This is a genomic window from Vibrio sp. T13N (assembly GCF_032970445.1).
Lineage (GTDB): Bacteria > Pseudomonadota > Gammaproteobacteria > Enterobacterales > Vibrionaceae > Vibrio > Vibrio diabolicus.
In genome coordinates, this window is the sequence record NZ_JAWJYE010000006.1 from 57672 (window position 1) to 115342 (window position 57671).

General features: G+C 45.2%; 46 protein-coding genes and 1 other annotated feature (2 of these 47 cut by a window edge). Of the genes, 21 read left to right on the plus strand and 25 right to left on the minus strand.

Features of this window, described 5'->3' with window-relative positions; all coding sequences use genetic code 11:
- Window positions 1-465 carry the 3' portion of a flavodoxin FldB gene (gene fldB, locus R2S67_RS11590; RefSeq protein WP_005397338.1) on the plus strand. It extends 54 nt beyond the left edge of the window, so 465 of the gene's 519 nt are visible here — the last part of the coding sequence; the start codon falls outside the window, past its left edge; its stop codon occupies window positions 463-465.
- Between the two features lie 85 nt (window positions 466-550).
- On the opposite strand, the gene brnQ is transcribed toward fldB, so the two are convergent.
- Window positions 551-1861: a branched-chain amino acid transport system II carrier protein gene (gene brnQ / locus R2S67_RS11595; RefSeq protein ID WP_006742676.1), complete on the minus strand. Its 1311-nt coding sequence runs from the start codon at window positions 1859-1861 to the stop codon at window positions 551-553.
- A 330-nt stretch (window positions 1862-2191) separates the two neighbouring features.
- Between brnQ and R2S67_RS11600 the strand changes: the two genes are divergently transcribed.
- Window positions 2192-2911 (plus strand): tRNA1(Val) (adenine(37)-N6)-methyltransferase, encoded by a 720-nt coding sequence (locus R2S67_RS11600; RefSeq protein ID WP_046873968.1) that lies wholly within the window; start codon window positions 2192-2194, stop codon window positions 2909-2911.
- 107 nt (window positions 2912-3018) lie between these two features.
- Window positions 3019-4242 carry an ATP-dependent RNA helicase SrmB gene (gene srmB / locus R2S67_RS11605; protein ID WP_005396291.1) on the plus strand — a complete coding sequence of 408 codons (1224 nt, stop codon included), beginning with the start codon at window positions 3019-3021 and terminating at the stop codon, window positions 4240-4242.
- A gap of 109 nt (window positions 4243-4351) precedes the next feature.
- Here srmB and yaaA read toward each other — a convergent pair whose 3' ends face one another.
- Window positions 4352-5128: a peroxide stress protein YaaA gene (gene yaaA / locus R2S67_RS11610; protein ID WP_012842137.1), complete on the minus strand. Its 777-nt coding sequence runs from the start codon at window positions 5126-5128 to the stop codon at window positions 4352-4354.
- Between the two features lie 111 nt (window positions 5129-5239).
- Window positions 5240-6673: an alanine/glycine:cation symporter family protein gene (locus R2S67_RS11615; RefSeq protein WP_005396293.1), complete on the minus strand. Its 1434-nt coding sequence runs from the start codon at window positions 6671-6673 to the stop codon at window positions 5240-5242.
- 721 nt (window positions 6674-7394) lie between these two features.
- Here R2S67_RS11615 and R2S67_RS11620 point away from each other — a divergent pair.
- Entirely contained in the window at window positions 7395-7580 is a 186-nt protein-coding gene (locus tag R2S67_RS11620; protein WP_005396294.1) for a DUF3545 family protein, read from the plus strand.
- Window positions 7581-7814: 234 nt separating this feature from the next.
- Here the strand turns inward: R2S67_RS11620 and R2S67_RS11625 are convergent, their stop codons facing one another.
- The 3 genes from R2S67_RS11625 to nfo all read right to left on the minus strand — a co-directional run bounded on the left by R2S67_RS11625 (window position 7815) and on the right by nfo (window position 10330).
- The gene (locus R2S67_RS11625) at window positions 7815-8366 is read right to left on the minus strand and encodes a hemerythrin domain-containing protein (RefSeq protein WP_005396296.1); all 552 of its coding nucleotides are present in this window, start codon (window positions 8364-8366) and stop codon (window positions 7815-7817) included.
- Between the two features lie 112 nt (window positions 8367-8478).
- The gene (gene ung / locus R2S67_RS11630) at window positions 8479-9159 is read right to left on the minus strand and encodes a uracil-DNA glycosylase (protein ID WP_005396298.1); all 681 of its coding nucleotides are present in this window, start codon (window positions 9157-9159) and stop codon (window positions 8479-8481) included.
- Between the two features lie 283 nt (window positions 9160-9442).
- A complete protein-coding gene (gene nfo / locus R2S67_RS11635) occupies window positions 9443-10330 on the minus strand; it encodes a deoxyribonuclease IV (protein ID WP_317344375.1) in 888 nt (295 codons plus the stop codon).
- Between the two features lie 326 nt (window positions 10331-10656).
- Between nfo and grcA the strand changes: the two genes are divergently transcribed.
- Complete coding sequence (grcA, locus tag R2S67_RS11640) at window positions 10657-11034, plus strand: autonomous glycyl radical cofactor GrcA (RefSeq protein ID WP_005381814.1); 378 nt, start codon at window positions 10657-10659, stop codon at window positions 11032-11034.
- A 94-nt stretch (window positions 11035-11128) separates the two neighbouring features.
- On the opposite strand, the gene R2S67_RS11645 is transcribed toward grcA, so the two are convergent.
- The 5 genes from R2S67_RS11645 to thrL form a co-directional block, all read right to left on the minus strand.
- A complete protein-coding gene (locus tag R2S67_RS11645; RefSeq protein WP_109168793.1) occupies window positions 11129-11788 on the minus strand; it encodes an NADPH-dependent FMN reductase in 660 nt (219 codons plus the stop codon).
- Window positions 11789-11903: 115 nt separating this feature from the next.
- Window positions 11904-13184: a threonine synthase gene (gene thrC, locus R2S67_RS11650; protein WP_006742682.1), complete on the minus strand. Its 1281-nt coding sequence runs from the start codon at window positions 13182-13184 to the stop codon at window positions 11904-11906.
- Window positions 13181-14137 carry a homoserine kinase gene (thrB, locus tag R2S67_RS11655; protein WP_041852994.1) on the minus strand — a complete coding sequence of 319 codons (957 nt, stop codon included), beginning with the start codon at window positions 14135-14137 and terminating at the stop codon, window positions 13181-13183. Before thrB ends, thrC begins: the two co-directional genes overlap by 4 nt.
- Before the next feature lie 20 nt (window positions 14138-14157).
- Window positions 14158-16617, minus strand: coding sequence for a bifunctional aspartate kinase/homoserine dehydrogenase I (gene thrA / locus R2S67_RS11660; RefSeq protein ID WP_065645164.1), 2460 nt, complete (start codon window positions 16615-16617; stop codon window positions 14158-14160).
- A 53-nt stretch (window positions 16618-16670) separates the two neighbouring features.
- Window positions 16671-16790, minus strand: a sequence feature (Thr leader region).
- A complete protein-coding gene (gene thrL, locus R2S67_RS11665) occupies window positions 16726-16803 on the minus strand; it encodes a thr operon leader peptide (protein ID WP_074192076.1) in 78 nt (25 codons plus the stop codon). (Overlaps the previous feature by 65 nt.)
- Before the next feature lie 425 nt (window positions 16804-17228).
- Here thrL and R2S67_RS11670 point away from each other — a divergent pair, with 425 nt between their 5' ends.
- Window positions 17229-17699 carry a ribonuclease regulator gene (locus R2S67_RS11670; RefSeq protein WP_065645163.1) on the plus strand — a complete coding sequence of 157 codons (471 nt, stop codon included), beginning with the start codon at window positions 17229-17231 and terminating at the stop codon, window positions 17697-17699.
- On the opposite strand, the gene R2S67_RS11675 is transcribed toward R2S67_RS11670, so the two are convergent.
- Window positions 17696-18178, minus strand: a complete 483-nt coding sequence (locus tag R2S67_RS11675; protein ID WP_005396309.1) for a putative 4-hydroxy-4-methyl-2-oxoglutarate aldolase — start codon at window positions 18176-18178, stop codon at window positions 17696-17698. The two genes, R2S67_RS11670 and R2S67_RS11675, sit on opposite strands and share 4 nt — an antisense overlap.
- A gap of 55 nt (window positions 18179-18233) precedes the next feature.
- Window positions 18234-18641 carry a DUF3293 domain-containing protein gene (locus R2S67_RS11680; RefSeq protein ID WP_031780532.1) on the minus strand — a complete coding sequence of 136 codons (408 nt, stop codon included), beginning with the start codon at window positions 18639-18641 and terminating at the stop codon, window positions 18234-18236.
- Between the two features lie 361 nt (window positions 18642-19002).
- On the opposite strand from R2S67_RS11680, the gene arcA reads away from it, so the two are divergent.
- Window positions 19003-19719: a two-component system response regulator ArcA gene (arcA, locus tag R2S67_RS11685; RefSeq protein WP_005381824.1), complete on the plus strand. Its 717-nt coding sequence runs from the start codon at window positions 19003-19005 to the stop codon at window positions 19717-19719.
- An 83-nt stretch (window positions 19720-19802) separates the two neighbouring features.
- On the opposite strand, the gene R2S67_RS11690 is transcribed toward arcA, so the two are convergent.
- The 4 genes from R2S67_RS11690 to R2S67_RS11705 all read right to left on the minus strand — a co-directional run bounded on the left by R2S67_RS11690 (window position 19803) and on the right by R2S67_RS11705 (window position 25593).
- On the minus strand, window positions 19803-20252 hold the full coding sequence (locus tag R2S67_RS11690) for a hypothetical protein (protein ID WP_006742686.1): 450 nt from the start codon (window positions 20250-20252) through the stop codon (window positions 19803-19805).
- Window position 20253: 1 nt separating this feature from the next.
- Entirely contained in the window at window positions 20254-22608 is a 2355-nt protein-coding gene (gene arcB, locus R2S67_RS11695; RefSeq protein ID WP_047009095.1) for an aerobic respiration two-component sensor histidine kinase ArcB, read from the minus strand.
- A 241-nt stretch (window positions 22609-22849) separates the two neighbouring features.
- Entirely contained in the window at window positions 22850-24598 is a 1749-nt protein-coding gene (locus R2S67_RS11700; RefSeq protein ID WP_225461792.1) for a diguanylate cyclase domain-containing protein, read from the minus strand.
- Between the two features lie 35 nt (window positions 24599-24633).
- On the minus strand, window positions 24634-25593 hold the full coding sequence (locus R2S67_RS11705) for a TIGR01212 family radical SAM protein (protein ID WP_317344387.1): 960 nt from the start codon (window positions 25591-25593) through the stop codon (window positions 24634-24636).
- 552 nt (window positions 25594-26145) lie between these two features.
- On the opposite strand from R2S67_RS11705, the gene gltB (R2S67_RS11710) reads away from it, so the two are divergent.
- The 10 genes from gltB (R2S67_RS11710) (at window position 26146) to R2S67_RS11755 (ending at window position 43255) form a co-directional block, all read left to right on the plus strand.
- Entirely contained in the window at window positions 26146-30696 is a 4551-nt protein-coding gene (gene gltB, locus R2S67_RS11710; protein WP_317344389.1) for a glutamate synthase large subunit, read from the plus strand.
- Window positions 30696-32165 carry a glutamate synthase subunit beta gene (locus R2S67_RS11715; protein ID WP_317344391.1) on the plus strand — a complete coding sequence of 490 codons (1470 nt, stop codon included), beginning with the start codon at window positions 30696-30698 and terminating at the stop codon, window positions 32163-32165. The genes gltB (R2S67_RS11710) and R2S67_RS11715 overlap by 1 nt, the downstream gene beginning before the upstream one ends.
- A gap of 452 nt (window positions 32166-32617) precedes the next feature.
- A complete protein-coding gene (gene gltB / locus R2S67_RS11720; protein ID WP_317344393.1) occupies window positions 32618-37081 on the plus strand; it encodes a glutamate synthase large subunit in 4464 nt (1487 codons plus the stop codon).
- A gap of 20 nt (window positions 37082-37101) precedes the next feature.
- On the plus strand, window positions 37102-38514 hold the full coding sequence (locus tag R2S67_RS11725; RefSeq protein ID WP_317344395.1) for an FAD-dependent oxidoreductase: 1413 nt from the start codon (window positions 37102-37104) through the stop codon (window positions 38512-38514).
- A 91-nt stretch (window positions 38515-38605) separates the two neighbouring features.
- Entirely contained in the window at window positions 38606-39034 is a 429-nt protein-coding gene (locus R2S67_RS11730) for a DUF1499 domain-containing protein (RefSeq protein ID WP_031780533.1), read from the plus strand.
- 63 nt (window positions 39035-39097) lie between these two features.
- Complete coding sequence (gene mtnN, locus R2S67_RS11735) at window positions 39098-39793, plus strand: 5'-methylthioadenosine/S-adenosylhomocysteine nucleosidase (protein ID WP_005396324.1); 696 nt, start codon at window positions 39098-39100, stop codon at window positions 39791-39793.
- A gap of 11 nt (window positions 39794-39804) precedes the next feature.
- Entirely contained in the window at window positions 39805-40758 is a 954-nt protein-coding gene (locus R2S67_RS11740) for a cobalamin biosynthesis family protein (RefSeq protein WP_193447648.1), read from the plus strand.
- Window positions 40758-41582, plus strand: a complete 825-nt coding sequence (gene btuF, locus R2S67_RS11745; protein ID WP_301578004.1) for a vitamin B12 ABC transporter substrate-binding protein BtuF — start codon at window positions 40758-40760, stop codon at window positions 41580-41582. Before R2S67_RS11740 ends, btuF begins: the two co-directional genes overlap by 1 nt.
- Window positions 41583-41651: 69 nt before the next feature.
- The gene (locus R2S67_RS11750) at window positions 41652-42272 is read left to right on the plus strand and encodes a TRIC cation channel family protein (protein ID WP_005387377.1); all 621 of its coding nucleotides are present in this window, start codon (window positions 41652-41654) and stop codon (window positions 42270-42272) included.
- 128 nt (window positions 42273-42400) lie between these two features.
- Window positions 42401-43255 carry a LysR family transcriptional regulator gene (locus tag R2S67_RS11755; RefSeq protein WP_104971268.1) on the plus strand — a complete coding sequence of 285 codons (855 nt, stop codon included), beginning with the start codon at window positions 42401-42403 and terminating at the stop codon, window positions 43253-43255.
- Here the strand turns inward: R2S67_RS11755 and R2S67_RS11760 are convergent.
- A complete protein-coding gene (locus R2S67_RS11760; RefSeq protein WP_017821480.1) occupies window positions 43197-43976 on the minus strand; it encodes a TSUP family transporter in 780 nt (259 codons plus the stop codon). The genes R2S67_RS11755 and R2S67_RS11760 overlap by 59 nt on opposite strands.
- Before the next feature lie 249 nt (window positions 43977-44225).
- Here R2S67_RS11760 and R2S67_RS11765 point away from each other — a divergent pair, with 249 nt between their 5' ends.
- Window positions 44226-45137, plus strand: coding sequence for a hypothetical protein (locus tag R2S67_RS11765; RefSeq protein ID WP_023584955.1), 912 nt, complete (start codon window positions 44226-44228; stop codon window positions 45135-45137).
- Window positions 45130-45594 (plus strand): hypothetical protein, encoded by a 465-nt coding sequence (locus tag R2S67_RS11770; RefSeq protein ID WP_053808580.1) that lies wholly within the window; start codon window positions 45130-45132, stop codon window positions 45592-45594. Before R2S67_RS11765 ends, R2S67_RS11770 begins: the two co-directional genes overlap by 8 nt.
- A gap of 97 nt (window positions 45595-45691) precedes the next feature.
- Here R2S67_RS11770 and carB read toward each other — a convergent pair whose 3' ends face one another.
- Both carB and carA read right to left on the minus strand, forming a co-directional pair.
- Window positions 45692-48925 carry a carbamoyl-phosphate synthase large subunit gene (gene carB, locus R2S67_RS11775; RefSeq protein ID WP_317344409.1) on the minus strand — a complete coding sequence of 1078 codons (3234 nt, stop codon included), beginning with the start codon at window positions 48923-48925 and terminating at the stop codon, window positions 45692-45694.
- Window positions 48926-48941: 16 nt separating this feature from the next.
- Window positions 48942-50081: a glutamine-hydrolyzing carbamoyl-phosphate synthase small subunit gene (gene carA / locus R2S67_RS11780; protein ID WP_005396428.1), complete on the minus strand. Its 1140-nt coding sequence runs from the start codon at window positions 50079-50081 to the stop codon at window positions 48942-48944.
- Between the two features lie 245 nt (window positions 50082-50326).
- On the opposite strand from carA, the gene R2S67_RS11785 reads away from it, so the two are divergent.
- Window positions 50327-50554, plus strand: coding sequence for a hypothetical protein (locus tag R2S67_RS11785; protein ID WP_170892359.1), 228 nt, complete (start codon window positions 50327-50329; stop codon window positions 50552-50554).
- Window positions 50555-50562: 8 nt separating this feature from the next.
- On the opposite strand, the gene dapB is transcribed toward R2S67_RS11785, so the two are convergent.
- The 3 genes from dapB to secA all read right to left on the minus strand — a co-directional run bounded on the left by dapB (window position 50563) and on the right by secA (window position 54777).
- On the minus strand, window positions 50563-51372 hold the full coding sequence (dapB, locus tag R2S67_RS11790; protein WP_145473190.1) for a 4-hydroxy-tetrahydrodipicolinate reductase: 810 nt from the start codon (window positions 51370-51372) through the stop codon (window positions 50563-50565).
- A 110-nt stretch (window positions 51373-51482) separates the two neighbouring features.
- Window positions 51483-51881, minus strand: coding sequence for an 8-oxo-dGTP diphosphatase MutT (gene mutT / locus R2S67_RS11795; protein WP_005396433.1), 399 nt, complete (start codon window positions 51879-51881; stop codon window positions 51483-51485).
- Between the two features lie 166 nt (window positions 51882-52047).
- Window positions 52048-54777 carry a preprotein translocase subunit SecA gene (gene secA / locus R2S67_RS11800; RefSeq protein ID WP_005396435.1) on the minus strand — a complete coding sequence of 910 codons (2730 nt, stop codon included), beginning with the start codon at window positions 54775-54777 and terminating at the stop codon, window positions 52048-52050.
- Between the two features lie 408 nt (window positions 54778-55185).
- Here secA and R2S67_RS11805 point away from each other — a divergent pair, with 408 nt between their 5' ends.
- Window positions 55186-55644: a DUF721 domain-containing protein gene (locus R2S67_RS11805; protein ID WP_012842148.1), complete on the plus strand. Its 459-nt coding sequence runs from the start codon at window positions 55186-55188 to the stop codon at window positions 55642-55644.
- Between the two features lie 114 nt (window positions 55645-55758).
- On the opposite strand, the gene lpxC is transcribed toward R2S67_RS11805, so the two are convergent.
- Together lpxC and ftsZ are read right to left on the minus strand one after the other, a co-directional pair.
- The gene (gene lpxC / locus R2S67_RS11810; protein ID WP_005381871.1) at window positions 55759-56676 is read right to left on the minus strand and encodes a UDP-3-O-acyl-N-acetylglucosamine deacetylase; all 918 of its coding nucleotides are present in this window, start codon (window positions 56674-56676) and stop codon (window positions 55759-55761) included.
- Between the two features lie 101 nt (window positions 56677-56777).
- A protein-coding gene (gene ftsZ, locus R2S67_RS11815; protein WP_012842149.1) for a cell division protein FtsZ crosses the window boundary here: on the minus strand, window positions 56778-57671 show its 3' portion. 345 nt of this gene lie beyond the right edge of the window; 894 of the gene's 1239 nt are visible here — the last part of the coding sequence; its start codon lies off the right edge, out of view; its stop codon occupies window positions 56778-56780.

Here is a 57671-nt window from a genome sequence, read left to right on the forward strand (position 1 = left end):
GAGAAAATTCGTACCATTATTGGTGAAGACCTTGTCGACATTCACAATGTGAAAGAGACACCGTTATCACTAATGGCAGACTACGACTTACTACTCCTTGGCATCTCAACTTGGGACTTTGGTGAAATTCAAGAAGATTGGAATGCGATTTGGCAAGACATCGCAACAACACCATTAAAAGGTAAAGTTGTCGCGCTATTTGGTCTGGGTGACCAAGAAGGCTACGGTGAGTGGTATTTGGACGCGATGGGCTTACTTCACGATGAATTACAAGCGACCGGCGCAACCTTTATCGGTTACTGGCCAAATGAAGGCTACGAATTTGAAGCATCGAAAGCACTGATTGAAGATGGCAGCAAGTTTGTTGGACTAGCGTTAGATGAAGACTCGCAGTACGAACTGAGTGATGAGCGCATCGAAAAATGGTGTGAACAAGTTCTTGTAGAGTTCCACGACACACTTTAATAGTGTGAACGCTTCAAAGATAAAAAATAAAAAGCCCGATGAAGTCATTCATCGGGCTTTTTAATATCTTGATAGTGCGAAGTTATTACGCTGTTTCTTGTGCTAGCTCTGGACGAGGTTTCGCGATGAAGAACATGCACACGATAGCCGCAAATGTTGGAAGCACCCAACCCATACCCACTTCGAATAGTGGCAACATGTTAAACGCAGAAACATCAACACCCGATACTTTTGCCGCGTCAACCAACGCAAACAGCAGAGATACAAGCAGTACCGCGCGGTAAGCAAAACGTGGATTTGGCAGTTTGCTGCGTACAAATGTTAGTGCAACCAACGCAATCGCCACAGGGTACAGCGCAAACAATACTGGCACTGACAGAGAAATCAGTTGTGCAAGGCCGACATTCGCAACCAACGCACAAACAGAACCGTTAATAAGTACCCATTGCTTGTATGACAGTGGCGTTTTCGAGCTGAAGAAGTCTGAACACGCAGAAATCAAGCCAATAGCCGTTGTCAAACACGCTAGTAATACAATTACAGACAGAACGATTTGACCGTATGGACCAAACAGCGCTTGAACGTATTGGCTAAGTACCAGACCACCGTTATCTGCACCAGCAGCAACAGTTGCACTCGTCGCGCCCAAGTAGAATAGTGAGATGTAAACAAACGCAAGACCGGCAGCGGCAATACAACCTGCATAGATCAGATACTTAGTGGTTGCAGAACGCTCAGTAATGCCTTTACCGCGCAGTGCATCAACCATCAGCATGCCAAACATCAATGACGCGAACGTATCCATTGTGTTGTAGCCTTCTAGGAAGCCTTTGGTCAGTGGTTGCGTTAAGTACTCACCGTGCGCGCCCAGCATGTCACCTTGAGGATCAATAAATACCGCGACAGCAAGAATGATCAAACCGACAAACAGCGCTGGAGTCAGCACTTTACCAATCAAGTCGATAAGACGGCCTTGGAACCATGAGAACATCATCGCCGCAATAAAGAAGATCACTGAAAATGCAGTGAGATGCGTTTGTGACGCTTCAAGGAAGAAAGGTTTCACCGCCATCTCGTAAGCCACTAGGCCAGTACGAGGCGCAGCAAATGCAGGACCGATGATGATGAAGATCAACGCAGCCATAATAACCGCTGCTTTTTTCGGAAGGTCTTGCGTTAAGTGATCCCAAGAACCACCAGCAACAGCAATAGCAACGATAGTAATAAGAGGTAGACCTACCGCTGTTAGCAAGAAACCAAACATCGCTGGCATTAAGTTTTCACCGGCTAGCTGACCCGCTAGAGGTGGAAAGATGATATTGCCCGCACCTAAAAAGAACGCAAATAGCATAAAGCCTACTGCGATAATATCTGTTAGTTTTAACGTCTGCTTCACAGATAACCCTTGTCTTTTAATTAATGAATGTTGTGTATGCTTAGACCACTTTTTGTATACCTAAAGTCAATAAGTACACGTGGTTCAATCTATAAAATTTTCGCCGCATAATGACGAAAGACTCATCATTTGGCAACCTTTAAGAAAAAAACACCATATTAATTTAGTTTTCAAACTTAAAAGCAGTGGATATAACCAGATCTAAACAACAGACCAGTTCTTTATCTCGATCAATTAACAATACAATTTAATAACCAACAAAACAACAATCTATACAATTAAGAAACAATAGAGAAATTCACTTAATTATTGAGCAAACATAAAACAATCATGAAGAGCAAAAAACTGAAAACTAAAGGCTTCAATTTTAAGCAATTTTGTATTGAGGGCGGCGAGAGTGGTATGCCCGTCAGCACTGATGGGGTCATGCTTGGTGCTTGGATTCAAAGCCCGAACAACGCTCAAATTCTCGATATTGGCACTGGCACCGGGTTGCTTGCCCTGATGTGTGCCCAACGCTTTACAGAAGCTCAAGTAACCGCGGTCGATATTGAATTAACAGCCATTGAAGCTGCGCAAAAAAATGTGGTTCAGTCGCCTTGGTCAGCTCGTGTGAGTGTGCATCATTCTGACGTACTAGACTTTACGCCGACGCATCCATTCCAACGTATCATTTGTAATCCGCCCTACTTCAATAGCGGCGAGCAATCGAAACACAGTCAACGTGCAACCGCGAGGCACACTGATACGCTACGCCACAACGCATTGCTACAACGTTGCTATCAGTTGCTTGATGAACAAGGGAAAGCTAATTTTGTGTTACCAATCACCGAAGGCGAACGGTTTATTGAACTAGCATTACACCAAGGTTGGCATCTATCGCGAGTCTGTCGTGTACAGCCATCAGAAAAGAAACCGGTACATCGACTGTTATTTGAACTGGCGAAGCAGCCTTGCGATACTCAAGAATCACATTTAATAATTCATTCGCAAGACGGTTACAGTGACGATTTCGTCCAATTAACCCGCGAGTTTTATCTTAAGATGTGAAATAACATGTGATCCTTATCACCAATCACTTTATAATGTGCGACCTTTTTGTATTCTATGCTGTTGTGGCGAACCATTAACCAAGCTTTGCTTGTGGAGAACTCATTGTGATCAGAACCTTTGCTGAACTTGATCTAGACCAAAACCTACTTGAAGCCATTGAAGAGATGGGTTACGAACGCCCAACAAAAATTCAGGCAGAAGCGATTCCACAAGCGTTGGATGGTCGTGACATTCTAGCGTCAGCGCCAACAGGTACTGGTAAAACGGCAGCCTTCGTTCTGCCAGCATTGCAATACTTGCAAGACTTCCCTCGTCGCAAGCCTGGACCTGCGCGTATTTTGATCCTAACGCCGACGCGCGAATTGGCGATGCAAATCGCTGATCAAGCGCGAGCTTTGGCAAAAAACACTAAACTGAACATTTTCACCATCACAGGTGGTGTTCAATACCAAGAGCACGCCGATATCCTTGCGACAACACAAGACATTGTGGTTGCAACGCCTGGCCGCTTAAAAGAATACATTGATGCAGAGCGTTTTGATTGCCGTGCGATTGAATGGTTAATTCTGGATGAAGCAGACCGTATGCTAGACATGGGTTTTGCTCCTACTGTTGATCGTCTATCTAACGAGTGCCGCTGGCGTAAACAAACCCTTCTGTTCTCAGCAACTTTAGAGGGTAAAGGCGTAGAAGGCTTTACCGCTGATCTGTTGAATGACCCAGCAGAGATTGATGCAAAATCGCCACTGCGTGAGCGTAAGAAGATTGCTCAGTGGTACCACCGTGCTGATGATGCTGAACACAAGCTTGAATTACTAAAACACATTATTACTCAGCAAGCAGAACGCACCATTGTCTTCTTGAAGACACGTGAGCGTTTGGCAGAGCTACGAGCGCAGCTTGAGAGCGCACAGATTCCATGTTCTTGGATTCAAGGTGAAATGCCTCAAGATCGTCGTAACAATGCGATTTCTCGCTTCCGCGATGGTACTGTAAACGTGCTGCTCGCGACGGACGTTGCTGCGCGTGGTATCGACCTTCCGGATGTGTCACACGTTATTAACTACGACATGCCACGTACGGCTGATGTCTACCTTCACCGTATTGGCCGTACGGCTCGTGCGGGTAAGAAAGGTAATGCTATCTCAATCGTAGAAGCACACGACCAACCAATGATGGATCGCGTTGCACGTTACGTGAAAGAAGACATCAAAGAGCGTTTCGTGAAAGAGATGCGTCCGAAACACAAAAAACCTGTGTTTAAGAAGAAAAAGAAAAAAGAAGACAAGAAGAAACCAGCGAAAAAGAAAACCGCTAAGAAGAAATAATTTTGTTAGGGCGAAATAGCCCAAGCTAAAACATAACAAAGGGTTGGCACTGCCAACCCTTTTTCGTTTGTACTGATAGAGGTTAACGTAGACTAAGTCTCAATCAGTTTTAGTTTTGCTCTTCGCGTTTAAATACTAACTCTGTTGGTGTCGATTCATCTTCAACAAAGTAGTAACCCGCCGTATCAAACTTAGTCAGATCTGCCACGCTCTCAATACGGTTTTCGATGATGTAACGCGCCATCATGCCGCGCGCTTTCTTCGCGTAGAAGCTGATGACCTTGTATTGGCCATTCTTACAATCTTTGAATACTGGCGTGATCACTTGCGCATCTAAGTTCTTTGGCTTCACCGCTTTAAAGTATTCATTTGATGCTAGGTTGATAAGCACATTATCACCTTGAGCAGAAATCGCTTCGTTAAGCTTATCCGTAATCACATTGCCCCAAAACTGGTACAAGTTTGTGCCCTTGTCGTTTGCAAGCTTGGTACCCATTTCAAGACGGTATGGCTGCATCAAGTCGAGTGGTTTTAGTAAACCATAGAGGCCAGACAACATGCGCAGATGATCTTGAGCATATTCGAAGTCCGCCTCAGATAAGGTTTCGGCGTCTAGTCCTGTGTAAACATCACCTTTAAACGCTAGGATCGCTTGTCGTGAGTTTTCTGTGGTAAACGTTTCACTCCACTCTTGAAATCGCCCGACATTCAAATCGGCAATCTTGTCGCTCACTTTCATTAAAGAGGCAACATCAGCAGGAGTCAGTTTGCGGCAAACATCGATAAGCTCTTTTGAGTATTCGACCAACTCAGGTTGAGTAAATTTTTCTGTCGCTAACGGAGACTCGTAATCAAGAGTCTTCGCTGGAGAAACTACGATAAGCATGACTTTCCCTTCTCTAATTCTGTTTTTTAATAGGGTACAAAAAAAGCCATGCATTGTCTGCATGGCTTTTTACATCGTACTAATAGCTTTCAACTATGAGTGATAGCTCACTTAGTCTTTTTTATCGTTGTACCAAATGCCTTCTTCAAGCTGAGATTTCAGCTCAGGGAAGTCATTCGCATCAAACGTTGGTACTTTACCTTCACCAAGTTGGCGGTTGTAATCTTTTGCTAGCTTAATCACGATGCCAGATAACAAGATGATTGCCACCAAGTTGACTATCGCCATCAGCCCCATCGAAACATCAGCAAGTGACCATACGACTGGGAGCGAAGCAAGTGCACCAAACATCACCATACCAAGAACAACAACGCGGAAAATGCTTAGGCCCGCCTTGTGGTTGTGCTCTAGGAAGATGAGGTTCGTTTCTGCGTACGAGTAGTTCGCGATGATTGATGTAAATGCAAAGAAGAAGATTGCCACGGCAACAAAGATGCCACCCCAATCACCAACTTGCGAGCTCAATGCACGCTGAGTTAGCTCGATACCCGTCACTTCTGTTGCTTGACCAACATACTCACCTGACATCAGGATGATAGCCACTGTCGCTGAACAGATAACGATCGTATCCATAAATACACCTAGCATCTGAACATAACCTTGAGATGCAGGGTGTGGTGGGTAAGGCGTTGCTGAAGCCGCCGCGTTTGGCGCAGAACCCATACCCGCTTCGTTCGAGAATAGACCGCGTTTAATACCGTTAATCATTGCCTGTGCAATCGCGTAGCCAAGACCACCAGCCGCCGCTTCTTGCAGACCAAATGCACTCTTAAAGATAAGCATTAATACATCAGGTAGCTTCTCTAGATTAGAGAACATGATGAACAGTGCTAGAGCCAAGTAAAGCAGCGCCATGATCGGAACGATCATCTCTGCGACTTTTGCGATACGCTTGATACCACCGAAAATTACAATCGCAGACAGTACTACAACCGCGATACCAACGTACAGGTCACTCCAACCAAATGCGGTGCTCATTGCATTTGCAATTGAGTTAGCTTGTACGGCGTTGAATACCAAACCAAAAGCGATGATTAGGAAAACTGAGAACAATACGCCCATCCAACGCATGCCCAGGCCTTTTTCCATGTAGTAGGCAGGACCACCACGGTAGTTGCCATCATCATCTTTGGTTTTGTATAGCTGCGCCAGAGTACTCTCTGCAAACGACGTTGCCATACCAAGCATTGCGATCAGCCACATCCAGAAGATCGCGCCAGGACCACCTGCAGTCAATGCAACTGCAACGCCCGCCATGTTACCTGTACCAACACGTGCAGCAAGACTAGTACAAAGCGCTTGGAAAGAAGAAATACCAGCTTTGTCTGCTTTACGACTGTTCTTAAGAACAGAGAACATGTGGCCGAAATGGCGGAACTGAATGAACCCTAATCGAACGGTGAAGTAAATACCAACACCAACAAGAAGATAAACCAGAATCGAACCCCAAAGGAGATCGTTCATCAAATTGATTAAGTCTGTCATGTGTACCTCAAAGTGAGTTGCGCCGGTCTATGCGTCCAAGCCATCCACCAAATTGCCTGCTAAGTGTCAAAGTGTGCTTAGCTTTTTAAGTAATGTTTATGGGCAATCTAGAATCGTAAACGTCGCTTCATGCATCCATTTTACGTACCAGCGTATTTTTTGACGGGCGGATAATGCAACCTAGGAGCGCAAAAATCAATATGCAATCATGATAATAACATTGTTATTTTTCACTATAAAGTCACCAAAAAATAACATAAATGGAAGACTTAACACCCATAAACCGCAACATTTCAATTACCAAATGCCAACATAAATAATTATCGCCCACCAAACAGAACGGAGACCCATATAATTAAGACCAAGCTAGTATTCACAAGGTGTTACATAAATTTGCTCTAGTGCCTTACCATCTAATTGAACACTATTTCATCAAACTGGTTTTATGCAACTTTGACCTTTGCACTGTCCCCCCACTCGTCAAATCGAATTAACATTGAAAATCTCTCTATTTAATCGTTTTCTTGAGATCGTTTGTGCATTTTTTAGCCACCACATTGCCATGAAAAGTGTGATTTTGAGAATATTTTTGCACGAAAATGTCATGCTACCGACACAAATGCGAAATATATCATGGTTATTCTCACGGCTATTGTGGTACTTAAAAAACTCCACAAGGACTGGTTACAACAGTTTAGCTTAAGAAAGGTAAAGGTGGCTTATGGAAGGCTTTCAACTAGATGACATTTTTAATCTGGATACTACCTCAACAACCAAATCTCGTGCCAAACCAGTAAAGCGAAAGTGGCGTGAAATAGAAGAGATGAACGACAGGCGCAATTTGCTTAAAGAGCTACGCGAACTTGATGCCTGTACCGACTACAACTTGGAAGACATTAAACTCTAATTCAAACAAAAGGCACCTTAAGGGTGCCTTTTGTTTTTGTTTACAGTAACCGTAAACGACTTGAGTTTAAGCGCCAGGATTTGAGTATGAGTACCGTTATTACTCAATAGGAATTTTCCTGTCTTTTGGTTGAGAAGCGCAAAAGATAAATTTGCGTCCAATTCTCAATAAATAAGAAATGCAGCTAACAAACCCGAGTGATACTTTCGCTCACTCAGGTTTCATCGCACACACTTAAACATACTCAGCATCACTTTGACGCACACGTTCAGCTAACTGTTTATAACGATCGGCGATGGTGTCACCAAAAACTGGGTCATCTTCACTGACGCTCCATAAGCTTTCAACATGCTGCCAATCCTCGGTAGTGAACAGCTCCTCAATGAGAGGCAGGATTTTTCGTTCCTCTAACTCCAAGTGGCGTCTTTGTGATTCAATGAAATCCTCTAGGTGGGCCACAAACATGTCTTGAGGCACAACAGCATCCTGCAGGATCATCTCTATCAAGGAAGCAAACTCTTTGGTTTTACTTGCTAGCTCTTGGTGTTCTTTCTCTAAGTTTTCCATGGTCTGTTGCTTACCATAGTGCTCCAGAAAGTGGTGATAGAGAATATCTTCTTTCGGATGGTGAACTTTTTCTGAATGATTAGAGAGGTAATCAACTATCTCGCTTACTAATGCGTAGTTGATCGCACGTTCTTCTTTTATCTCATTAAGTTTATGGCGCAGTATCGCCAACAGACGAACCATATAGCCGTGTTCGCGTCGAATTCTTTCGATCATCATAGCGTCTCTCCTTAACACCTACTTTTAATAAGTGTACATGAGAAATTTGCCATCAGCCTCGAGCGTGCTCAAAAAAACAGCGATAATGGCAGCATTATCGCTGTCTCTTCTTTTATACAGTTAATGGCAAATGCCAGTTGATTGGTGCTTTTCCTTGCGAGGCAAGTAACTGGTTTGCTTGAGAGAAATGCTTACAACCAAAAAAACCTCGGTGTGCTGAGAGTGGTGATGGATGTGGTGCGGCTAACACATGATGTTTATTGCGATCAATAAAGCGCCCTTTCTTCTGAGCGTGAGAGCCCCACAATAAAAACACCACGCCTTCCTGATGCTGGTTTATCGCTTCAATCACTCGGTCAGTGAACGTTTCCCACCCCGTTTTTGAATGTGAATGCGCTTTACCTTGCTCAACCGTCAATACCGTATTGAGCAACAATACACCTTGCTCAGCCCAACTTTGTAAGAATCCATGCTGAGGGATCTGGAACCCTTCAATATCTTGAGCCAGCTCTTTATACATATTAACGAGTGATGGTGGTGTTTTGATTCCAGGAAGAACAGAAAAGCACAAACCATGTGCCTGATTTGGGCCATGGTATGGGTCCTGCCCCAGAATCACTACTTTAACATCGTTAAACTCGGTAAATCGAAACGCGTTAAAGACATCTTTCGCTGGCGGAAAAATCGCTTTGCCTGCGGCGCGTTCTGCTTCTACAAAATTCAAAGTATCTACAAAGTAGCTCTGTTTTTTCTCTTCGCCGATCACATCGTGCCAAGTGGGTGACTGATTCATGGAAAGTTCCTGTCCTAAATTTTGCTTCTATTCTAACGAGCGAAACCCAAACAAACAAAAACTTACCACGAACTTGAGAACAGTAAAAAAAGACTAATGCTTCTGTGGCGTTCGAAAATGTCCCTGTCCTGTAATGTGACGATTAGGCATCGGCAAACGAAGCACGCGGCGGCTATATGCGTAAGAAGCAAAAGAGAGTGGTCGAGACATAGTGGCATCCTTCTTTCTTAATTCAAATTGACTTAAGTGGCTAAGAAAGAAAGGTGCCAACTCTGTGATCACATCATTGGTTATCTATCACCGCTAGATGAAACTGACGCAGTGCGTTGATTTCTTGCTGCCAGATGTCCGGATCAATTGTTTCTAAAATCAGAGGGATACCATCAAATCGAGGGTCTTTAGCGATGTACTCAAAGCAATCCCACCCGATTTCTCCTTTGCCTAATGAGTGGTGGCGATCCACTTTGCTGGCAAACTCAACTTTTGAATCATTTAGATGCATTGCTCTTAAATAGTGCATCCCAACAATACGGTCGAATTCCGCAAAGGTATGCTCACAATCCTCTTTAGTACGCAGATCGTAACCGGCGGTAAACGTGTGGCAAGTATCGAGACATACACCAACACGTTCTTTGTCTTCCACTTGCTCGATGATTTCAGCAAGGTGCTCAAACTTCCAACCTAGGTTTGTACCCTGACCAGCCGTATTCTCGATTACCGCGATCACATTCGGCACCGCTTTGTGCGCAAGATTGATCGACTCAGCGATCGTCGCTAAGCACTCCTGTTCAGAGACTTTCTTTAAGTGGCTCCCAGGGTGAAAGTTCAGCAACGTTAAACCCAATTGATTACAACGCTCCATCTCATCGATGAATGCAGCGCGTGACTTATCCAACTTATCCGCTTCTGGTGCACCTAAGTTAATTAGATAAGAGTCATGGGGAAGAATATGTTCTGCGCCGAAACCCAGCATTTTACAGTTCGCTTTAAACGCACTGATGGTTTTTGCTTCTAAAGGCTTCGCCACCCACTGGCGTTGGTTTTTTGTAAATAGTGCGAACGCATTCGCGCCAATTTCGCGAGCTCTCAACGGCGCTTGATCGACCCCACCAGCAGCAGAGACATGTGCACCAATGAGTTTATTCCCAAGCTTGTTTTTCATGTTTGTCATTTAATCACTTTAGACTTTCAGTATTGCTACCTAAATACAGATAGTTGCGTTAATCAGTTTAAACTTTAAGCTCAATTTGTAGTAAATTTACAACAAAATGAGTTATTAAATATTTTTTATATTATCAAATAAATTGTAATTAGTTTGTTTTCAAAGGTTTTATTGATTTAACTCAATAAAATTACCTTAATAAAAATAATGTTTTTTGTTGTTTTTTGACTTAAATCAATATTAAAATAGTGGATATTAGCTATATAATACTCAGCTCAACGAAAATTCGAAAATTAACACCAATAATCACCACGTAAGTGGTCTAGGAGATAGTGATGATCCAAGGTATCCAAATTACAAAAGCGGCAAACGACGACCTACTAAACTCTATCTGGCTATTAGATAGCGAAAAAAATGAAGCTCGTTGTGTTGCTGCAACTGCTGGCTACGAAGCAGACCAAGTTATCGCAATCAGCGATCTAGGTGAATACGAAAGCCGTGAAGTAGCAATCGAAACAGCTCCTCGCATCGAAGGTGGTCAACACCTAAACGTGAACGTGCTTAAACGCGAAACACTAGAAGATGCAGTTGCACACCCAGAGAAATACCCACAACTAACTATCCGTGTTTCTGGTTACGCAGTACGTTTCAACTCGCTGACTCCAGAACAGCAACGTGACGTAATCGCTCGTACTTTTACTGAGACTCTATAATTTCTCAGTAAACTAGCTCGCTAGAATTTAAAAAGCTTGGTCAGCAATGACCAAGCTTTTTTTGTTTTTCCATGCATCTAACCGTTCTGTTCCTTTACGGAGCATTTCTCTGTGACGGATCCTTCTTAAACACTTCAGCCAATGAGGCTGGGTCAAGCCTTTCTCTTTGTTGTGAAGCGCCTTCTGCCCACCAAATCAATTGATGTATGGTGCGATTCATATAGCTGTCCCACTGCGTCTGCTGTAATTCATCCGCAACGACACCCTGTTCGTCAAACACTTCTTGCGCTTTCGGAATGTGAATCATCGCCGAGACAGGTAAACATCCAAGTTCAGATAAGAAGGTACGCATCGACACTGCAGCTCTAACACCACCCCATTGTCCAGCAGAGTAGGTCACGATAGCACTTGGCTTATAAGAAAACAGCGAACTACCAAAATGGTTAAGCATGTTTGCCAAAGCAGGGCTCATCGAATGGTTGTATTCCGGACTGACCATCACGTACCCATCGGCGCTTTTAATTTTGTCTGCCAGTTCTCTCAAGTGGGCTGGCACTTTAGCGCGATGGTAAGCAAACTCAGGCTTAAACACGTCGTCAAAGTCGTAGTTCAATGGGTCAATGATTTCGACGGTATGTTGGGAATACTGATTCTTAAACAACGTTTCACATGCTCTACTCACTCGCATGCCCAAGCGGGCTGGTCGTGGCGGTGTGCTGTCTCTGACTGAGCCAAGAAAAATCAAAAAATGCATGCTTCTATTTCCATCTTTAAGTTCGTTTCTCAATCATAAAGAGAGTCGAGACTTACCGACAATAAAAAAGGCGAATGATTGCTCATTCACCTTTCGTCGTTCATCATTTTAATAATTACTGTACACGGCGCAGTACTTGTTTCAATGCATCAAAGTCTGCGTCTAGCTCTTCCGATAGCAGTTCCATCGCCGCGTGCTTCGCTAGCGGTGCAGGAAGCTCGATGTCAGATTGCAAAATGTCATCCACCACTTCTTTGAACTTCGCTGGGTGCGCAGTACATAGGAACAGACCGGTTTCACCATCTTGCAGTTGCTCTTCAAGAACGCGGTAAGCAATCGCACCGTGCGGTTCACATAGGTAGCCCAATGAGTACAAATCTTTCACAGATTGTGCGCTTTGCTCATCTGAAACCGCGCCTTTACCTAGTGTCTCTAGGCCCCACTCTTTCACTCGGCACAGCTCTTCAATACGCGGCCAGTTGTTCGGTTGACTCACGTCCATTGCGTTCGATGTCGTTGCAACCGTTGGTTTTGGCTCCCACTTACCTGTTTCTAGGTAGCGCGGAACCGTGTCATTAGCGTTAGTTGCAGCGATAAAGCGTTTGATCGGCAGACCCAGCGCTTTTGCCAGTAGACCAGCAGTTAGGTTACCAAAGTTACCACTTGGTACAGACACTACTAGGTTTTCACGCTCTTGTTTGCTCATTTGCGCAGCTGCTTCAAAGTAGTAACAGATTTGCGCCATCAAACGGCTGATGTTGATTGAGTTTGCAGAGTTCAGGCCGATCTCTTCACGCAGTGCGGAATCATCGAAAGCTTGCTTAACCAGTGCCTGGCACGCATCGAAGTCGCCATCGATCGCGACAGTGTGAATGTTCTTTCCTAGCGTACAGAATAGCTTCTCTTGCAGTGGGCTAATCTTGCCTTTCGGGTAAAGAATCACAACGTTGATGTCTTCCATACCATAGAAAGCGTGCGCAACGGCTGCGCCAGTATCGCCAGAAGTCGCAGTCAGAATGGTGATCTTGCCACCGTCCGATACCGCCGCAAGAGATTGCGCCATAAAGCGACCGCCAAAATCTTTAAATGCCAGCGTTGGACCATGGAAAAGCTCTAACGCGTAAACACCGTCTTTGACTTGATTGATTGGCGCCGGGAATTGGAACGCTGCGTCCACAAGCGCGTTGACTTGCTCTTCCGCCAGCTCATCACCGATAAACGCTGATAAAATCTTAGTGCTACGAGAAACAAAGTCTTCTGCCAGTAGCGCATCAACGTCTTCAAACTTTGGTAATTCCGATGGGAAAAATAGACCTTGGTTACGGCCTAACCCTTGGCGAACGGCTTGGCCAAAGGAAACTTGTTCATCATTTTCTTTTATATTGTAAAGCTTCATAGCTCACTTCCTGTTACTTTCGAACCCTGCTTATCTAGACGACAAACGTGGACGAATCCTTCTTCGTTTTGTACGTAGTTCTGTTCTAACCAGCGAGCAACTCGCTCAGCGACATCTTTCTCTTTGCAAATACTGAACAGTGTTGGACCACTGCCAGAAATACCGGTTGCTAACGCACCTGCTGATGCAGCGTATTGACGTGCATTCGCAAAACCCGGAAGCAGTTTCTCACGATACGGTTCTGCGATCACGTCTTTGATCATTTTTGCAGCTAGCTCTGGCTGACCAGAATGACACGCATGAATAAAGCCCGCAAGGTGACGACCATGAGCAATGATATCTTGTCGACGGTATTGAGATGGTAGGATCTCACGCGCTTCTGCTGTTGATACTTTGATACCCGGATACGCCATCACCCAGTACCAATCGTCAAAGCAAGGCACTTCTTGGCTAATGATACCTAGCTCTTCCAGCATCAATTGCACACCGCCAAGGTAACATGGCGCCACGTTATCATAGTGAATACCACCAGAGATCTTGCCTTCCATTTCCCCCATCAGTGCTAGCAGCTCAGTCTCGTTAAGCGGCTGACCATGGAATCGGTTTAATGCATCTAATGCAGCAACGATAGAACAAGCACTTGAGCCTAAACCTGAGCCTATTGGCATGTTCTTTTCTAGCGTCATTTCAAGTGGTTTTAGCTCAACACCTTTTTTATCTAGCTCGCGAGAAAACACCAGCCAACAATCGTAAACGATGTTTTCTTTTGGCTCTGTAGGCAACTTAGAGACAAAATTACCCGCAGTTTTCAGACTGAACGGCTCAGTCCCTGCCTTAACTTGCACTCTGTCACCTAGCAAGGTCCCATCCACTGGGGACACCGCCGCCCCCAACACATCAAAACCAACACTTACATTACCAATTGATGCTGGGGCATAAACCACTACATCCATATCACTTGAACTCATTCTTGTTATACCCCTAGTTTCCAACCTAAAGTACGCATCACGTCAGAGAATACACCCGCAGCCGTTACCTCAGTACCTGCGCCATAGCCACGCAACACAAGTGGGATTGGCTGGTAGTAACGGCTGTAAAATGCCAGTGCGTTTTCACCGTCTTTGATTTTATACATCGGATCGTTTTCATCCACCGCAGCAATGCTTACTGTGCACTTGCCCTCGTTAATTTCACCAACGTAACGCAGTACTTTGCCTTCTTTTGCTGCTTTAGCTGATAACTCTTTGAAGTAGGCGTCCGCTTCTGGGAGACGCGCCATAAACTCATCAACACTGCCTGAATCATCAAAACCTGGCGGTAGCGCTTGGTCAACAACAACATCTTCAAGCTCTAGTGACATGCCCGCTTCACGAGCTAGAATCAACAACTTACGCGCGACATCCATACCAGACAGATCATCACGAGGATCTGGTTCAGTAAAGCCATTTTCTTTTGCGATATTCGTCGCTTCACTTAAGCTCATTCCTTCATCTAACTTACCGAAAATATAAGAAAGAGAACCGGAAAGAATACCGCTGAAGCGCTCCAGTTCATCACCTGCAGAAATCAGGTTTTGCAAGTTTTCAATAACCGGTAGGCCTGCACCTACGGTTGTTTCATACATCAATTTACGACGGGAGCTACGAGCCACATCGCGAAGCTGATGGTAGTACGCCATGCTTGCTGTGTTTGCTTTTTTGTTTGGTGTTACAACATGAAAACCTGCCGCTAGGAAGTCGGCGTATTGTTTAGCAATGTCTTCACTGGAGGTACAATCAACCAATACTGGGTTGATAATATGATTGCGTTGTACCAAAGAAATCAGACGCGCTAGGCTGAATTCTTCTGTGGCTGCTGACATACGATCACGCCAGTGCTCGAGCGGTAAGCCTTCGCTATCAAGCAAAAGACCTTTGCTGTTTGCTAAGCCACAAACTCGAATCACAATGCCTTTCTCAGCAAGTTTGACTTGTTGGCGTTCGATCTGATCCACCAGTTCGCCACCCACACCACCGACACCAACAACGAACACATCGAGGAAGTGTTTCGAGTTGAATAGGTTTTCGTGACACGCTTTGATCGCCTCAGAAATTTTGTCTTCTGGAATAACGGCAGAAATCGCACGTTCTGATGAGCCTTGTGCTATCGCCACGATGTTCACGTTCACTTCAGCAAGAGAAGAGAAGAAGCGAGAAGCCACACCGCGCGATGTGCGCATACCATCACCAACAAGCGTAATGATTGAAACATTATCAATAAACTCAACCGGTTCTAGTAAGCCATCTTTGAGTTCTAGCTCGAACGCATCTGCCAGCACTTGCTGCGCTTTCGCTTTATCTTCAGCCTCAATACAGAAGCTGATGCTGTATTCAGAAGAAGACTGAGTGATCAGAACAATAGATACACCAGCAGACGACATCGCACCGAATACACGGCTCGCCATGCCTACCATGCCTTTCATACCAGGGCCTGATACGTTAACCATGGTTAGGTCGTTAAGTGTTGTAATACCTTTGATCGCAAGATTATCTTCACCAGTATCTTGGCCGATAAGAGTACCTGCACCTTGAGGGTTAAAGCTGTTTTTGATCAGACATGGAATATGGAATTGAGCAATAGGGGCGATGGTTTTCGGGTGCAGAACGGAAGCACCAAAATAAGAAAGCTCCATCGCTTCTTGGTAGCTTAGTGATTTAAGTAGGCGAGCATCTTCGACTAAACGTGGGTCACAGTTGTATACACCATCAACGTCGGTCCAGATTTCACAGCAGTCTGCGCGTAAACAAGCTGCAAGAACCGCTGCCGAGTAGTCAGAGCCATTACGACCCAGCGTGACAAGCTCTCCTTTTTCGTTGCCAGCTGTAAAGCCCGGCATAATGTTCACGTGGCCCTGAGGAAGGGGTTTTTGACGGAAGTTTTGCGTTGAAATATCCACATCAACCATAGCTTCAAGATGATCACCTTGGGCATACAGATACTCGACAGGATCGATCAAGCTCGCTTGTTGTCCCTTCGCCTCCAAGACAGCTTTCATCAACTGAATGGAAACACGCTCACCTTTACTAATAATGCGCGCATTTACGTTGTTTGGGCACATACCTAATAGATTGATGCCGTGAACAAATTGACGTAATTGAGATAGCGAGGTTTTCACTTGGTTATCGAAAGCTGAACCATCAATATTGGGTAGTACTGCTTGGATTTGAGTGAAGAGCGTTTTAAACGATTCATCCAACTCTTTGATTTGCAGCTCTGCTTCACCATTGCGCAACGCGCCTTCAATGACCGCAACCAACTTATTTGTTGTTTTACCTGGGGCTGAAAGAACAACCGCCACTTCTTCTTGTTGAGCGTTATTGGCAATGATGTCTGCCGCTCTTAAAAAGCGATCTGCATCAGCTAGTGATGAACCGCCAAACTTCAATACTCGCATCCCTTCCTCCGGTATATCTTCTCAAACTTGTCTAAATTCTGGATAAAAAAGCATAAAAAAAGGCCTGTATCTTGTTGGATACAGGCCTTTTTTGTGAATTTCTTTCGCTCAGCAGCCTGCCCCAACATGTGTCGTGTCGGTAATAATAATGGTCGTGGTCATTACTACTAGGCTGTTAGATGGCATAAATAAATATTCAACGTTAATTGTGTTTGCTTAACTCTACGTTTACCGAGTTTCCGATTCATAGTCAACAAAAAATTGTTTGTTTTTCAGTCTTACAGCGATTTCTGCTAAGCAATCTTATTGATATTTAACGCTAATTGGATGTTATTGCTCGTTAGGAAATCTGTCGCTTATTTTTGTAGGGGGCTCATCCCATCGTCATCAGTCTCACTTTTTACTCCATAACTAGTCTGATCTTCGTCATAAAGCGTAAGATCAAATTATGAAAGGGAGTTGTTGACACTTAACAACAACTTAACTGTGACCTATGTTCACAGGATCGAATTATTTAGAAAATAGGTGAGCTAGCTTTCATATTCTATGCTTTAATAGTGAGAAGCTTTGGGCACATACTAATAAAAAAGTTGACACAAGGAGTGGTGAGCATGAAAAGAGGGCTTTTTCTGTTGCTGTTTTTTGTGCCTGGCGTTTGTCTAGCAAACGAGCTTCCGCCTCTTCCAGGCAAAACATCCCCTTCTCCTCATAAACTATTTATTTCCAGCGATAGCTATCAATCTGACAGTTTCGATGTTTGGAATATCGACACTGGTTATGCGTACGAACTCTTTGACTCCGTAGACGTTTACGTCGGTGCACGAGTCAACAACTCTCCAACCCAAAACCAAAGCGGTTTTTTGAGTGGGATCAGCTATCACTTCAATGATCGTGTCACACTAAAAAGTACGGTTCGCTCTTACAAGAATGAGACTGCGGAAGGTATTCGCCAAGAAGATAGCAGCCTCGCAGCTGAAGTCTCAAGTCGCGTAAAAATCACCGATAAACTGGATCTTCACGCGACTCTTGATTACCAAGATTGGCAACAAGGTATTGAGGTAGGTTTAGGCTTTCGTTTTTAGAAATCTAATTTTTGCTTTGAAATCAACACACCATTCCAATCAGCGTACACATAATGCTTCGGCTGCACGATTTGGTTTTGCATCGTTAAGGTCACATTGACCTCTCCCATACCTCGCTTCTCTGTCTTAAACGGATTGGTACCAAGTGCTTGCACGCCAATGTCCATCTGAGATATTTGTGCTACGTCGCGTATTGCACCATAGACAATAATGCCTTCCCACCCATTTTCTATTCCGAGTATTGCTAATTGATCGCCAAGCAATGCTTTCTGACACGAACCATGTCCGTCAACAATCAATACTTTCCCCGTTCCATCTTCGCCCAGTACTTCACGTACTTTTGAGTTGTCGTGATAACAACGCACTGTGACAATTTCTCCGTAAAAAGCGGTGCGTTGACCAAAGTTCTGCAGTGGCAAAGTAAGCAGGGTAACTTGGTCTTCAAATTGGTCACAAATATCGGGTGTAATGTCTCTCATATTTCCTCCGTGAATTTTCTCACCCAAGCAGTGCTTCGGTGAGTAGTATCCTTTCCTATACGAGTCGAGGCTTAAGGGAGCCTAACTTATGCAACACTTTCGGCTGTGAGCACGCAATAAGGTAAAGTTGATCATCAATGACGTAGTAAATCGCGTTTTGTTGAAAGTCATTCGCCAATGCGACCGCCGCCTCTGGTGATAACTCGACGGCAAAGCTTTCCTCATACCATGTAAAAGAGCTGTCACCTACTGTGATAGGCGCGTAATTAACGTGCTGTAGCAGTGTTTCTAATGCTTGATTGCTTATGCAGTTCTCTTCTTTGGACCGCAAATTACTGTATGGGTTCCAAGCGGTTATCACAGCGTAGTTTGAAACGCACCACTCGGCCTCGAATCTGAAAAAAGATTCTGAATAAGCATTCCATAACGATGCGTCTATGTTCGTATTACTTTTTTCTATCATAAGTCTTAAACGATTAATAACAGTTACATTTCATCAATTGATATAAATCAACAAACTGAATGGAATTAACATTTGAGCATTGTTAGCATGCTGTTAACAATATAAAATCCGCTCCATATCTTAGGGTGTTTACGTTTCAGGCCCCACAGAAAGCAGGAAATGAAAGGTAAACAAGCCCTTTAGAATAAACGTCGCCATTGGATACTGGTGAGTTGGCAAAATTCCATGGAGGGCGGATAACTGAAAGAAGTGTTTTTTTGATCAACTTGATTTATTATCAAAATCACATTACCTGTATGTTATATTTTTGCCTAGAATTTATTCTATTAGCACAATTTTGTCACAAATTTAGGTACCGCCAATGCAAACCCCGCAGATTCTTATCGTTGAAGATGAGCAAGTAACTCGTAACACTCTTAAGAGTATTTTTGAAGCAGAGGGATACGCTGTTTTTGAAGCCAGTGACGGTGAAGAGATGCACCAAGTGTTGTCTGACAACTCAGTCAACTTGGTTATTATGGACATTAATCTTCCAGGCAAGAATGGCCTTCTGTTAGCGCGTGAACTACGCGAACAAGCGAACATTGCTTTAATGTTCCTGACAGGCCGTGACAATGAAGTGGACAAGATCCTAGGTCTTGAGATTGGTGCAGATGACTACATCACTAAACCATTCAACCCACGTGAACTGACTATTCGTGCTCGCAACCTACTTAGCCGCTCAATGAGCTCTAACGCGGTGCAAGAAGAGAAACGCTCAGTAGAAAAGTATGAATTCAATGGTTGGGTACTGGACATCAACAGCCGCTCTCTAGTAAGCCCTGCTGGTGATAGCTACAAGCTCCCTCGCTCTGAGTTCCGAGCTCTACTGCACTTCTGTGAGAACCCAGGTAAGATTCAAACTCGTGCCGATCTTCTTAAGAAGATGACTGGCCGTGAACTTAAGCCGCATGACCGTACTGTAGACGTAACGATTCGTCGTATTCGTAAACACTTTGAGTCTGTTTCAGGTACTCCTGAAATCATCGCGACTATCCACGGCGAAGGTTACCGCTTCTGTGGCGATCTAGAAGACTAATTGAATCGCTAATACGCAAAGGGCTTGCTCATTGAGCAAGCCCTTTTATTTTGGGTTTAGCAATTAGCGGACAATCACTGAATCTAATAAACCTTGTTAATCTTCACGTATTTTTCCACTAACCAGCGCTGTTTACCTGCGTCGTCTAAAAGTACCGCGATATCAACCGATTTTTCTGTGTCCGCGTCTACCTGAGACGTGAAGGCTACTTCCCATTGGCTCTCACTATGAGTTCGAGTTTCTAAAGAGTCTTCATCCACCCACCACTCTTTTTCCCCTTGCTTGATGATAAGCGCTTCGGCAGTCAGGTTGGCTGGGAGTAACTGGTCTCCTTCAAGGTAAAGTGATCCTTGAATGCTTTGCTCTTGCACTTCCCCAACGGTCGGCATCAGGTTCACCCATAAGTTACTTTTAAGCTCGACATTCACCTGGTTAATCGTAATCTGACTGTTTTGTTGCCAGTTCACACTTGGAACGGAACTGCAGCCAGCCATCAATGCTATAACCAACGCCAACGGTGCGATTTTTTTCATGTTATTTCCTTTGTTCCAACCAACTTTTGAGGACTTGAATATCGTTTTGGTATTCATTTTTGATCTCTTCAACCCAGTCTGAAATGTTTTCCCACCATGCTGGCATATCGGGAGATTGCGCTTTCTGCGCCACACTTTGGATACGTTTGAGGCCAATCGAACCTGCAGCACCTTTAATTTTATGCGCTTCAGAAACAATCCCATCTTGATCTTTTGCCGTCATGTTTGAGTCTAAGACATCAATATAGTCTGGCATCATGTCTTCAAACATTTTTATGCTGTCGTAGACCGGCTTGGCACCAACAATGTCGACGTAAGACTCTAACATATCCATATCGAGCAAGTGTGTCTCAATCACAGGAGAAGGAGTCGGCTCTTCCACTGTTTCTGGAACGCTCTCAGGTTGCTCTTGCTGCTCTACCTGATGCGCGAAGAATTTATCAATTACAGACTGAATGGCGTTCACAGCAAGCGGTTTACTGATGGCATCATCCATGCCGTTATCTAAGTATTCACGACGATCTTTCATCACATTAGCTGTTAGGGCGACCAATGGAGGCAGATTGTTATAATGCTCGCGATAATAATTTGCGACATCAAACCCCGTCATATCAGGCAGCTGAATATCCAACAACGCCAAGTCATATTTTTCTGGCACAAAGTTCACGAGCGCTTCTTGTCCCGTCATCGCCACGGTAACGGAGTGCCCTAAGCTCTCAAGCAACGATTTGGCAACAGTGACGTTAAGCTCAATGTCTTCGACCATAAAGATGTTGAGATGCATATTGTCGCGTTTTGCATCAATGACAGGTTCTTCGAGTTCCACAATAGGAACGTGAATCGATACGGTAAAAGTACTACCAAAACCCTCTTCACTAGCGACAGTAATGTCACCATCCATCATATTGATCAGCTGTTTTGACACCGCCAAGCCTATACCAGTCCCGACAGCATGTAGGTTGTCTTTACCTGATTTCACTTGGTAATACATGGCGAAGATTTTATCAAGCTCATCTTCCGGTATACCAATACCTGTGTCTTCCACTTCCATAATAATGGTGGCAAAATCGTCTTCGACATCCGCACTCACCGTCATCACAACGCCACCTTCTTTGGTAAACTTCATTGCGTTGCTGACCAAGTTCCAAATTACCTGACGTAAACGGGTCGCATCCACTTCAATTGCTTTTGGTAAATCACTCAAACGTTCTAAGTCAAAGCGCAGCCCTTTTTGCTCCGCCATCAAAGCTGAGATGCTTTCAATCTCGGCGACGAAGTCTTCGAAGTTAAGTGGCGCAGGTAATAGTTCTAGCTTGCGGCGATCAAACTTATCCATATCGATAATATCGTTGAAGATGTTACCTAGCGTAATCGCACTCACATTGATTGTCTGCATGTGTTTGCGCTGCTCTTCTGTCAACGGACTATCGAGAAGCATGCGACTTAAACCCACAATGCCATTTAGTGGCGTTCGCAGTTCATGACTGATGGTTGAGATGAAAGTAGTCTTATCACGGCTTGCTTTCTCTAACGACTCTTCATGACGTTTACGTTCAGTGATATCACGGCCAAAACCTACCAATCCAAGGTGACGACCATCTTTGCTGTAAAACGGCACTTTACGCAGTTCAAAGTAGTGCTTGCGTCCATCAGGATACTCTAGCCACTGCTCGTAAGTGATGGCTTGATTATCGGCGAAGACCTTTTGGTCAGTATCAACGATGTGCTCAGCGATTTCTTTGCTATAAACATCCCAAGGGCTTAATCCGACTAACTGGTGCTCTTTCTTGCCCGTTAGCTCTTCCATTGCCCGGTTACAACCGGAGAACACACCATCGGCATTGCGGTAGTAAATTAAGTCTGGCGAGGCATCAATAAATGAACGCAGTAGTGCAGTGCGTTCCGCAAGCTCTAACTGAGTACGCTCTCGTTGGAACACCTCGTTTTCGAGATCTTGCATCGCCTCTTCACGAGCTTCTTCTGCTTTAATGCGCTCTTCAATTTCTTGGTTGAGCTTTTCGATGTTTTGTTGCAGTTGATAATTCAGTTCTTGGTCTCGCGAGCGCATGTCTTTCAGTTTGGACACCAACTTGGTTAAACGCTGGCGAGACTCTTCTAGCTGATCAACAACAACAGAAAGAAAATAAACCGCCCAAGGTGTAATCAAGAGACCAAAAAACACTGAACGGACAATGTCGATATCGTCGACTCGCCCCTTGAGAGCTAAAGTAATCCCCACCTGCACCACAACGGCTAATGCCACCAGCGCAAGGGCCAGCAAAATCGAGAAACGAACAATCCCCAGTTTGACTAGCAAGTCGACATAATACTGGGCGAGATTTTTCATGGGTTTCATTAACTACTCCATGGTGCTGGCTAGATGTTGCCCTTCAATGATAAAAAACGAGCAGACATATTCGGCCTAACGCAATTTAGGTCTGTGTGATTAGTGAAAAATACGTAGTGCGAACTGCGCTTGCTAAACAAGATAAAAAGATAAGTTAACCAACGAACGCACAGGCTTCGGTAAGTTTAACGTGTTTAATACGGCGATTTAAACAATCAGCTATCAACTTAGAGCAAGCGGTCACAAAGCGTTAGCAAGAACTGGGGTGAATACAGGTGCGATTACGTCCATCAGCTTTGGCTTGGTATAGCGCACTGTCAGCCATGGCAATACCCATTTCCGGTTCATCACCATGTTGAGGAATATAAGAGACAAGACCGATACTGACCGTGAGACGTTCCGATGCTTCTGAGCTGTCGTGCTCCATATCGAGTTGTCGAATTTGTTCATGAATACGCTGCGCTACATTGCTCGCGCCTTCCGTTGTGGTATTCGGCAGGATAAATCCAAACTCCTCACCACCATAACGCGCAACACAATCCGAGGAGCGATTGATGACTTTTGTGAATACGGTAGCAACACTGACCAATGCTTCATCACCTTGCTGATGGCCGTAACAGTCGTTGTAATCTTTGAAAAAGTCGATGTCACACAACATGATAGTGAGCGGCAGCTTTTCGCGGGCATGGTGGTACCATAGTACCTGCAGTTGTTCATCGAAGCGGCGTCGGTTCGATACCTGAGTTAGGCTGTCCATAAAGCTCAACTTTTCTAACTCTAAATTGGCTCTCTCCAACTTTTGTTCGGCAAGGTAACGTTCAGAAATATCACGCGCCATTATCAGCACACCATTCGTTCCTGAAGCTTTATCTTTAAAGGGCGATTTCACCACATCAAACCACGTACTTTTGCCATCACTGCTAACGACTTTATCTATGTATCGGACAGGTTCTGACTGGCGCAATGCATCTAAATCACTAGCGGCTAAGCGAGCGTACATCTCTTCAGGAATGACATCTTGAAGGCGCTTACCAATCAAATCAGACACGTCTGAAATACCTAATGCATTAACGAACGGTTTATTACACGCTTGATAGACCATATTCTCATTGAAGATACCGATAGAGTCAGGGCTAGCGTCAAGAATAGTCTGTAAGATGGTATCCCTTTGCGCCAACGCAACTTCTGTATCTTTACGGCGCTCCATTTCATCTCTCAGGTTCTGCTGCATTTTGTGCCACTCGGTCACATCATGACTAATGGATAATGTACCGATCAGCTCACCACTCGGTGACACAAGGGAATTTTGATTCACTTCCAATAAGCAACTGCGACCTTGTGGATCCGTCGTCCACTTGCGCTCACTCTTTCTGCTAGCCTCACCCATGGAAACCTTTGATGCGCAGGCTTCTTCCCTTCGCCCTTCCCAAAATTGATCAAATGCTCGGTTCGTCGTTAATAAATTTCCTTGGCGATCTTGGGTACAAATTAACTCAGAGAGTGAGTCTAGTGCCGAACGAGCAATCGTTAATTGCGCAAGCTCTTGTTGCTGCTCTTGATGAGTGGCTTGATATGGCTGCGCGTAGATGATCCAAACACGGTGATTGCGCAGCAAACTCTTTCTTCCTGACAACTCCACCTTGATAGATTCGCTTTCAGATAAGCGCCAATCAAATACCTGCTGGCTAAAATGACGACTAGAGACACTGTCGAGAAACGACTCAAGCTCACGAATATCGAATAAAGCGGGATACAAATATCCCGTACCTAAAGAGCGAATACCTAATAACTGCATCGCAGCTTGGTTAGATAACAAGATCTGAGCATGGCCACTATCCAGCACTATGACTGGATAGGGTGAATCCGTTACGAGTTGCTTAAGTGATGTTTGAAAGTGCAAATAGATCAGTGCTAACGCGCACACGCTAGCAATTAATAACAAGACGACATAGCCATAACCGCCTTGACCATCCCAAAGCCAATTGAGTAACTGATCCATCGTTTAAACCTTTAAAGAAAACTGGTTAAAATATATCAGTTATTTATTGAGCGATCTGCTATTAATTCCGGTTTAGTATAGATAAAAGCGTTTCCCGTTAGGCTTCCTTGAGCACCATGTTCACTGAGGGCTCGACCAATTTCAGTCATCGCCAGCCAGCGATTTTCACACCACAGTGGCGATAATAAGGTAGGTCTACGAGCTGCTGATGAAACGCGATGGTAAATCACGTCCGGTGGCGTCATACGAATCATCTCACTGGCAATTGCGACATATTCTTCTAGCTCTGGCGCCTCTAACCGTCCTGCACGCCACGCTTTCGCCATGGTGCTGCCTTCCACAATATGCAAGCCATGTAACTTAATGCCATCCGTGCCCACGGCTAACACTTTTTGCAGCGTCTCAATATTATCGTCGCGGCTTTCTTTCGGTAATCCAACAATTAAATGAGTACAGACTTTAATACCTAGCGCACGCGCACGCTTGGTGATCTCGGCATAACATTCGAAATCATGACCGCGATTGATGCGCTTAAGGGTGTCGTTATTAGCGGTTTGAAGCCCTAACTCTAGCCAAATTTCATAACCTTGATTTATATAGTCAGACAGTAAATCCAATACGGCATCAGGCACGCAATCTGGACGAGTCCCGACACACAATCCCACAATATCAGCCGCTTTTAGTGCTTCTTCATACATATTTTTCAGCACTTGCACTTCCGCATAAGTACTGGTGTAAGCCTGAAAATAAGCGAGATACTTCTTCGCTCGATGAATTTCGCCCGCACGATCTTTCAACTGATCGTGAATACTCTTTATCTGTACTTCTTCATCCGAAAACGAAGCCACATTACAAAAAGTACATCCTCCCCGACCAATAGTGCCATCTCGATTAGGGCAACTAAATCCACCGTGCAACGTTAGTTTATGGACTTTTTCACCGTATCGACGCTGAAGATCTTGGCCGATTGTATTGACCAACTCATGTAACTGCATAAATTCTCACCAACAATGAACCGTAATCAATCTCACTACGATCTGTGTAAATAAATTACATCCCTGCAAGAAAAAACACACAATACTAGTCAATTCAAACAAACATCATACGGCTCAAAATCAATAAACCTGCATAAATACAGATAAAAAACGTTCATGTTGCGTAAATGTTAAACTAAAAATGCATAATTAAACGAAAAAATTGGGTCACAACGTCGACTTTTTCATTGCATTCTGAAGTGACAAAATTGTAGGATACTTACACAACCCCGTTATTTTTGTGACTTTTATTACAAAGTACACTGCGGGATTTGTCGGTGTTATCCCACTCCTACCTATATAAATCACTAAATAGTGGCAATAAATAAAGGGATACCACCAAGGATTGTTTTTCTCGCAAAACTTTTCCTGCGAGATACGGAAAGGAATCAAGATCGGTCAACCTAGATCGGTGGCGATAATAAATATAAAGGACAAGACGTAATCAATGGTCTAGGTGGCATTTGCCTGCCTGGTGCTTTTGCGTCGACATTGAACTGGAAGGATGTATCTATGGTAGATAGAGAGCAAAATCCACAGGGTCTATATACTCCTGAATTGGAGCATGACGCGTGTGGTATCGGTTTTGTTGCTCACCTTAAAAACCGTAAATCTCATGAAGTAGTGACTCAAGCATTGGATATGCTAGCTCGCATGGAGCACCGTGGTGGTCAAGGTTGTGATCCATGCAGCGGTGATGGTGCGGGTATCTTGCTACAAAAACCTCATGAATTCCTATTAGAAGAGGCCGTTAAGCTCGGCATTAAACTGCCTTCATTTGAAAAGTATGGTGTGGGTGTCGTACTTTTCCCGAAAGACGAATACAAACGCGAGCAATGCCGTGACATTCTAGAACGCAACGCTCAGCGTCTAGACCTTGAAGTTATTGGCTACCGCGTATTGCCAACCGATAACTCAATGATCGGTGCCGACCCGCTAAGCACAGAACCTCAGTTTGAGCATGTGTTTATCTCTGGTGGTCCAGGTATCACACCTGAAGAGCTAGAGCGTAAACTGTACGTACTTCGTAACTACACTGTACGTGTTTGCCTAGAAAGCGTTTCGAACATTGGTGATGACTTCTACATTAACTCAATGTCTTACAAGACATTGGTGTACAAAGGTCAGTTAACGACCGAGCAAGTCCCTCAGTACTTCCTTGATCTGCAAAACCCGACCATGGTGACTGCGCTGGCACTGGTACACTCTCGCTTCTCTACCAACACCTTCCCGAAATGGCGTCTTGCACAACCTTTCCGTTACATTGCCCACAACGGTGAAATCAATACAGTTCGAGGTAACTTGAACTGGATGAAAGCCCGTGAGGCGATAATTGAATCCGATCTATTTACCCAAGCTGAAATCGACATGCTGCTTCCTATTTGTCAGGAAGGCAGTTCGGATTCATCTAACTTTGACATGGCACTTGAGCTCCTAGTTCTTTCTGGTCGTAGCCTGCCGCACGCATTGATGATGATGATCCCGGAAGCATGGCAAGAAAACAAAAACATGGATCCTAAGCGTCGCGCGTTCTATCAGTACCACGCGAACATCATGGAACCATGGGATGGTCCGGCTTCAGTATGTTTTACTGATGGTGTTCAAGTTGGTGCGACACTCGACCGTAACGGTCTGCGCCCTTCTCGCTACACAGTGACCAAAGATAACTTCCTAGTAATGGCATCAGAATCTGGTGTTGTGGATATTGAGCCAGAGAACGTTGAGTTCCGCGGTCGTCTACAACCGGGTCGTATCTTCGTTGCAGACCTAGAGCAAGGTCGCATCATCTCTGATGAAGAAGTGAAAGACACCATCGCAACAGCGCAGCCTTACGAAAAGTGGGTAGAAGAAAACCTACTAAGCTTGAAGAAGCTGCCAGATGCGAGCAACCAATTCAGCCAACCTAAGCCAGAACATCTTCTACACCGCCAACAAGCGTTTGGCGTAAGTACTGAAGAAGTGAACGAAATCATCGTTCCAATGGCAAATGAAGGTAAAGAGCCATTATCAGCAATGGGTGCCGACTGGCCTCTTGCAGTGCTATCTCATCAGTCGCAACATCTTTCAAACTACTTCAAGCAGCTGTTCGCACAGGTAACTAACCCACCGATCGATCCGATCCGTGAGCGTATGGTTATGTCGCTGAACACTTACTTGGGTAAAGACCAAAACCTTCTGACTGAAACACCACTTCACTGTCAGAAAGTCGAATTGGAATCGCCTGTTCTGGCCAACTCTGAGCTTGAGAAACTGCGTGCTATTGACAACGAGCATCTTCAGGCGAAGACACTGGATATCGTATTCCAAGCCAGTGAAGACCAAGGCAAGCTTGAGCGCGCACTAAAACGTATCTGCCAATACGCAGAAGATGCGGTTATTGATGGTTACTCAATCATCCTGCTAACTGACCGTGCAGTGAACTCAAACCACGCGGCGATCCCAGCAATGCTGGCAGTTGGCGCAGTACATCACCACTTGATCCGCAAAGGTCTACGTGCGAAGTGTGACATCGTGGTTGAAACTGGTGACGCGCGTGAAACGCACCACTTTGCAACGCTAATTGGTTACGGTGCCAACGCCGTTAACCCATACCTAGTGATTGAAACCATCATTGAGCTTCAGCGTACGAAGAAGCTGGACCCAGAAGCGAACCCTCGCGATCTGTTCAACAACTACCGTAAAGCGATCAATGGCGGTCTTCTGAAGATCTTCTCGAAGATGGGTATCTCAACCCTGCAGTCGTACCACGGTGCGCAAATCTTCGAAGCCTTGGGTATTCATAAGTCAGTGGTAGACAAGTACTTCACAGGTACAGTTTCTCGTATCCAAGGTCTCACCCTTGACGATATTGCTAAAGAAGTGCTCGTTCGTCACCGCATCGGTTACCCACAACGCGAAATCCCAATTCAAATGCTGGATGTAGGTGGTGTTTACCAATGGAAACAGCGTGGTGAGAAGCACCTATTCAACCCAGAAACCATCTCGCTACTGCAAGAGTCTACGCGCAACAAGAACTACGATCAGTTCAAGCAATATGCGACAGCCGTAGATAAGCAAGGCGACAACGCGGTAACCCTGCGCAGCCAACTTGAGTTCATTAAGAACCCAGCAGGTTCTATCTCTATCGACGACGTCGAGCCAATTGAAAGCATCGTGAAACGCTTCGCGACCGGTGCTATGTCATTCGGTTCTATTTCTTACGAAGCACACTCCACACTGGCTGTTGCTATGAACCGCCTTGGCGCGAAATCGAACTCTGGTGAAGGTGGTGAAGACCCAATGCGTTTCGAGCGTAAAGAGAACGGCGATTGGGAACGCTCTGCGATCAAGCAGGTGGCTTCAGGTCGTTTCGGCGTAACCTCTTACTACCTAACTAACGCTGAAGAGCTGCAAATCAAAATGGCTCAAGGTGCGAAGCCAGGTGAAGGTGGTCAGCTACCAGGTGATAAAGTAGACGACTGGATCGGTGCAACACGTCACTCAACTCCGGGCGTCGGTCTTATCTCACCACCGCCACACCACGATATCTACTCAATCGAAGATTTGGCTCAGCTGATCTACGACTTGAAGAATGCGAACCGCGCAGGTCGTGTAAACGTGAAACTAGTATCAGAAGCTGGCGTAGGTACGATCGCTTCTGGTGTAGCGAAAGCGAAAGCGGACGTTGTACTTATCGCAGGTTTCGACGGTGGTACAGGTGCATCCCCAATGTCTTCAATCCGTCATACAGGCCTTCCTTGGGAACTTGGCTTGGCAGAAACGCACCAAACGCTACTGAAGAACGGTCTACGTAACCGTATCGTGGTTCAAGCGGATGGTCAGATGAAGACACCTCGTGACCTTGCAGTCGCAACACTACTTGGTGCAGAAGAATGGGGCGTGGCAACCGCAGCATTGGTGGTTGAAGGTTGTATCATGATGCGTAAGTGTCATAAGAACACCTGTCCTGTTGGTATCGCGACTCAAAACAAGACACTTCGCGAGCGCTTTGATGGTCGCGTAGAAGACGTCGTAACCTTCTTCCAGTACATGGCACAAGGTCTGCGTGAAATCATGGCTGAACTTGGCTTCCGCACTATCGATGAGATGGTCGGTCAAGGTCAGAAACTGAAGATTCGCCAAGACGTTTCTCACTGGAAATATAAGAACCTAGATCTGTCTCCTGTTCTTCACGTTGAGCAACCACGTGAAGCTGATGGTGTATTCAACCAAGCTCAGCAGAACCACAACCTAGAAGAAGTACTAGACCGTAAGCTGATTCAAGCAGCGATTCCTGCACTCGAGAAAGGTGAAGCGGTGAATGCCGAGTTCCCTATCGTCAACACGGACCGCTCTGCAGGTACCATGTTGTCGAACGAAATCTCGAAAGTGTATAAAGATGCCGGTCTGCCTCAGCCAATGAACGTGAAGTTCAAAGGTTCCGCGGGTCAGTCATTCGGTGCATTTCTCGCTAAAGGCGTGAAGTTCGAAGTGGAAGGCGATGCGAATGACTACTGGGGTAAAGGCTTATCTGGCGGTACGTTAGTACTTTACCCAGACGCAAAATCAAGCATTGTCGCGGAAGACAACATCGTGGTTGGTAACGTGTGTTTCTACGGTGCTACTTCGGGTGAGTCTTTCATTCGCGGTATGGCTGGTGAACGTTTCTGTGTTCGTAACTCAGGTGCGAAAGTAGTAGTAGAAGGCGTCGGTGACCACGGTTGTGAATACATGACGGGCGGTGCAGCAATTATCCTTGGTTCAACAGGTCGTAACTTTGCCGCAGGTATGAGTGGCGGCGTGGCTTACGTATGGGATAAATCAGGTGACTTTGAGTCAAAACTGAACCCAGAGCTAGTAGACCTAGATCCAATCGAGAAAGAAGACAGAGATCTATTACTCGACATGCTAACTAAGCATGTTCAATTCACAGGAAGTGAAGTCGCTCAGTCTTTCCTAGACAACTTTGAAGCAAGCCTAGCCTCTATGGTTAAGGTGATGCCGCGTGACTACAAAGCGGTGCTTCAAAAGCGTAAAGCTGAAGCGCAGTCTCAAGGAAACGAAACTCAAGCGGAGGCAGTATAATGGGTAAGCCTACTGGATTTTTAGAGCACGGTCGTGAACTACCACAGAAGATCGACCCAGCTGAACGTATTAAGAACAATAAAGAGTTTGTTCTAAACGAGGAGTTTGGTGACAAAATCAATACTCAGGCTTCTCGTTGTATGGATTGTGGTGTGCCGTTTTGTCATAACGGCTGCCCTATCGGTAACATCATCCCAGAGTTTAATGACGCAGTTTATCGTGATAGCTGGGAAGAAGCATGGAACATTCTAAGCTCGACTAATAACTTCCCTGAGTTTACTGGTCGTGTTTGCCCAGCACCATGTGAAAGTGCTTGTGTACTTGGCATCAACCAAGACCCGATCACTATCTGTAATATCGAGAAAACCATCGTAGAAACGGCGTATCGAGAAGGGTACGCCAAACCAAAAACACCACGCTCTCGCACAGGTAAAACTGTTGCGATCATCGGTTCAGGTCCTGCAGGTCTTGCGGCTGCCGAGCAGCTAAATAGCGCTGGTCATACTGTGACTGTATTCGAGCGAGACGAGAAAGTGGGTGGTCTACTGCGTTTTGGTATCCCAGACTTCAAACTGGGTATGGATGTGATTGACCGCAAAATCAACTTGATGGCAGAAGCGGGTATCGAATTCAAAGTAAATCAACACGTTGGTGTCAATGTGAATGCTCAGCAACTACGTCAAGAATTCGATGTGGTTCTGCTGACTGGTGGCTCAACTGTTCCACGTGATTTGCCAGTTCCGGGTCGTGAACTAAAAGGCGTTCACTTCGCGATGGAATTCCTAGGTCAAAACAACCGCCGTGCCAACAACATGGATCTTAAGGGTGAAGAACTTCACGCCGCGGGTAAGCATGTTGTCGTTATCGGTGGTGGTGATACGGGTTCTGACTGTGTAGGTACATCAAACCGCCACGGTGCAGCAAGCATCACTCAGGTTGAAATCATGCCGATTCCACCAGAGAAACGTCCTGCCAATATGCCATGGCCACAGTACCCGATGATCCTACGTACTTCGACGTCTCATGAAGAAGGCGTTGATCGTCACTGGAATATCCTAACCAAAGAGTTCATCGGCAATGACAAAGGTGAAGTTACAGGCCTTCGTTTAGCTGATATCGTTTGGCAAGATGCGAAACCAGGTGAACGTCCAAGCTTCAAAGAAGTAGAAGGCAGCGAGCGTGTGATTCCATGTGATATGGCATTTCTAGCGATGGGCTTCCTACACCCTGAACCAACAGGCGTACTTGCTCAACTGGATATCGCGCTAGATGATCGCGGTAACGTAGCAACTCAAGGTTTTGCTACTAACCAAGAAGGTGTATTTGCTGCTGGTGATATGCGAACAGGCCAATCTTTGGTGGTTCGTTGTATCAATGAAGGCCGCGAATGTGCCCGTGCTATCGATGATTACCTAATGGGTGGCACAAACCTAGAAGCAAAAGCAGATTCACTGATGCTTTCTGCTTAAAGGGAGTGCGCTCACTTCCTCTTTTCGAGGCATAAACCCAGCCATCAGTACTATCGATGGCTGGTCGTCAGGAAAGAAAACAGTTCCTTCCAATCTTTTTATTTTGACCAGCATTTTGTGCTGGTCTTTTTTATTCCCGTCAGAATCAAATGTTACTTTTTTGTAACAATCACTTTTCTATCTCACTGTTTTTCTTGAACTATTTCAGCCAATTAAATGGTAAATCGCATATTCACGCGATGATTCACTAATAACTTGACCTTTTTTACAATAAGCTATAGCTTGTGAAGTTGGTGAAAATAAAACACACAATTTTTGTTAAGATATTTGACGAATTTTATTGAATATATATACATAAAACTTAGAAAGTGACGCATAGTTAGTCATCATTATCAACTTGAGCAGTGTTGATATATCTGTCGGGATGACAGATAAGCAAAGGGAGAATTGCAATGGCTCTTTATGATCCAAGTCTTGAGAAAGACAACTGTGGATTTGGCTTAATCGCGCACATGGAAGGCGAGCAAAGTCACAAGCTGGTACGTACAGCAATTTCTGCACTTGACCGCATGACCCACCGTGGTGGTATCGCCGCCGATGGTAAAACCGGTGATGGTTGTGGTCTTCTTCTACAAAAGCCCGATTCCTATTTACGCCTTATCGCTGAAGAAAATGGCTTCAACCTTGGCAAGCAATACGCCGTAGGGATGATTTTCTTCAACCAAGACCCGGTGAAAGCTCAACTAGCCAAAGACATCATCAACAAAGAGCTCGCACAAGAGACTCTGACGGTGGCAGGGTGGCGTGAAGTACCGACCAATTCAGAAGTACTCGGCCCAATCGCCGCCGATTCACTTCCAGACATTCAACAAGTCTTTATCTCTGCTCCGGCAGGTTGGCGCGAGCGTGACATTGAGCGTCGTCTCTACATCGCACGCCGTCGCATCGAGAAACAAATCACCGAAGATCCTGATTTCTACATCTGTAGCTTGTCGACACAAGTTTTGGTGTATAAAGGCTTGTGCATGCCTGCGGACTTACCGCGCTTCTATCTTGATCTTGCTGATCTACGCATGGAATCAGCTATCTGCCTTTTCCACCAGCGTTTTTCTACCAACACTCAACCGCGTTGGCCATTAGCTCAACCGTTCCGTTACCTTGCTCATAATGGTGAGATCAACACCATTGAAGGTAATCGACAATGGGCACGAGCTCGTGCTTACAAGTTCTCGTCACCACTGCTGCCCGATCTTCAAACTGCAGCACCATTTGTGAACGAGACAGGTTCAGACTCCTCCAGCTTAGATAATATGCTGGATCTCTTCTTAGCTGGCGGCATGGATATCTTCCGCGCCATGCGTATGCTTGTGCCGCCTGCATGGCAAAACCATCCAGATATGGATCCGGATCTGCGGGCGTTTTACGATTTCAACTCCAAGCACATGGAACCATGGGATGGCCCAGCAGGTATCGTACTGTCCGATGGTCGTTATGCTGCTTGTAACCTAGACCGAAATGGTCTGCGTCCTGCACGTTATGTAATTACCAAAGACAAGTTGATCACTCTGGCATCTGAGGTAGGGATTTGGAATTACGCCCCAGATGAAGTTGCCGAAAAAGGGCGTGTAGGTCCGGGTGAATTGCTCGTCATCGACACTCGTAAAGGTAAGCTTTGGCAGTCTAGCGAGATCGATAATGATCTGAAATCTCGTCACCCTTATCGCGAATGGATGGAAAACAACGTTCGCAAACTCACACCATTTTCTCAGCTACCTGAGGATCAAGTAGGCGAGCGCAGCTTTGATGAAGACTTACTTAAGACTTATCAAAAGCAATTCGCGATGACGAACGAAGAAGTCGACCAAGTTCTGCGTGTACTCGGAGAAATGGGCCAAGAAGCCGTTGGTTCTATGGGTGACGATACTCCAATGGCAGTGCTCTCCTCAAAAGAGCGCTTGGTAACTGACTACTTCCGCCAGAAGTTCGCTCAGGTCACCAATCCACCGATCGATCCACTGCGTGAAAAACACGTGATGTCACTGGCAACCAGTATCGGTAAGGAAATGAATGTCTTCTGTGAAACCGATGGCCACGCGCATCGCGTAACATTTGATTCGCCTGTACTGCTTTATTCAGACATGCAGCAACTGCTCGAGCTTGGTGACGATCACTACCGTAATACCATTCTAGATATCAACTACGATCCACAAGAGAAAGATCTTAAACAAGCCATTAATGATCTCTGTGAGCAAGCAGAGCAAGTCGTACGTGAAGGCACGGTTTTAGTGGTACTTTCAGATCGCGCTTTGGTCAAAGGCAAGTTACCAATTCCAGCGGCAATGGCAGTCGGCGCCGTTCAAACTCGTTTGATTGATGCGAACTTACGTTGCGATGCCAACATTGTAGTCGAAACCGCAACTGCACGTGACCCACACCAATTTGCTGTCTTGCTTGGCTTTGGTGCGACTGCAGTTTACCCATACCTTGCTTATGAAGCGTTAGGTAAACTGATTGATGATAAGGCACTAGAGAAAGACTATCGCGATGTGATGCAGAACTACCAATACGGCATCAACAAGGGCCTGTATAAAATCATGTCAAAGATGGGGATCTCAACCATCGCCTCTTACCGCTGCTCACAACTGTTTGAAGCAGTTGGCTTGAACCAAGATGTGGTCGACCAGTGTTTTAAAGGCGTCACAACTCGTATTGAAGGCGCAAATTTTGACGACTTCCAGCAAGATCTTACAAACTTATCTCGCAAAGCATGGGCGAAACGTAAATCGATTGATCATGGCGGCTTGTTAAAGTATGTCCATGGAGGTGAGTATCATGCTTACAACCCGGATGTTGTCGGCACGCTGCAACAGGCCGTTAAATCTGGCGAAAGTAACGACTATCAGAGCTTTGCTAAGCAGGTAAACCAACGCCCTGTTGCCATGCTGCGTGACTTAATGTCGCTGAAAAAATCAGACTCACCGCTGCCACTAGAGCAAATAGAACCACGCACTGAACTGTTCAAACGCTTCGACTCTGCGGCCATGTCCATTGGCGCACTTAGCCCTGAAGCGCATGAAGCACTCGCGACTGCGATGAACCGTCTTGGTGGCTATTCAAACTCCGGTGAAGGTGGTGAAGATCCTCGCCGTTTCGGCACTGAACGTAACTCGCGCATCAAGCAAATTGCTTCAGGCCGATTTGGTGTCACGCCTCATTATCTTACTAATGCAGATGTACTACAAATCAAGGTAGCGCAAGGAGCTAAACCGGGTGAAGGTGGTCAGCTACCGGGACACAAAGTCACAGCAGAAATCGCCAAGCTACGTTACTCCGTGCAAGGGGTGACGTTAATCTCCCCTCCTCCACACCACGATATTTATTCGATTGAAGATTTGGCCCAGCTGATCTTCGACCTTAAACAAGTCAACCCGAATGCGCTGGTTTCGGTAAAACTCGTCTCCGAGCCAGGTGTCGGCACCATCGCAACGGGCGTAGCAAAGGCTTACGCTGATCTCATTACCATCTCGGGTTACGACGGTGGTACTGCAGCAAGCCCATTAACTTCGGTAAAATACGCTGGTAGCCCTTGGGAGTTGGGGTTGGCAGAGACACAACAAGCACTGGTTGCTAACGGTCTGCGTCATAAGATCCGCCTACAGGTAGACGGTGGTCTAAAGACTGGTCTAGACGTGGTTAAGGCCGCGATTCTTGGTGCGGAAAGCTTCGGATTTGGTACCGCTCCAATGGTTGCTATGGGTTGTAAGTTCCTGCGAATTTGTCACCTCAACAACTGTGCAACAGGGGTTGCGACTCAAGACGAAACGCTGCGTAAAGAGTACTTCAAAGGCTTACCTGAAATGGTGATGAACTACTTCACCGGACTGGCAGAAGAAGTGCGCAAGCTGCTTTCTGAGCTAGGCGTTGAAAAACTGACGGACTTGATTGGTCGTACCGATTTACTTGAAGCAGTAGAAGGCTTTACCGCAAAGCAAACCAAATTGGATCTATCCAACATTCTAGAAGCTCCCGTCTCGCCTGAAGGTCATCCGCTGTTTTGGACGGAACCAAATAAACCGTTTGATAAAGCTGAGCTCAATCAAAAGATCATTGATGATGCCATGTATGCGGTAGAAAACAGCCAATCGGCAAGTTTCTTCTACAATGTCATCAACACTGATCGTTCTGTGGGTGCACGCTTATCTGGCGAAATAGCAAAACGCTATGGCAACCAAGGATTGGCAGCTTCCCCTATCAAAATCTATCTTGACGGCACTGCCGGCCAGTCCTTTGGCGTTTGGAATGCGGGTGGCGTAGAGCTTTACCTCACAGGTGATGCGAATGACTACGTAGGGAAAGGCATGGCAGGCGGCAAGATCGCCATTAAGCCTCACTTAGGTACAGCGTTCAAGTGTCATGAAGCCACAATTATTGGTAACACGTGTTTGTACGGCGCAACGGGCGGTAAACTGTTCGCAGCAGGTAAAGCGGGTGAACGTTTTGGGGTACGAAACTCAGGTACGATTGCCGTCATTGAAGGTGCGGGAGATAACGCTTGTGAGTACATGACTGGCGGTATTGTTGCCATTCTAGGTGCAACAGGCGTGAACTTTGGTGCAGGTATGACCGGAGGCTTTGCCTATGTTCTGGATGAAAACCAGAGCTTTGAAGGTCGAGTTAATACTGAGTCTGTCGAAGCCATCTCATTGTCCGATCTATACATCCACCAAGAACATTTGCGTGGCCTAATTGCGGAACACCTTGAAGAAACAGGGTCGAGTCATGCAGAAAATATTTTGGCGAACTTTGATGAATGGATTCCAAAGTTCTATTTGGTGAAACCACAAGCGGCTGATCTTCGCACGCTACTTGGTCACCAGAGCCGCAGTGCTGCAGAGCTGCGTGTTCAAGCACAGTAATCATGGAGGATGTTTGAATCATGAGCCAGAACGTTTATCAATTTATCGATGTGCAGCGTGTAGATCCTGCCAAAAAGCCGATCAAAGTTCGTAAGATCAAGTTCGTTGAAATCTACGAGCCGTTTACTAAGCAACAAGCCACTGCGCAAGCAGACCGCTGTTTAGATTGCGGTAACCCATACTGTGAATGGAAGTGCCCAGTACACAACTACATCCCTCAATGGCTAAAACTGGCAAATGAGGGACGTATTCTTGAAGCTGTTGAGCTATCGCATCAAACCAATAGTTTACCTGAAGTATGTGGACGCGTTTGTCCTCAAGACCGTCTATGTGAAGGTTCATGCACGCTTAATGATGACTTTGGTGCCGTCACCATCGGTAATATAGAAAAGTACATTACCGACAAAGCCTTTGAAATGGGCTGGAAGCCAGATATGTCCAAGGTGGAGTGGACCGATAAAAAGGTCGCAATCATTGGAGCTGGCCCAGCAGGCTTGGCAGCCGCTGATATCCTAGTGCGCAATGGCGTTAAGCCAGTCGTGTTTGACCGCTACCCGGAAATCGGCGGACTACTGACTTTCGGTATCCCTTCGTTCAAGCTTGAAAAAGGGGTAATGGAAAATCGTCGCCGTGTGTTCACTGAAATGGGCGTCGAGTTCCGCATGAACGTGGAAGTCGGTAAAGATGTACAAATGCAAGATCTAATCGATGAGTACGATGCCATTTTCTTAGGCGTTGGCACCTATAAATACATGCGTGCAGGACTAGAAAATGAGGATGCGCCGGGTGTATATGACGCGCTGCCATTTTTAATTTCGAATACCTACAAAGTCATGGAGCTTGAGAACAACCAACCTTTTATCGACATGGCAGGAAAGAAAGTGGTCGTGCTTGGTGGTGGCGATACCGCAATGGACTGTGTACGAACCTCTATTCGCCAAGGAGCCTCCAATGTGATTTGTGCTTATCGTCGTGACGAAGCCAACATGCCTGGCTCTCGTCGCGAGGTAAAAAACGCGAAGGAAGAAGGCGTGAAGTTCATGTTTAACCTGCAACCACTCGGTGTGGAGGTCGACGCCTCAGGTAACGTATCGGGCGTTAAAGTGGTAAAAACCGCTTTAGGTGAGCCCGATGATGCAGGTCGTCGCAGACCAGAACCAGTGGAAGGCAGTGAACATGTATTGCCTGCGGATGCCGTGATCATGGCATTTGGTTTCCAGCCACACAAAATGGACTGGTTGGAACCGTATGGTGTCGATTTAGACCAATGGGGACGTATCAAGGCACCTGTTGAGCAAGCGTTCATGTACCAAACCAGCAATGCGAAAATCTTCGCTGGCGGTGATGCGGTCCGTGGCTCAGACCTCGTCGTAACCGCCATTGATGAAGGGCGAAAAGCGGCAGAAGGCATTCTTGATTACCTAGAAGTCTAATCACAGCTAACATCACAAAAAGGATCCTATTATTGGATCCTTTTTCTTTTGTATCCATATAATTAGAAGCAAAACTATAAGAGTAAATACAATGAAAAAAGCCGCTCTCCTTTCCATCGCTTTACTCAGCCTTACAGCCTGCAGCCAAGGAGTCACCAGTATGCCAGATCGTTCTCAATCACCTTGTGGTGACAAACCAAATTGCGTTTCAACTCAGGACTCAAGAGACAAGTTTCAATTAGCACCTTTTTTGCTCACTGAGTCCGCAACGTTAGATGCTATTGAGCAAGCCGCGCTTCAACTTCCTGGCGCCAAAACCGCGGTAAAAGAGGGTGATTACCTTCGGATAGAATGCACATCTAAAATCATGCGCTTCGTGGATGACCTCGAATTAAAAGTAGCAGGAGACAAACTGATTGTTCGCTCAGAGTCACGTGTGGGCTATTCTGACTTTGGCGTAAACAGAAAGCGCGCCGAACAATTACGAGAAAAGCTCACTCAAGCTAAGCTCATCAAATAGAAAACTGCTCACGGGGAGTGCTATACTCTCGGCCAACTAAAATATTTACCGAAAGAGAGTGTTATGAAAGTTGGTATCATCGGTGCGATGGAACAAGAAGTGACCATCCTGAAAGAAGCAATCACAAACTGCAAAACCGTAAATAAAGCAGGTTGTACGTTTTTCTCTGGTCAAATTAATGATGTAGAAGTAGTCGTACTACAATCAGGTATCGGTAAAGTTGCAGCTGCAGTAGGCACTACCATTCTTCTTGATGAATACCAGCCAGATGTTGTGATTAACACAGGCTCTGCTGGTGGCTTCGATTCAAGCCTAAATCTAGGTGATGTTGTTATCTCAACAGAAGTTCGTCATCACGATGCAGACGTGACCGCTTTTGGTTATGAAATTGGCCAAATGGCTGGCCAGCCTGCTGCATTCAAAGCGGATGAAAAGCTAATGGATTTAGCAGAAAAGGCACTAGCGCAAATGGAAAACACTCATGCAGTTCGCGGCCTGATCTGTACTGGTGATGCATTTGTTTGCACCGCTGAACGCCAAGAGTTTATTCGTAAGCACTTCCCATCCGTTATCGCGGTAGAAATGGAAGCATCTGCTATCGCTCAAACTTGTCACCAATTCAACACGCCGTTTGTTGTTGTGCGCGCAATCTCTGATGTCGCTGATAAAGAGTCACCAATGAGCTTTGATGAGTTCCTACCGCTAGCAGCAAAAAGCTCTTCTGAAATGGTATTCAAAATGCTGGAACTCATTAAGTAAACGACTCATTCATGGAAGAAGTTTTTCAGTCATTTTATGCCAACGGTGCGCTCCTTATTATGTGGGGCGCACTGCTCTTTCACCTTATTTTACCAATCCCCCGTTCATCGCATCCCATCACTTTATGGCGAAAGTTAGCTGAGAACCTCGCCAACAAAGTAAACAATAATCATAGTTACTCACAGAGCCTGACCTCCGGCAGTCTTGCATTGGGCTTGATGCTATTGCCTTGCTTGATCTTGCTGATTGCCGTGGAGCCATTCGTTTGGCAAGTGCCTTTATACGAACTAGTGCTATTGATCATTGCTTTGGACTGGCGCAACAGCGAAGCCTTAACGAAACAACTCGTCACAAGTATGTCGAGAGAAGACAAAGCTCAGTGCCGACAATTACTAAGACCATACCTTAATCGCGATACTGACAGCCTCTCGATCATCGGCATAGGTAAAGCAAGCTCAGAAGCTGTGATTATGGGATACAGCCGCAACGTAATCGGTGTGTTATTTTGGTACGCACTAGCAGGTGGTATTGGTGCGTTAATGTATCGACTAGCCACAGAGTTAGCTCGAGTTTGGTCCCCTAGCCGACGCCAATATTTGCCCTTTGGTAAACCTGCCGTTCAGCTGGTTGCCGCTCTGGATATTATTCCACTTCGTCTCTTTGCCATACTTTTAGCTGTAGGAAAGAACGTAAGCAATGTGCTTTCTGGTGTACAGCAACAAGCGAAGTCTTGGCCACTACCCGGGCCCGCCTGGGTGTTGTGTACCATCGGACACAAACTACAACTCTCTTTATGCGGCCCTGCTATCTATCAAGGTATACGTGCGGAACGCGCAAAAATCGGTGGACGAATCGCCCCATCGGCTATTCACCTTTCACAAATACATACGCTGCTCGTTTGGCGAGTCTTCGTTTGGATAGCTATCCAAAGTCTGCTTTTAGGAATGATTTATCAAGGATTATGATGAATAAACTATGCTTCGCATTAACGCTGTTTGTTTCGACAGCGACCTTCGCCCAAACACCAGCGCAACGCATTGTAAGTTTAGCTCCGCATGCCACTGAAATTGCCTTTGCGGCAGGGCTAGGAGACAAGCTTGTTGCTGTCAGCGAAATGAGTGATTATCCAGAGCAGGCAAAGCAGCTGGAAAGAGTCTCTAATTACCAAGGAATTAAATTAGAGCGCATTATTGCTCTTCAACCGGATTTAGTCATTGCTTGGCCGGCAGGAAACCCGGCAAAAGAGCTGGAGAAAATTAAACAGTTCGGCATTCCTATCTATTATTCCACTACAGGCTCACTGGAAGATATCGCCAATAATATCGAGCAGCTAAGCCAATACAGCGAAACCCCGCAAATAGGACAAAAGGCCGCTGAAGATTTTAGAACGCAACTGAATACACTAAAAGAGAAGTACAACACGCACGAGAAAGTTCGTTACTTTTATCAGTTGAGTGAAAAGCCTATCATCACTGTCGCCGGGAAGAACTGGCCAAGTGAAGTCTTTACTTTTTGCGGTGGTGAAAACATTTTCGCAGAATCCAGCGCGCCTTATCCTCAGGTCAGCATCGAGCAGGTCATCACTCGCCAACCAGAGGTTATTTTTACTTCTCGTCACGCAATGAGTAATGATGGTATGTGGGCAGAGTGGAGCAATGAGCTTCCCGCACTTAGAAATAAACACATCTGGTCTCTAAACTCAGATTGGATTAACCGCCCAACCCCACGCACACTAAATGCGATCACAGAAGTGTGTGAGCACTTTAAAAGCGTTCGTCAAAAACGCTAACGATTTCGTGGCAAATACCGTACAATTTCCGCCCATTTTTTCTCACACTATATAAAGGTACTAAGTAACATGGACTCCATGCTGCTTTATATGATCGATTTGTTCGGTACCGCTGTTTTCGCTATCTCTGGCGTGTTACTGGCGGGCCGTTTAAAAATGGATCCATTCGGCGTTATCGTTCTCGGCAGTGTGACTGCTATTGGTGGCGGAACAATCCGAGACATGGCGCTAGGTGCCACTCCTGTATTTTGGATAACAGATACTACGTATTTATGGGTGATATTTGTTACGTGTCTACTAACCATGCTTGTTATTCGAAGACCCAAGCGACTCTCATGGTGGGTATTACCCGTTTGTGATGCCATCGGTCTCGCTGTATTTGTGGGAATTGGAGTAGAGAAGGCACTCGCCTACAATGCATCTGGAATGGTCGCTGTGATAATGGGGGTTATTACTGGCTGTGGAGGTGGCATTATACGAGACGTGCTGGCTCGCGAAGTTCCTATGGTATTAAGAAGTGAAGTCTACGCTACGGCATGTATTATTGGCGGCATCTTCCATACGATGGCGGTAAACATGGGTTATGACCACTCAACGGCTTTACTCGCTGGTGTAATCTCAACGCTCATTATACGTCTCGGTGCTATTCGTTGGCATCTATCCCTGCCAACTTTCGCAATTAACCGTTAAACACAAACAGCATCACTCATCATCGAGTCGACCAAGTGTCGGCTCCTCTAATTTATGCTCATTTAATTCGCCAATTCTTGGACAATTCGCTAAATTATCTCAACCATTCCTAACTTTCATTAATTATTATGTTGCTTGAAGGTATTGAGACGTTACTTGTCCTCAGTAAAGAAAAAACCATGAGCCGCACGGGCAGCCAACTCTATATTAGTCAATCTGCGGTGAGTAAGCGCATTTCGAATCTAGAGAAGAAGTTAGGAAAAAAATTGATTGAGCCAAGTGGTCGGCATATAAAGCTGACCTCCGATGGCCTCGCGCTCATCAACACGATCGAGCCAACGTTCAATGAGTTAAGAGGTCAGATCTATGATCAGCAAGAAATAGAAGATACTTCTTTGATCAAGATAGACTGCTCTGAAACCTTAGTCGCTGGATACCTTAGTGTGATCATGGCAGAACGCTTTGCCCATGACCAGTACATACGAATATCGACCAATCATACACCACGCATTATTGAGAACGTCAAATCAGGTAAAGCGACACTGGGATTCTGTGCTGGTTATTTACCGCCTCATCATGGATTAATGAGCCTTCACCTCGCTGATGAACCTTTTTCAATCGTCAGTAGATACCCACTTTCGCAACTACCCAAAGCCATTTTGACCAATGACTTAACCAATCCTGCCAACACTTACCAACAAGCTATTTTGTCAAAATACGGAATTGAGCCTTTGATGGAAATGGATTCATACACTGCGGCAGCACAACTGGCTTTGGGCGGAATGGCTCCTGCTTTAATTCCTAAATCTATCCTGAAGACACTTAATATCACACCCAAATTCTGCTATGACTTTGAAGAACTAGGACAGTTAATTCGACCAATACATATCTGCTTGCGCCACAGCACATATCGCAGCGAACGAGTTAAAGCACTGACAAAATCCATTGCTGATGTTGTTGCCAAAGAAGTTTCGTTGCCATGAGCATCGACATCACAATAACTAGAGGACGAATCCATTTTTGCCCTTTACTTACCACGACCTTCGCCCCTAACTGAGCACCAAGAAAACCGCCAACAGCCATGGTTAAACCGAGCTTCCACACTGGTAACCCTGCTAAGATAAAAAAGAGTAGTGCCGCGATGTTTGACGTAAAATTGAGGATTTTGGTTCTAGCTGTGGCTTCGACCAAAGAGAAATGACCTAGTGCAACAAAACAAACAGTAAAAATAGATCCAGTCCCAGGGCCAAAAAAGCCATCATAGAAACCGATCCCGCCACCAATGCATAGCGCAAACATCGCTTCAGATAACTTTGGTTCTCCATCGATTTTTCGCGTACTTGGCGCGAGTAAAAAATAGAGAGAAATGGCAATCAAAAGAACAGGGATCAAACTGGTGAGTACGCTAGCATCAATAAACTGCACAGCCTCGGCACCGATCGCTGCACCAATAAAAGTACAGAGTATCGCGAAACGCATTTCCTTTAAGCTGACAATACCGTTACGCACGAAATACCAGCTAGCAGAGAAACTGCCAAACGAACTTTGTAACTTGTTGGTTGCTAGAGCTTGAGTCGGACTCAACCCCGCTGCCAAAAGCGCAGGGAGCGTAATGAGCCCTCCCCCACCAGCCATCGCATCAATAAAGCCTGCGGCAGTCGCAACCAAAAATAAGGCCAACAAAATCTCAACCGTGATTTCCACTACACTTCCTTTTTGAAGAGGTATCAAAGAGGAAGAAACGGTAGCACTTATTCACAAAACTACCAATGGAAAGTCAAGACACCAATCTATTCCTAATTCTCATCAATCAATGAATCTAGAAAATGATACATTAAAAATATCAATTACATCAAAATATAGAGCCTCACCTCAAGAGTATTTCATTTTTTTGATGGCCAAGAAAAACACTGGCTTAATCTGATAAATTCAACCTTATCAAGAGTGAAAATAATGGATGTTTTAAGGACTCGCCCCTCAATAAAAGAACAACAGCTACGCTCTCGTATAGAACAAACCGTAAATCTAAAACAGCTCTTCAAAGTCATAGACTCTAGGCCTGAAACTTCGGGGGCAGGGGTTATTTATATCGCAGGTGATTCAACAATAATCTCTCTTCGAAAGTTCAACTCCAGTTGTCGCGTCAACCCTATCAGTATTATTTTAAAAGAGCCGACATCTCCTATGTCCGCCGATAGCTACGCCAAAGAACTTAAGTCTTCGAATAGAGAGTCTAAGTTAGCTTCTGAACTTATTGGAGCAGGCTTAAGCTGTGCTTCAGCAGCTTTAGGTTGGATGGTTGTTATTGGTAGTGTTGGTGCGATTCCAATTTCGGGAGGCACGAGTGCTGCCGTTACTTATTTGGGATACAGTGCGGCGGCTGCCTCTACAGTCCAATGTATGGTGGGCATAGGCAGGAGTGGAGCTGAGGGTTTTGCTCCTGATAAGCTAGATGAACTGGACTCGCAAGCTTGGTATCAAAATACGTCTAAAGCCCTCGATTACATATCTCTGGTAGGTGTTGGGGCATCAGGCACAGCCACAATAAAAGCCATAAGTAATCTACAGAAGAGCTCAGGAAAAAGCTTAAGTGAAGTTTTGAAGGGCTTAAATCGACACGAACGAGCAAGGCTCACTAAAGAAATTTCGAAACAAAACATCCCAAACTTATCTTCAAAAGCCTATAAACAACTAGTACGTTCAGGAAGCGTGAAACGAAGGTTCTCTTCACAAGACATCAGCAATGCCATCCAACTTCAACTAAAAGATGCCATTGGTGCAACTATCAGTTTCGTGGGTAGTGCAACCTCCGGCAACGTCGGTGCTATTGCAGTGGGTGTATACGAGGAGTTTTCCATTGAATAGTAGGGAAAAAGAAGTCTTCGTTCTGTCCGCTAAAAGCATCGCTACAGCTTTAAGTGCAATAATACTGTTAACAATGGGGGGAGGATTAAATATTTTCTTCCTGGATCAACTAATCGATATTTCAAACACTTACGGTCCATTCTACTTGTGGGTAGTAATGATGGGTATTGGTGCACTTTTGGTAACGATTCCATTTGGGATGATCATTATTCATGGTTTAAAGTTTCTAAATCCAATCAATATTTTCAATGCCACGATACAAATTTTCATTGCGATATGTTTTGGGGTTTCAGAAGCAAAATTAGGAGACCTATTCTGGTTGATAGCCCTTGCTCTCCCCATTATTGCTCTTTATTTGATGAATACTCCTTCCTACAAATGCTTCATAACCTTTTACTATGAACTAGCTCAGAGTCGTAGAGAGCATCGAAGACGAATGAAAAATATCAACAAGTAGAACAAGTTGCTTAATAAAACAAAAAAGCCCGCTCAAATGAGCGGGCAATGAGGTTGTCATGTAAGCCCTGATTAACGAGCTTACTGATTTTTATCTGTTACGCGTCTAGACTAGCTTTCACTTTTGCGTGTAGCTCTTGAACCGAAGTTACTGACGCTTTTGCGTCTGCAGTATGAGACATACATGTAGCGAACGCTGCGTTCAGTGTCGTTGTGTAGTTCACTTTCTCTGCCAGTGCGCCGCGACGTAGAACTTTCGAATCTTCAATCGCTTGACGACCAGCAGCCGTGTTTACGATGTAGGTGTATTCGTTGTTCTTGATACGGTCAAGAATGTGTGGACGACCTTCGTGTACTTTGTTTACCAAACGTGGGTTAATACCCGCTTCGCCCAGAATTACAGCAGTACCGTGTGTCGCATCCAACTGGTAACCCAGTTTCACTAGCTTAGAAGCCAGGTCAACAACACGCTCTTTATCGCCTTCACGTACTGACAGTAGCGCACGACCACCTTCAGGGTAAACCGCACCACAACCTAGCTCTGCTTTCGCGTAAGCTTCTGCGAATGTTGCGCCAACGCCCATTACTTCACCTGTTGAGCGCATTTCTGGGCCCAATAGCGGATCAACGCCAGGGAACTTGTTGAACGGCAGAACCACTTCTTTCACTGAGTAGTAAGGAGGGATAATCTCTTTAGTAAAGCCTTGTGACTCTAGAGATTGACCCGCCATTACACGTGCAGCGATTTTCGCTAGAGGTGCACCTGTCGCTTTCGATACGAATGGTACCGTACGAGCAGCACGAGGGTTCACTTCGATTAGGTAAACGTCGTTGTCTTTCACAGCAAACTGCGTGTTCATCAAACCGCGTACACCGAGTTCGAACGCCAGCTTCTCAACTTGCTCACGCATCTTGTCTTGAATTTCCTGACTTAGCGTGTATGCAGGCAGTGAACATGCAGAGTCACCAGAGTGAACACCCGCTTGTTCGATGTGTTCCATGATACCGCCGATAACGACGCGTTCACCGTCACAGATAGCATCAATATCAACTTCGGTTGCATCATCCAAGAAACGGTCTAGTAGAACTGGAGACTCGTTCGATACGCTTACTGCTTCGTTGAAGTAGCGACGCAGGTCTTGCTCATCGTAAACAATTTCCATCGCACGACCACCGAGTACATAAGACGGGCGAACAACTAATGGGAAGCCAATTTCTTTCGATTTTTCAACCGCCTGTTCCATCGTTGTTACTGTCGCGTTTTCTGGCTGAAGTAGACCTAGACGGTCAACAGCTGCCTGGAAGCGTTCACGGTCTTCCGCACGGTCGATAGCATCTGGGCTAGTACCAATGATTGGAACACCAGCCGCTTCTAGAGCACGAGCCAGTTTAAGTGGCGTTTGACCACCGTACTGAACAATCACACCTTTTGGTTTTTCAACGCGAGCGATAGACAGTACATCTTCCAGAGTTACTGGTTCGAAGTACAGGCGATCAGACGTATCGTAGTCAGTAGATACCGTTTCTGGGTTACAGTTAACCATAATGGTTTCGTAACCGTCTTCACGCAGCGCAAGTGATGCGTGTACACAACAGTAATCGAATTCAATACCTTGGCCGATACGGTTTGGACCGCCACCAAGAACCATGATCTTGTCTTTGTCTGTTGGGTTTGCTTCACACTCTTCATCGTAAGATGAGTACATGTAAGCCGTGTCAGAAGAAAACTCAGCGGCACACGTATCTACACGTTTGTAAACCGGGTGAATATCAAACTGCTCACGAACACGGCGAATTTCACTTTCAGCGACACCTAGCAGTTTAGACAAGCGCGCATCAGAGAAACCTTTACGTTTCATCTGGCGAAGCACTTCTTTGGTCAAACCTGCGTAGCCGCCCGCCTTGACTTGCTCTTCGAGTTTTACGATTTCTTCGATTTGAACCAGGAACCAACGGTCGATTTGAGTCAAGTTGAACACGCCGTCAACTGACATGCCAGCTCGGAATGCATCGGCGATGTACCAGATACGCTCAGCGCCTGCTTCTTTAAGTTCGTGACGAATCTTAGTCAGTGCATCTGGTGCTTCTAAATCGACCATCTCGTCAAAACCAGTTGCGCCAACTTCTAGGCCACGCAGTGCTTTGTGAAGAGATTCTTGTTGGTTACGACCAATTGCCATTACCTCACCAACCGATTTCATCTGAGTAGTCAGACGGTCGTTTGCGCCAGCAAATTTCTCGAAGTTAAAGCGAGGAATCTTAGTTACGACGTAGTCGATAGTTGGCTCGAATGATGCTGGTGTTGCACCGCCCGTGATGTCGTTTTGTAGTTCGTCCAGAGTAAAGCCAACAGCAAGCTTCGCGGCAATCTTAGCGATTGGGAAACCTGTTGCTTTTGACGCTAACGCAGAAGAGCGAGATACACGCGGGTTCATCTCGATGATAACCATACGGCCATCTTTCGGGTTGATACCAAACTGTACGTTTGAACCACCTGTTTCAACACCAATTTCACGTAGAACGGCTAGCGATGCATTACGCATTAGCTGGTATTCTTTGTCAGTCAGTGTCTGTGCTGGTGCTACTGTGATTGAGTCACCCGTGTGGATACCCATTGGATCAAAGTTTTCGATTGAACATACGATGATACAGTTGTCCGCTTTGTCACGAACGACTTCCATTTCGTACTCTTTCCAACCGATTAGTGACTCATCGATAAGAAGTTCGTTGGTCGGAGATAAGTCCAGACCGCGACGACAGATTTCTTCGAACTCTTCTTTGTTGTACGCGATACCACCACCAGTGCCACCCATGGTGAACGATGGACGGATGATACAAGGGAAGCCAACCATATCTAAAACTTTGTAAGCTTCTTCCATGCTCTTCGCTGTATCTGCGCGAGGACACTCAAGGCCGATAGACTTCATCGCTTTATCAAAACGAGAACGGTCTTCCGCTTTGTCGATTGCATCTGCAGTTGCGCCGATCATCTCTACGCCGAATTCTTCTAGTACGCCGTGTTTCTCTAAGTCTAACGCACAGTTAAGTGCAGTCTGGCCACCCATGGTTGGCAAAACTGCATCTGGACGCTCTTTTTCAATGATCTTGCGTACCACTTCCCATTGGATTGGCTCGATGTAAGTCGCATCAGCCATCTCTGGGTCAGTCATGATCGTTGCTGGGTTCGAGTTAACCAGAATAACTCGGTAGCCTTCTTCACGAAGTGCTTTACAGGCTTGTGCGCCAGAGTAGTCAAACTCACATGCCTGACCGATAACAATCGGACCAGCACCAAGAATTAGAATACTTTGAATGTCAGTACGTTTTGGCATTATCTACTACTCCGAATTAAGCGCTGTGTTTTTTGATTAGTTCGATAAAGTGGTCAAATAGCGGTGCCGCGTCATGTGGACCTGGGCTCGCTTCTGGGTGACCTTGGAAGCTAAATGCTGGCTTGTCTGTGCGGTGAATACCTTGCAAAGAGCCATCAAATAACGATACGTGAGTAGCACGTAAGTTTTCCGGTAACGTTGCTTCATCTGCCGCAAAGCCGTGGTTTTGCGAAGTGATCATAACAACGTTACGGTCTAAATCTTTTACTGGGTGGTTTGCACCATGGTGACCAAACTTCATTTTCACGGTTTGTGCACCTGACGCTAACGCAAGGATTTGGTGACCTAAACAGATACCGAAGATAGGTAAGCCTTTTTCTAGGAACACTTTTGTCGCTTCAATCGCGTAAGTACATGGTTCTGGATCACCAGGGCCATTTGATAGGAAAACACCGTCCGGGTTCATCGCAAGCACTTCTTCCGCTGACGTTTCAGCAGGAACAACCGTTAAGCGGCAACCGCGGTCAACCAACATTCGTAGGATGTTGCGTTTTGCGCCGAAGTCGTAAGCAACGACGTGGTATGGCAGCTCGCTGTCATCTTTCGCCTCTGGAAGTCCACCTTCAAGCGTCCACGAACCTTGTTTCCATTGATACGCTTCTTTCGTTGTAACTTCTTTCGCAAGGTCCATTCCTTTTAAGCCTGGGAATTCTTTTGCTTTCGCTAAAGCCAAAGCTTCATCTAGGTTATTACCCGCAACAATACAACCGTTTTGAGCACCTTTTTCACGCAAGATACGAGTGAGCTTTCGCGTATCAATATCAGCGATGCCAACAATATTTTGAGACTTAAGGTAATCAGAGAGGGATTGTTCATTACGGAAGTTAGAAGCGATAAGAGGAAGATCGCGAATCACAAGGCCTTGTGCATGAATGGAAGAGGATTCTTCATCTTCGGAAGTGGTTCCGGTATTGCCAATGTGAGGATAAGTAAGGGTGACGATTTGCTGAGAATAGGAAGGATCAGTGAGGATTTCTTGATACCCCGTCATCGAGGTATTAAAAACGACTTCACCAACGGAAATACCATCTGCCCCTATGGACACTCCGTGGAACACTGTCCCATCTTCTAGGACTAACAGTGCTAATTTACCCAAGACAACCTCCAGAATAAAAATGCAAAAAAAATAAATCAAGCTGCAAACATGCCTTCCTTTACCTATAAAATCTACATAAATAGGTATTTCAGACAAATTGGCGGTATTCTAAAGTTGGACTGGAAACCTGTCAACCTACAATCAAAAATAAATTATCAATTTCTAGCGAGTAAGGTCATTTCGAATCAGTAAGGCTCAAAAAGACAACTTTTGAATGCTATTACATAGGGAGGGATAGAGGTTTAATGAATTTTACAAATTTGAACTTTTTAGGGATCACAAAAAATTATGAGTTTTTAACGCAAACGTTCACTAAGACAAAAACAGGAACACTTTTAACGGTTACACCCAAAAACAAAGCCAAAACAGACAAAAATATAACAAAAGTAAGTGCTAAAATCTTCTCTATCAGAATCATTTTATTTACAAATAATTCTATAGATATAAAAAAGCCGGCTAGCGCCGGCGAATAATTATGTATTTAGAGTTCATTCAATCCCAAAACATCTGTCATGGTATAAAAGCCCGCAGGTTTAGCACTCAACCAAACGGCAGCCTTTACGGCCCCATTAGCAAACGTCATGCGATCAGTCGCTTTGTGCGTTATTTCCACTCGTTCCCCGATATCAGCAAACATAGCTGTATGCTCACCGACGATATCGCCAGCGCGAATCGTAGCAAAGCCGATCTCATCTTTTGTTCGTTCACCAGTAATGCCTTCTCGGGCATAGACAGCTACATCATTCAGCTTATTACCCATCGCACCAGCAATAGCTTCTCCCATTCCGACAGCGGTACCAGAGGGGGCATCAACTTTATGGCGATGGTGTGCTTCAACAATCTCGATATCACAGTAATCCCCCATCACTTTGGCCGCTTTCTCAAGAAGCTTAAAGACAAGGTTTACGCCTACAGAATAATTTGGCGCCATCACAACAGGCACTTGCTTGGCTGCTTCATCGATAAGATCACGCTCTGCATCGCTGAAGCCAGTCGTCCCAATCACAATGCTCTTACCGTATTTCTTACACAACTCGAGATTCGCTAATGTGCTTACTGGAGCGGTGAAATCGATGATTACATCAAAATTATCGACGTCTTTAGCAAGATCATCTGTTAAGAGCACATCGAATTTACCTTCACCACAAAGTTCACCGATATCGACGCCGACGAGTGAAGACTCAGGTCGTTCTGATCCCGCGCTCACTGTCGCTTCAGGATTAAGGTGTGAAGCTTTAACCAAATTGCGGCCCATTCGGCCAGCTGCTCCTGCGATTGCAATACGAACCATTGCGCTTTCTCTCCTTCTCTGGATAACGAGGTTTACTCTCGTTCTCTCGTTTTGCTTAATCTGTTTAAACTAACAACATACTATGGTTACCACAAGCAAGTTCATCGAGCTTAAGCAAACTCTTTTACAACACGCTCCAAGATAGGTACGTTCGCTTCAGGAAAGGTGTAGTCGCCCAATTCGCTGATCTCAACCCAGCATCCTTCTTGACCTTCTCGACCGTAAGGCTCATTACTGAATTGAGATACTGTAATAAAATCAAACTTGAGTGATTTGTCTGGATAGTCGTATTCCAAGTGTTCAAAAGGGGCTTGCTCAATAACTTCAATTCCCACTTCTTCTTCGAGTTCTCTTGTAATAGCAAGCTCAATACTTTCTCCCGGCTCGACTTTGCCACCCGGAAACTCCCAAAACCCGCCTTTGTGCTTATCATCAGGACGCTTTGTAATAAAGATCTTTGATTTATCTTGGTTAAAAATAATTGCCGCGACTATGTGAATTCTTTTCATGGGGATTCCTAACTCTCAAGACCGTTGTACTTTACTATTGTGACAACGAGCTTCTACATCTCAAAAACTTTCTGACCTATCAAACTTATGGAATTTGATAGCCAAAGAATTTATTTAAAAAAAGAGTCGCCTAAGCGACTCTTTGAAAAATAATCCGACTAACAGATTAGTCGATTTTGCCGTGGCACTGTTTGTACTTCTTGCCACTGCCACAAGGGCAAGGTTCATTGCGACCGACTTTACGTTCATCACGTACCATTGGTTGATTTGAACCTTCTTCAGATTCTTCGCCTTCAGAAAGCGGATTTTGTGCTGCAGCGTGTTGCGCTTGTGCACGACGAGCGGCTTCTTCAGCTTGCGCACGACGCTGTTCTTCCATACGTTCAACTTCTTCTTGTTGCTGAACGCGAACACGAGATAGAACAGTAATAACGTCTGTTTTCAGCGCTTCTAGTAGACCCTCAAACAGTTCAAACGACTCACGTTTGTATTCTTGTTTTGGGTTCTTCTGTGCGTAACCGCGTAAATGGATACCTTGACGCAAGTGATCCATCGCAGCCAAATGCTCTTTCCAAAGCGTATCCAGAGTCTGAAGCATGACCGATTTTTCGAAGTTGCGAAGCACTTGTGCACCCACCACTTCCTCTTTCTCTTTGTACACTTCAACGGCTAGGTTGATGATCTTTTCACGTAATGCTTCTTCGTAAAGCTTGTCGTCTTCTTCAAGCCATTGTTTCACTGGCGCATCAAGATCGAAGTCCGCTTTCAAGCGCTCTTGTAGACCTTCAACATCCCACATATCTTCTAGTGACTGTGGTGGAATGTACTCATCAATAACCGCTGTTAGCACATCTTCACGGTTTTGCTCGATCATGCCGCTGATGTCTTCAACGTTCATTAACTCGTCACGCAGTTCGTAGACAACCTTACGTTGATCGTTCGCTACATCATCGTATTCAAGCAGCTGCTTACGGATATCAAAGTTACGACCTTCCACTTTGCGCTGTGCTTTTTCAATTGAGCGAGAAAGCATTTTCGATTCAATAGCTTCACCTTCTTCCATACCACTTTGAATAAGGCTCGCCATACGATCAGAAGTGAAAATACGTAGCAAAGAGTCTTCCATAGATAGGTAGAAGCGCGATGAACCCGCATCACCTTGACGACCAGAACGACCACGTAGCTGGTTATCAATACGGCGAGATTCGTGTCGCTCAGTACCAATGATATGTAGACCACCAGCTTCTAGCACTTGGTCATGCACCACTTTCCACTCTGCTTTAATCGCATCGATTTGCTCTTGAGTTGGGTTCTCTAAAGCTTCAACTTTTGATTGCCAGCTACCGCCAAGCACAATGTCCGTACCACGACCGGCCATGTTGGTCGCGATAGTTACCGCACCAGGCATACCCGCTTCAGCAACAATTTCCGCTTCTTTCTCATGGAATTTCGCGTTCAATACGTTGTGTTTGATCTTAGCCTTCTTCAATGCGTTAGAAAGAAGTTCTGACTTTTCAATCGACACAGTACCAACAAGCGTTGGCTGCCCTTTGGCAACACGCTCTTTAATATCTTCAATGATTGCCGCAAACTTCTCTGCTTCAGTACGGTAAACCACATCTGGCATATCGTTACGAATCATCGGCTTGTTGGTTGGGATAACCACCGTTTCCAAACCATAGATAGACTGGAATTCGAACGCTTCAGTATCCGCTGTACCTGTCATACCTGACAGTTTTTCGTATAAACGGAAGTAGTTCTGGAAGGTAATAGAAGCCAAAGTTTGGTTTTCGTTTTGGATCTTAACGCCTTCTTTCGCTTCTACTGCTTGGTGAAGACCTTCAGACCAACGACGACCTGGCATTGTACGACCAGTGTGTTCATCAACGATGACCACTTCGCCTTCATCAGTAACGATGTAATCAACGTTACGCTCGAATAACACATGAGCACGCAAAGCAGCATTCACGTGATGCAACATGCTGATGTTAGCCGGAGAGTAAAGTGTATCCCCTTCCTCCATCAGACCGTTTTTCACCAACAGTTCTTCAACGTATTCTTGACCTGTTTCTGTTAGGTATACTTGCTTTGATTTTTCATCAACAGTGTAGTGACCATCACCGCGGTATTCTTCAGAGTCTTCTTTATCTTGCTTTTTCAGATGCGGGATCAAAAGGTTGATTCGAGTGTATAGCTCAGAGCTATCTTCAGCAGGACCAGAAATGATCAAAGGAGTACGAGCTTCATCAATTAGGATTGAGTCCACCTCATCGACAACAGCAAAGAAGCGATCACGCTGTACACGGTCTTCGCTACGGAAAGCCATATTGTCACGAAGGTAGTCAAAACCAAACTCATTGTTGGTTCCGTATAGAATGTCAGCTTGGTACGCTTCTTTTTTCTCTTGAGGAGGCATGTTTGGCACGTTTACGCCAACGGTCATACCTAAAAATTCAAATAGAGGGCGGTTCGTCTCAGCATCACGTTTAGCTAGATAATCGTTCACTGTTACGATGTGAACACCTTTACCAGCAAGAGCATTTAAGTAAGCTGGAAGCGTTGCAGTCAGCGTTTTACCTTCACCTGTACGCATCTCCGCAATTTGACCCGCATTTAGAACCATACCACCGATAAGCTGAACGTCGAAGTGACGCATGCCGTAGACACGCTTAGATGCCTCACGAACCGTAGCAAAAGCTTCAGGAAGTAGTTTATCAAGAGTTTCACCTTTCTCTAGGCGCTCACGGAACTCAACCGTCTTTGCTTTTAACTCTTCATCACTTAGAGCTTCGAATGTTGGCTCGTAGTTATTAATTTCTTTTACAATTTTTCTAAGGCGGCGCAGTGTTCGGTCGTTGCGACTGCCAATCACTTTTGTCAGTAGCTTAGTTATCATTTTTCGTGAATCTCTCTTTAATCAGACCGTTCCCGATCTACTCATAATGCCTTCAGTCTCTGCCAGTTTGGAACTAAGAATACTGAGATAAATCATTTATCAAAGATATTGAGTTCAAACATCCATATTTCAAGGCTAAGTTTCGAAACAATGTGGCTTAGTGTAAGGATTTTTCATCGATACAACCATAAATAGACGTATTTGTTTGAAGCACTCTGAAGTTTTTACTTAAAGTGGTGACTGATTAGACGATATTGCATACCACAATATGTGTAATCTATTCAAAGCAGACTTTGCTTTTTACCTTGCTACATTGTAAAACTGAAGCGAAAGACGTTAATGTAAACTATACCTTGATAGAAAGCTGCTCTAGAATAGCTGATATCTCAACAAAATTAGATTTTACCTATGCGTGATCACCGTCCAACCTCGACTGAAGATGTTATTGCTGAATCACAGTTCAAGCAGATTCAAGAACATGCTGGAGAAATCTTACAGCTTAACCAAGCTTTGCAAGAGATCTTACCCACAGGGACAGCCGATCATTGCCGGGTGGCGAATGTTCGTAACGGCCACCTATTGATCGATGTTTCTAGTGCCGCGATCAAAATGAAGATCGATTACGATCGCCTCATGATCCTAAATAAACTTCGTACTCAAGGCTTTGCCAAACTGATGAGCGTTGAAGTGAGGATCAATCCATCATTATACCGAAATCGTTTCGAACAAGACGACAGACCTAAACGTCCACCATTAACAGAATCTGCAGCAAAGTCATTGATGACGATTGCCGACATGGCACCGCCTAAAATTCAAGAGCGTTTAAAGCGATTGGCCGATATGGCAGAAAAGAAAGACCGTAAGTAACCGTTATTTCAATATGCTGAAAAGCTCGAATGCTATTAATAAGCCCAAGATTAAAGCCAAATAGCAAAAAACCAGGCATAAGCCTGGTTTTTTATTAATTTTAATGCCGAGTATTTACGCAAGCACCATATTTGGTTCAGCGAATGCTACTGGTGAGCCGACTTCTTCTTCGAATGTAGTCCACTCCCAGGCTTCTTGATCAGCAAGAACAGCTCGCAGAAGTTGGTTGTTCAAACCGTGCCCTGATTTAAAGGCGCGAAATTCACCGATGATTGGGTGACCACACATGTAAAGGTCACCAATCGCATCCAACACTTTGTGAGTCACAAACTCATTTTCAAAGCGTAGACCTTCTTCGTTAAGAATACGGTAATCATCCAATACGATAGCATTGTCGAAACTACCACCCAAAACTAGGTTTTGAGATTGTAGATATTCGATATCACGCATAAAGCCAAACGTACGTGCACGAGAAATTTCACGAACGAAGCCTTTTGAAGAGAAATCAAACAGCAAGCGCTGTTCGTCTGACTCAATAGCAGGGTGATTAAATTCAATTTCGAAGTCCATGCGGAAGCCGTTAAATGGTACAAACTCTGCCCATTTATCGCCATCTTCAAAACGAACTGGCTTTTTAATACGGATGAAACGTTTTGGCGCATTTTGCGTTTCTATACCTGCTTGTTGTAGCAAGTATACAAATGGGCTAGCACTACCATCCATAATTGGAATTTCAGGTGCGTCTACTTCGACAACAATGTTGTCGATGCCCATACCAGCAAGTGCCGCATTCAAGTGCTCTACAGTTGAAATACGCACACCTTCGTCGTTTACCAAAGCAGTACATAGCATGGTGTCACGAACAGAAGCTGGATCAGCTGGAAAATCTACAGGTGGGTTTACATCTGTACGACGGTAAATGATACCTGTATTTGCAGCAGCCGGGCGCAGAGTAAGCGTGACTTTACGACCAGAGTGGAGGCCCACACCAGTTGTTTTCACTATTTCTTTCAGAGTACGTTGTCTGATCATCTGCTTGCCTCTCAAAAATTTGCTACAAAACACGGCCGTCTGTAACGTCGACCGTGAATGCTACCATAATTTTGAGCCATGTCAAATTTATGGATTAAAGATTAATCAGCCTGACGACGCAAAAATGCCGGGATATCTAAATAACCACTTTCCTTCTCTTGCTTCGGAGCCGCAGAGCTTTGGCTCGACGATGCTGGAGAAGAAGAAACTGTATTTGTCGGCTGAGGAGTTACCTGTGGCTTCTCTTGCACTTGATTATTTTGCAAGGTTTGTGCCGGTTTCTCTTCAGCTTGCGTTGCCGCCGCTTGCTGTTGTGGTTGAGCCTGCGGCGTCGGAGCCACTTTCGCTTTACCACCCGCAACTAGCGTGATATCTGGTTTTTTCTCATTGCCAATACCTGTCGCTACAACTGTTACGCGGATTTCATCAGTCATATCTGGGTCTAGAGAAGTACCGATAACAACAGTTGCATTGTCAGAAGCAAATGCTTTCACTGTATTACCAACCGTCTCAAACTCGTCAAGACGCATATCCAGACCTGCAGTAATATTGACAAGAACACCACGAGCGCCCGCTAGATCGATGTCTTCCAGAAGTGGGCTAGAAATTGCCATTTCAGCCGCTTCTTCAGCACGATCTTCGCCTTTAGCAATACCGCTGCCCATCATCGCGTGACCCATTTCAGACATTACTGTCCTTACGTCCGCAAAGTCGACGTTGATCATGCCAGGGCGAGTAATTAGCTCTGCAATGCCTTGAACTGCGTTCTTAAGAACGTCGTTCGCACTTGCAAAAGCTTCTAGTAGCGTGACACCACGGCCAAGTACTTTAAGCAGCTTTTCGTTTGGAATCGTAATCAAAGAGTCAACGTGCTTAGACAGCTCATCGATACCTTGCTCAGCGAACGCCAAACGCTTTTTGCCTTCAAAGCTGAACGGTTTTGTCACTACCGCGACAGTTAGAATGCCAAGCTCTTTAGCTACTTCAGCAATAAC

Bases quoted from the DNA above. Each gene is read 5' to 3' on its own strand.
- R2S67_RS11615 (WP_005396293.1), bottom strand. From the start codon at position 6,673: ATGACAGACTTAATCAATTTGATGAACGATCTCCTTTGGGGTTCGATT.
- mutT (WP_005396433.1), bottom strand. From the start codon at position 51,881: ATGAAAAGAATTCACATAGTCGCGGCAATTATTTTTAACCAAGATAAA.
- carB (WP_317344409.1), bottom strand. From the start codon at position 48,925: ATGCCAAAACGTACTGACATTCAAAGTATTCTAATTCTTGGTGCTGGT.
- btuF (WP_301578004.1), top strand. From the start codon at position 40,758: ATGAATAAACTATGCTTCGCATTAACGCTGTTTGTTTCGACAGCGACC.
- R2S67_RS11600 (WP_046873968.1), top strand. From the start codon at position 2,192: ATGAAGAGCAAAAAACTGAAAACTAAAGGCTTCAATTTTAAGCAATTT.
- thrL (WP_074192076.1), bottom strand. From the start codon at position 16,803: ATGCCATCTAACAGCCTAGTAGTAATGACCACGACCATTATTATTACC.
- R2S67_RS11670 (WP_065645163.1), top strand. From the start codon at position 17,229: ATGAAAAGAGGGCTTTTTCTGTTGCTGTTTTTTGTGCCTGGCGTTTGT.
- lpxC (WP_005381871.1), bottom strand. From the start codon at position 56,676: ATGATCAGACAACGTACTCTGAAAGAAATAGTGAAAACAACTGGTGTG.
- R2S67_RS11725 (WP_317344395.1), top strand. From the start codon at position 37,102: ATGAGCCAGAACGTTTATCAATTTATCGATGTGCAGCGTGTAGATCCT.
- R2S67_RS11680 (WP_031780532.1), bottom strand. From the start codon at position 18,641: ATGATAGAAAAAAGTAATACGAACATAGACGCATCGTTATGGAATGCT.
- R2S67_RS11785 (WP_170892359.1), top strand. From the start codon at position 50,327: ATGAATTTTACAAATTTGAACTTTTTAGGGATCACAAAAAATTATGAG.
- R2S67_RS11750 (WP_005387377.1), top strand. From the start codon at position 41,652: ATGGACTCCATGCTGCTTTATATGATCGATTTGTTCGGTACCGCTGTT.
- R2S67_RS11715 (WP_317344391.1), top strand. From the start codon at position 30,696: ATGGGTAAGCCTACTGGATTTTTAGAGCACGGTCGTGAACTACCACAG.
- R2S67_RS11690 (WP_006742686.1), bottom strand. From the start codon at position 20,252: ATGAAAAAAATCGCACCGTTGGCGTTGGTTATAGCATTGATGGCTGGC.
- R2S67_RS11625 (WP_005396296.1), bottom strand. From the start codon at position 8,366: ATGATGATCGAAAGAATTCGACGCGAACACGGCTATATGGTTCGTCTG.
- mtnN (WP_005396324.1), top strand. From the start codon at position 39,098: ATGAAAGTTGGTATCATCGGTGCGATGGAACAAGAAGTGACCATCCTG.
- R2S67_RS11740 (WP_193447648.1), top strand. From the start codon at position 39,805: ATGGAAGAAGTTTTTCAGTCATTTTATGCCAACGGTGCGCTCCTTATT.
- R2S67_RS11675 (WP_005396309.1), bottom strand. From the start codon at position 18,178: ATGAGAGACATTACACCCGATATTTGTGACCAATTTGAAGACCAAGTT.
- R2S67_RS11645 (WP_109168793.1), bottom strand. From the start codon at position 11,788: ATGCATTTTTTGATTTTTCTTGGCTCAGTCAGAGACAGCACACCGCCA.
- R2S67_RS11765 (WP_023584955.1), top strand. From the start codon at position 44,226: ATGGATGTTTTAAGGACTCGCCCCTCAATAAAAGAACAACAGCTACGC.
- R2S67_RS11805 (WP_012842148.1), top strand. From the start codon at position 55,186: ATGCGTGATCACCGTCCAACCTCGACTGAAGATGTTATTGCTGAATCA.
- R2S67_RS11705 (WP_317344387.1), bottom strand. From the start codon at position 25,593: ATGCAGTTACATGAGTTGGTCAATACAATCGGCCAAGATCTTCAGCGT.
- arcB (WP_047009095.1), bottom strand. From the start codon at position 22,608: ATGAAACCCATGAAAAATCTCGCCCAGTATTATGTCGACTTGCTAGTC.
- ung (WP_005396298.1), bottom strand. From the start codon at position 9,159: ATGAATCAGTCACCCACTTGGCACGATGTGATCGGCGAAGAGAAAAAA.
- arcA (WP_005381824.1), top strand. From the start codon at position 19,003: ATGCAAACCCCGCAGATTCTTATCGTTGAAGATGAGCAAGTAACTCGT.
- nfo (WP_317344375.1), bottom strand. From the start codon at position 10,330: ATGACAAACATGAAAAACAAGCTTGGGAATAAACTCATTGGTGCACAT.
- thrA (WP_065645164.1), bottom strand. From the start codon at position 16,617: ATGCGAGTATTGAAGTTTGGCGGTTCATCACTAGCTGATGCAGATCGC.
- grcA (WP_005381814.1), top strand. From the start codon at position 10,657: ATGATCCAAGGTATCCAAATTACAAAAGCGGCAAACGACGACCTACTA.
- R2S67_RS11730 (WP_031780533.1), top strand. From the start codon at position 38,606: ATGAAAAAAGCCGCTCTCCTTTCCATCGCTTTACTCAGCCTTACAGCC.
- thrC (WP_006742682.1), bottom strand. From the start codon at position 13,184: ATGAAGCTTTACAATATAAAAGAAAATGATGAACAAGTTTCCTTTGGC.
- R2S67_RS11620 (WP_005396294.1), top strand. From the start codon at position 7,395: ATGGAAGGCTTTCAACTAGATGACATTTTTAATCTGGATACTACCTCA.
- dapB (WP_145473190.1), bottom strand. From the start codon at position 51,372: ATGGTTCGTATTGCAATCGCAGGAGCAGCTGGCCGAATGGGCCGCAAT.
- yaaA (WP_012842137.1), bottom strand. From the start codon at position 5,128: ATGCTTATCGTAGTTTCTCCAGCGAAGACTCTTGATTACGAGTCTCCG.
- R2S67_RS11700 (WP_225461792.1), bottom strand. From the start codon at position 24,598: ATGGATCAGTTACTCAATTGGCTTTGGGATGGTCAAGGCGGTTATGGC.
- gltB (WP_317344389.1), top strand. From the start codon at position 26,146: ATGGTAGATAGAGAGCAAAATCCACAGGGTCTATATACTCCTGAATTG.
- thrB (WP_041852994.1), bottom strand. From the start codon at position 14,137: ATGGATGTAGTGGTTTATGCCCCAGCATCAATTGGTAATGTAAGTGTT.
- gltB (WP_317344393.1), top strand. From the start codon at position 32,618: ATGGCTCTTTATGATCCAAGTCTTGAGAAAGACAACTGTGGATTTGGC.
- R2S67_RS11755 (WP_104971268.1), top strand. From the start codon at position 42,401: ATGTTGCTTGAAGGTATTGAGACGTTACTTGTCCTCAGTAAAGAAAAA.
- secA (WP_005396435.1), bottom strand. From the start codon at position 54,777: ATGATAACTAAGCTACTGACAAAAGTGATTGGCAGTCGCAACGACCGA.